Below are 57,671 nucleotides of genomic sequence, written 5' to 3' on the forward strand. Positions count from 1 at the left end.
ACAAACAAAAAAATGCCCCAACATGTGGGGCATTCTTCATTATCAATAACCGCTGACTATGTAAGTCGTCAGCTAATCTTAATCATTACCAAACAAGTCACGGGTATAGACTTTATCCGCCACATCGTCCAGTTCAGGCACCATACGGTTTGCCAGAATAATGTCACATTCTGCTTTGAACGCGTCTAAATCACGGATAACTTTCGAGCGGAAGAATTCGTCTTCTTTGAGTACTGGCTCGTAAACCACCACTTCAATCCCTTTCGCTTTAATGCGTTTCATCACGCCTTGAACGGCCGAAGCACGGAAGTTATCAGAGCCCGCTTTCATCACTAATCGATATACGCCTACTTTACGTGGCGCTTTGGCGATAATCGCATCGGAGATAAAATCTTTACGGGTGCGGTTAGATTCCACAATCGCATTAATCAGGTTATTTGGCACATCGTCGTAGTTTGCCAGTAACTGCTTCGTATCTTTCGGTAAGCAGTACCCACCGTAACCAAAGGATGGGTTATTGTAATGGCTGCCGATACGCGGGTCTAAAGAGACCCCTTCAATGATTTGACGCGCATTTAAGCCACGGCTTTCTGCGTAGGTGTCTAACTCATTGAAGTACGCGACACGCATCGCTAAGAAGGTGTTCGCAAACAGTTTGATGGCTTCCGCTTCAGTGCCATCAGTGAACAGCACTGGGACGTCTTTCTTAATCGCGCCTTCTAACAATAAGTCGGCAAAGATTTGCGCACGTTCAGAACGCTCACCCACCACAATACGGGATGGGTACAGGTTATCCCACAGGGCGCGACCTTCACGTAAGAACTCCGGGGAGAAAATCACGTTGGTGTAGCCAAACTCTTCACGCAGACGCGCAGTAAAGCCCACTGGAATGGTGGATTTGACGATAATCGTGGCGTCTGGGTTCAGTTTATTCACATCATGAATGACGGACTCGACTGAATTGGTGTTGAAGTAGTTGGTTTTTGGGTCGTAATCCGTAGGGGTGGCAACAATCACGTATTGCGCGCCAGTATAGGCTTCGACTTTATCTTCGGTCGCACGGAAGTTCAGCTGTTTTTCCGTTAAAAACTGTTCGATTTCAGTGTCGATAATCGGGGATTGCTTATTGTTCAGCATCGCCACTTTTTCAGGGATGATATCGACCGCCACCACTTCGTGGTGTTGTGACAGTAACATGGCGTTAGACAGACCGACGTAGCCGGTCCCTGCGATTGCTATTTTCAAACTTGCCTCTCAAATCCTTCTGCGGATATTACAGGTGGTAGATGATATTGATGATCGGTATTAGCGGTGGTAATACGATTTATACCAGTCAACAAACGCCTGAACACCCTGCTCAATAGAAACGTGTGGGCGATAACCAGTGACATTAAATAAGTCTTCGGTGTCTGCCCATGTCGTGTAAACATCACCCGCTTGCATTGGTAAGAAGTTCTTAATGGCTTCTTTCCCTAATGCCTTTTCCAATGCCGAAATAAAATCGATCAGCTTCACAGGCTGTCCGTTACCAATATTATAAATGCGGTAAGGAGCGCTGCTTTGCGCTGGAGAATCTGAATGATTTTGCGGATCTGCTTGCGGGATTATATCTGAAATACGAATAACACCTTCAACAATATCATCAATGAACGTGAAATCACGGCTCAGATTACCATTATTATAAACATCGATGGGCTCCCCCGCTAAGATAGCCTTGGTGAATTTAAACAGCGCCATATCTGGGCGCCCCCATGGACCATACACAGTGAAGAAGCGTAAACCCGTTGTCGGAAGTTGATACAAGTGTGAATAGGAATGCGCCATCAGCTCATTGGCTTTTTTGGTTGCCGCATACAATGAAACAGGGTGATCGGTTGGCATGTCAGTCGTAAATGGCATTTTATCTGTCACGCCATACACGGAACTTGAAGAGGCATACACTAAATGCTTCACTTTCGCTTGGCGGCAACCTTCTAAAATCGCCAAGTGCCCATTCAGATTACTGTCTGCATAGGCAAAGGGGTTTTGTAATGAGTAACGCACCCCTGCCTGTGCTGCAAGATGGATAACGCGGTCAAAATTCTCTTGAGTACACAGCACCAACACTTTTTCACGGTCTGTGATATCAAGAGGAATAAAGCGGAACTGCGGATATTGTTCAAGAATATGCAGGCGAGACTGTTTCAAACCCTGATCGTAATAAGCGTTCATGTTGTCGATACCGACAACTTCATGCCCATTTTCTAACAGTCTTTGGCACAATCTAAAACCAATAAATCCAGCACTTCCCGTGACCAAATATTTCATATTTGTTATCTTCTTTCGTTATTAAATGATGGGTTTATCAATATTCTAGCATTAATTAGAGATAAACTACTTAGCCTCATCTTTATTAGCGACACCCAGCACATGATAAACATAGTGGCGGTAACCATCGAGTAACTGCTTATCTTCACAGTCATTTAGTTTACCGTCACACAAATGGCGCATCTTAATATTGGCTTCATAAAACGGTGATACTTTGAGATTTGCACGTTCCAATAACATTCCACCTAAGAATGAAATATCTGTTAATTCGCCCGACTTTATTGAAGTGCCTGATTTCAGATTATCTCGTAAGGTGAACTGCGTTGTATACGCAGGTGAAGAGAATGGAGACTGGTATTTATTTAAACTGATACCCGGTTGATGATCCCCAAAATAGAGGAACATAAGTGGACGTTGACGTTTTTCCATAAACGCAACAAAATCACGAATAGCATCATCTGAGTGGACAATTTTTTCCATATAGTGACTAAACTCACCGGCTGAATCTTTATTATCAAGTTTATCTTTAATCCCATAATCATCACTGTGTCCCTCTTTATAAGGCCCGTGTTCATACATGGTTAAAGAGAAAATAAAGACCGGTTTATCGGTTTCTTGTGCCAAAATTTCTTTCACATACTTCAGCATATCTTCCGTGCTGATCGTCCATAAATTATCTTGCAACTTACCTGGGTAACCCAACTCCTGCGGTTGAATAATTCGGTCAACCCCCAAGGTTTCATATGCATGCCCAGAGTGATAAGCCCCTTTATTAAACGGCGTCAGTACGACCGTATAATAGCCATTCGCTTTCATCTCTTTAAATAAGCTGTTATTTAAATGGTCAACGACAAAATAGAACACGCCACTTTTTTGTGCACCAAAATCATCGCTATTTAATCCAGTTAATGCCGAAAATTCGGATAACCACGTACCACCGCCAAAGGTTTGTACGCGCATCGGACTGTGTGCAACCAAATTAGCATCTTGCTGGAACATAAATAACTCTGGCAATTTAGTTCCCGCAGGAAAATCGTAAACTGTTGGATTAACTGTAGATTCTTGTAATAGCAATACAATGTCAGGCTTTTCGGTTTGCGCGTTATTCGCAAGAGAAATATTCGCGGCTTTTTGTTCGAAATAGCTGGAATCGCCTACAAAATGCGGTGATTTATATTTTGCATTCTGTGCAGACATAACCAAGTTAGTGACTGTACCACGCCCTTTAGGTAAGGTTTGTGACCATTTATCGAAGTAATGCGTACTTGCCCAATCAGCACCGAAATACCCTACAACAATCATAAGCACACTCACCACTCGGGATATCCATCGTTTGCAGGGTGTGGACAAACGCCAACTGATCACACCATTGATGATAAGCAGAATAAATAATCCGAGAACCGCCACTCCCGCTAACCAATAGTGGCCTAATGTCCCTAAGTTAGAGGTATCCGTCATCAAATTAATGTCCGTGAAGAAAAGTTGCTCTTTGTAATAGTGCACTTTCAACTGGTTAAACATTTTGATGATAATAAACAGGGTGCTTGTGATAATTGCAGAGAAAAGCCAGCGTGCTGTCAGCGTAAATAGGGCGCCAAAAATGACAGCATAAACACAAATGGAAATCAGACCTGGGTAGATAACGCCGCTTTTTTCAAAGACTAAAAATAGCGAGCCAATAAAAATCAGCGCCAGATAAATACTCGCAATTAGTTTTTTATTCATTTGATTTCCACAATTCAAAAAATATCAGGGTTAATAAAACAGCCAACATTATAACGACGATAACACGACAATTTATTCAACGAAAATGCCTTTGTCTCGTAAATAATGCCCATCCTCTTTACGTCGAGTGAAACCACTCTTGTCAAAAAATTCTAAAATTTGGATGGCGAGCTTACGCCCAATACCGAGCTCATTACGAAAATCAGCGGCAAAAATCACCTCATGCTCAGTACAATAGCGCAAAATAATCTGCGCAAATTGACGAATTTGTTCACTGCTATAGTATCTGTCTCTCACAATCGCAATGATGAGTCCCATTTGCGCTGCTTTTTTCAAAACGCGGCGAATCGTGTCTTCATCATGACCTGTTTCTGCTGCAATATCGCGAACCCAACGTGCTTCAGGATGAGAAAACAGCCCTTCCACCTGTCGCCAAATCTCTTGTTGTTTCGCATCAAACACTAACCCATGTTGCGGCATATGCAGCCAACCACGAGTCTGTTTTATAGTTCCCTCGGCAATCAAATCGTTAATCAGTTTGAAGACCAAGTTTTCTTCCATCGTGGGTAATGCCATGCGTTTTAAACGCGCTTTACCAACGCCAATCTGATCGCTATGAACTTCATTAAAGTTTTCAAGGGATTGGATAAGCTTATCTTTGGCAACCTGCGCTTTAAACTCAGACAACACCACATCCCCGACACGCACAATTGCCACTTGCTCCAATAGCGAATTTAATGCGAATTGGGTGAGCTGACGCGCCCAACCGTAGTTGTTTAAGTTTAGCTCACCGCTGGGTAGCTGTAAGTTCAGCTGTGTAAGCTCATCATTCGTTGTACACAGGCGGGATAACCAATCAAGAAATTCAGGCTGTCTTTTACCACGACGCGGAGAGACTAAGCGGATAACTCGAGCGCCCGCCAGCGTTTGTCGTGCACTGATATCACGGATAATTAAGCGATCGTTATCCACCAGCCACAGTGGTGTATCTAAAATCAACTCAGCCAACATCGGCGTTTCGCCCACTTCTGTGAGCAAGGAGACTCGCCCTGTAATATGGCTAGCACCATGGTAAAGGTGCACTGGCTGCCAATGCTTGAGTGGGGCATCACACGCGAGCTCCACAATCACACGAGATGCAATAAACGCAGGCTGTTCTGCAAGTAACCAATCACCACGGGTGATCGACTCTTTATCGATATTCCCGGTTAAGTTAAGTGCAACACGGTCTCCTGCTTGCGCAAACTCGGCCATTTGGTTTTGGCGATGGATCCCACGAATACGCACTGGGGTATCTGCCCCCGTGACCCATAAAGACTCACCTACACTCACTTTGCCTGCCAGCGCCGTTCCTGTTACCACAATCCCCGCGCCTTTCACATGGAAAATACGGTCAATCGCTAAACGAAAACGTCGTTGCAAATCGATATCAGCATCTTGTTGTTGATGCAGCTGTTGTAGGTATTGGCGCAGTTCATCAATACCTAATCCTGTACTGGCTGACGTGATAAAGAGGGGAGCATTTAACCAACCTTGACGGCGCAGCTCTGATTGAACTTGTTGAGTGACTTCATCCACGCGATGCGCATCAACACGGTCGGCTTTCGTTAAAACAACCGTAATAGCTTGGCAGCCCGCAAGACGTAAAATAGCGAGGTGCTCAAGGGTTTGAGCCATCACCCCATCATCACAGGCGACCACTAACAGTGCGTGGTTAATACCACCAATACCCGCCAACATGTTAGCGAGGAATTTTTCATGCCCAGGAACGTCAATAAAACCGATTGAACACCCATCTGACTGAGACCAATAAGCATAGCCAAGATCAATGGTCATTCCCCGTTTTTTTCTTCCGGCAAGTGCGCCGTATTAACGCCTGTCAGCGCTTGAATTAAGGATGTTTTACCATGGTCAACATGACCCGCAGTCGCAAAAATCATGACAATAAAGCCTGTACTAATCCGTGTTCATCATCAAGACAGCGTAGGTCTAACCATAATTTGCCATCTTTTAAACGACCAATCACGGGTTGAGGTAATTGACGCCAATCGCTAGCAAGACGTTCTAAGCCGCCGCCTTTCCCATCAAGGGGAGCAAACGTAATGGCGTAGCTCGGTAATCGGTCTACGGGCAGTGAACCACTACCAATCTGCGACAAACACGGTTCCGCTTCCACGAAAAAACGGTCGCCATAATACGCTTGTAGCTTCACTAAAATATTGTCGGCACTCTGTTTGATAGTATCTTGAGAACGCGTTAACCAGCGCAATGTTGGAAGTTCAGCAGTTAATTTTTCCGGCGTCAAATAGAGCTTCAGGGTCGCTTCTAATGCTGCCAGTACCATTTTATCCACGCGAAGTGCACGTTTTAATGGGTGTTTTTGAATGGCATCAATCCATTTTTTCTTACCAAGAATGATCCCCGCCTGAGGACCTCCTAGTAGTTTGTCTCCAGAGATGGAAACCAAATCAATGCCTTGAGATAAATATGCTTGTGGCATTGGCTCCGCGGGTAGCCCATAGGCAGTCATATCAATCATGGAGCCACTGCCTAAATCAATCGCTGTCGGTAATTGGTATTTTTGCCCTAATTCCGCCAGCGCTTCCCCTTCGACTTCCGCAGTAAAACCTTCAATACTGTAGTTACTGGTATGCACTTTCATTAATAACCCAGTTTGGTCATTAATCGCATTTTCATAATCCCGTAAATGCGTTCGGTTAGTCGTACCAACCTCGACTAACTTGCATCCCGCTTGAGCCATCACATCAGGGACGCGGAATGCCCCCCCAATTTCCACCAGCTCACCACGGGAAACAATGACCTCACGCTGCGGGGCAACCGTCGCTAATAACAGTAAAACAGCCGCCGCATTGTTGTTCACAATACAGGCATCTTCAGCACCAGTAAGTTGACACAGTAAGTCAGCAAGAGCACGGTCACGATGCCCGCGCATTGCGCCATCGAGAGAGTATTCTAAGGTAACGGGTGAACTCATGACTTGCGAAACTGCATGAATCGCAGCATTGGACATCACTGCACGCCCTAAATTGGTGTGCAACACTGTCCCCGTCAAATTGTAGACGTTTCTTAATGCGCTTTGTTGCAGCCTATCATGGCGAACAGAAAGTTCTGCTAACCAATCACCGTGCCAATCCGGTAAACATCCGTCTTGTGCAATAGACGTTCGAGCTTGTTCCTGCATTTCTCGTAAACATTCGGTTACCCAATGCAAACCCGATTTTTCCACCAATATTTGCGCTTCATCGAATTGCAAAAGCTTGTCGATGGCTGGCAGTTGACGATATAGCGCGGCATTTGATTCAGCCATAGTCACTCTTCTCTTACTGTGCTGCTAACGGTTATTTTTCGCCGGGGAATAAGAACGGGTTAATGCTGCTACGGGCAAAACCTTCTTCTTCCATACGTGCATCTAAAATGATCGAGGCTAAATCATCTGCCACGGCTTCCACTTTCGCTTCTTTTTCTTGATATAGCACTTTCAAGTAACTGCCGCAGTCACCACAACTTTCTGCCTTCACTGCTGCATTTTCATCATCCAGTGACCAGTAGTTCAGATCGCGAGTTTGTTCGCAGTTACTGCATTTCACACGGACCATGTGCCACTCTGTTTCACACAACGTGCAGTGCAGATAACGTAAGCCTTGAGTTGTACCAATTTGGACAATGCTCGATACTGGCATGCTGTTGCATACAGGGCAAAAATGACGATGGTCGCCATGTTCAGCTCGCGCTTTACCTGGAATATTTGCTGCCATCTGCGCCCAATACACAGACAATGCCGCCCAGATAAACATCGATTTATCCGCAGGGACTTTTTCGAACTGTTCGTTTAATAACGCAGTTGCCATCTCTTCGAGTTCAACTTCAGATGCTTTTTCTAAGTTTTCAAGGGCAGTACGTACAGAATCCGGTACGATCGGCATCAATTCAGCAATGATTGAAGTCAGTAATTTGTGCCAATGTGCCGTGCGAGGGAACGTTTTTGCATCTAATGGTGGCGTATTTGTTGCCGTTGCACGAGCTAAAACCGCTTCCATGTCCATCTCTAATGGATTGTCATGTTGAGCATTATTTTGCGCTGTTGCCACTTCAGCGGCGAAGTTCAGATAATCTGCAAAAGGATGCTCACCAATGCCTAATTCTTTCAATCTTTCGGCACGACGTTGGTAAAGGTTTTTTAAATTCGGGAATAAAACAGGCGGAATAAAACCGATGCCTTTCTCTTTTAATCTTTCTTGACCTAATTCTTCTTTCGGGACGATACGAATACCCATTGCTCTCTCTCTTTTATATTTTTTATAACAACTTACTCCGAGAAATTGCCTATTCGCATTTCCCCGCAAGCCTCTAAGAAAATATTCGATTAACCAGCAAGTCTTGCCGTTGTACCCGTCAGGATAAAACAAAAGTCACTGATAGGCTACTCTAGCCCTCGAATATTCACCGTCATTAACCCTTAATTATATAAGGGAATAACAAATTCATATTAGGGTGTTTTTATTTGATATAAATACCGTTATTTCCATGATGTTGATTAGATTGCCGCATATAATGGTATACACTTTCTCCGCACATAAGGTGACAATATGACGTCATTATTTAACTTCGAAGCGAAGTCTCACACACCTTTCTTTTTATTGCTTGCCTTTATTGGCGGATTTGTCGATGCCTGTTCATTTGTCATATTTGAAGTTTTTACCGGTCATCTGACGGGAAATAGCATTCTCAGTATGATTTACCTCGCCAAAATGAATATTGGTATGCTACTCCTCTCTGCAATCTCCATATTAGGATTTTTTGCAGGAACATTTTTGGGTTCGTGGGTTAGGCTCAAGCATAGCGCAATTGTGTTATACCGCTTTGTCCTAGGTCTGGTATTTATAATTTTTAGCAGTGTTTTTATTGTTTACTTTTTCATCCAGCCGTTATATTCCCCAGACTTAGCCATTTTACTCATTAGCTTATCAATGGGGATTCAGAATGGTTACTTTAATAAGGCGGGAACTGTCGGGATCCATTCAACCTATGTGACTGGTATGACGACATCCTGCATTAATGCCTTTTTGAAAAACGTCTCCGGTGACAGTAGCAAAAAAGTCTTACTGTTTGCGGTACTCTCGTTTATTGCGGGTGGCTTAGCCGGCGGGGTGTTATCCGTTCATTACCAGTACGTCGGATTCTCTGCGGTATTACTTCTCTTGGGATGTGCACTGATTTATAGCTTTACAATCCGTGATTAACCCAACCCTTTTTCACCATAAAAAAGCCCACAACAGAGTTGTGGGCTCAGACCATTGACAAACCCATTCGGTTTGGAAATGGCTCTTTTGGATTGTAAAATTAACAAGGAAAATCAATTTATTGATTTTCGCCTGATAACACAAAGAGGGAAAAACCACGCTTTTATCCCTCTTTGTCAGCAAGCCAAGCCCACAACAGAGTTGTGGGCTTAATAGGGAGAGATAAAACCCTTAGTTTTTCTCTTGCTGCTCTTTCTGCTGTTTCTCTTTAGCAACCAGCTCACGATACCAACGCGGGTGGTGCTTTCTCGCCCAACCACGTGTTACCCAACCTTCAACCATCGCACGTACTGAGCCTTTGACCCAGATTGCTGCATAAGCGTGAACGATAATCATCAGGATCAAGCCAATAGCTGACAGCGAGTGAATAATAATCGCTGCGCGATACACTGGAATTGGGAAGTAATCCGCAAAGAATGGACGCCACATAATCACGCCACTCACAACCAGTGCCAACAAGCAGATAGTGACGACCCAATACACCCCTTTTTGACCAAGGTTGTATTGACCTACATCACCAGCTTCTTCGTTTTTCAGGACCTTACCGATATTTTTCGCCCACTTGATATCATCTTTATTGATGAAGTTATGGTGAAAATAACGGAAGAACATAAACACGAACAGCAGGAACATCGCCGTACCCACGAATGGATGCAAAATTCGAGACAGCTGTGGAGTGCCTAAAATGTTCATAAACCAGTTCAAGGATGGGAAGAAAAAACCCAACCCGCTGATGGCAGTGAACAAGAAGCAAATCACAACCGCCCAGTGATTGATCCTTTCAATCGGTTTGTGGCGAATAATTTTGTCATTATCATCTGGCATCATTTCTGATCCTCCCCTTCTTTTGATTTCGAAGTGTCAGATGACATTGCATCATGCAAATCTTCTAGAGCCTCTTCTTCATCTTTCTTGGAGACGCGGTTTGGACCAATTCCCACATAGTGGAAAATCGCCGCCGCAAATGTTGCAGCAAAACCTACCGCTGCCATCGGTTTCCAGATACCTTTCCAGAAGGTGACTGTTGGACTGATGGTCGGATTTTCAGGTAACCCATGATACAACTGCGGCTTATCCGCGTGATGCAATACGTACATAACGTGCGTACCACCCACACCTTGCGGATCGTATAAACCTGCATTTGCATAACCACGCGTTTTCAGCTCTTCAACACGCTCACCAGCCATGCCAATCATGTCTTCCTTCGAACCAAAGTGAATGGCTCCTGTTGGACATGTTTTCACACACGCTGGCTCTTGACCGACTTCAACACGGTCAACACACAGCGTACATTTGTAAGCACGGTTGTCTTCCTTGTTGATGCGTGGCACGTTGAACGGGCAACCTGCGATACAATAACCACAACCGATACAGTGCTCAGATTGGAAATCCACGATACCGTTTTTGTACTGGACGATAGCGCCTTCTGATGGACATGCCTTCAGACAGCCAGGGTCAGCGCAGTGCATACAGCCATCTTTACGGATCAGCCACTCAAATTTATCGTTCTCTTCAACTTCAGAGAAGCGCATAACCGTCCATGACTTCGCGGTTAAATCCGTTGGGTTGTCATACACCCCAACGTTAGTCCCGATTTTGTCACGGATATCGTTCCATTCGGAACACGCAACCTGACACGCTTTACAGCCGATACAGGTTGTGACGTCAATCAGCTTTGCAACTTCTTCCTTATAGTCCCGCACCTGAGGTGCGGGAGTCAGGGAATTGGTGGCAGAGCGACGAATAATGTCCTGTGATTGCATTGACATAATTTATCTCCTTACACCTTTTCCACATTGACAAGGAATGATTTAAATTCCGGCGTCTGAGTATTCGCATCACCAACATAAGGTGTCAGCGTATTCGCAAGAAAGCCTTTCACCGCTAAACCTTCAAAGCCCCAGTGAATTGGAATACCGATGGTATCGATGTCTTTTCCATCCACTTGTAGGGTTTTAATTCGTTTGGTGACAACCGCTTTCGCTTTGATGTAACCCCGCTTAGAACTCACCTTAACCGTATCACCTTGCTCGATGCCTTTCTCTTTCGCTAAACGTTCACCAATTTCAATGAACTGTTGAGGTTGGATAATGGCATTTAACAACGCATGCTTAGTCCAATAGTGGAAGTGTTCGGTTAAGCGGTAAGTCGTGCCCACATATGGGAACTCTGTCGCTTTACCCATTTGTGCCCAGTCGTCTTTAAACACACGAGCAGCAGGGTTTGAAACCACATTTGGGTGCAGTGGGTTAGTATCTAACGGCGTTTCGATTGGTTCGTAGTGCTCAGGGAACGGACCTTCTGCCATTTTATCCAGCGCAAATAAACGACCCATACCTTCTGGCTGCATGATAAATGGACCTACCCCACTTCCTGGTGCCGCAGTGCTGTAGTCAGGAATATCCATACCTACCCACTTGCTACCATTCCACTCAAGGATTTGACGCTTAGGATCCCACGGTTTACCCATTGGGTCAGCGGATGCACGGTTATAAATAACGCGGCGGTTCAGTGGCCATGCCCATGCCCAACCTAATGTATTACCCAGACCCGTTGGGTCGGAGTTATCACGGTTAGCCATTTGGTTACCTTTCGGCGTCCAGCTACCAGAGAAGATCCAGCAACCACTTGCTGTAGTACCATCATCACGTAATTGAGCAAACGAGCTAAGCAGTTCGCCTTTTTTCACAATCACATTGCCATCAGCATCTTTCAGGTCTTCTAACGCATAGCCGTTACTTTCTTGAGCCACTTCTTCCGGCGTTGGGTTATCGCGGTCAAGGTAGTCCCACGTCATGCTCAGAACCTGCTCAGGTGCCGCGCCGCCTTCAGCTGCGTACATTTGGCGTAGACGATGATAGATACCTGACAGGATTTCACCATCACTGATAGCTTCACCTGGGGCGTCCGCACCTTTCCAGTGCCACTGTAACCAACGCGCGGAGTTTACAATCGAACCGTTCTCTTCAGCGAAGCAGCAAGATGGCAGACGGAACACGGTCGTTTGAATTTCTTCCGGTTTCACATCGTTCATTTCGCCGTGGTTTTGCCAGAAGTTTGCAGTTTCTGTATTCAGCGGATCGATAGTCACTAAGAATTTCAGCTTAGAAAGTGATTTCGAGACTTTGTTTTTGTTCGGGAATGAGGCTAATGGGTTAAAGCCTTGGCAGATATAGCCATTCACTTCACCTTTATCCATCATGTCGAAATAACGTAAAACATCGTAGCCCTGATCCCACTTAGGTAACAGGTCGAAGCCCCAGTCATTCTCTTTCTGCGCTTTATCACCATAGAAAGTCTTCATTAAGCTAACGAAGAATTTAGGGTAGTTACCCCAATAGTTCACTTGCCCAGCAACTGTTGCTTTCGGCGTGTTCGCTGCTAAATAGCTTTCTAAGGTCGTTTGTTTTTCTGATGGTAACGTCAGGTAGCCCGGTAAGCTCTGTGATAACAGACCTAAGTCAGTCAGACCTTGGATGTTTGAGTGTCCACGCAATGCGTTAACACCACCACCTAACATACCCATGTTACCCAGCAGTAACTGGATCATCGCCATGGTACGAATATTTTGCGCACCGATGGTGTGTTGGGTCCAACCCAGCGCGTATAAGAAGGACGCTGTTTTGTCTTTCGCGCTCGTTTCTGCAATGTATTCGCAGACTTGTAAGAAGTCTTTGATTGGCGTACCACAGATGTTGTTAACCACTTCTGGGGTATAACGGCTAACGTGTTCTTTCAGTAAGTTCAGAACACAACGCGGGTTTTTCAGAGTTGGATCGCGCAGCGCTAAGCCGTTCTCATCCATCTCATAGTTCCACGTCGTTTTATCGTATTGACGTTTTTCAGCGTCATAGCCTGTGAACAAACCGTCATCAAAACCGAAATCTTCACGGATAACTAAGCTAGCGTTAGTGTACGCCTCAACATATTCACGTTGAATTTTTTCGTTATCCAGCAAGTATTTAATAACACCTGACAGGAAGGCAATATCAGTACCTGAACGAATAGGCGTGTAAAAATCCGCCACAGCCGCAGTACGGGTAAAGCGAGGATCGATTACGATTAATTTGGCTTTGTTATGGATTTTTGCTTCCATCGCCCAGCGGAAACCAACTGGATGCGCTTCTGCCGCATTACCACCCATAACAACGACTAGGTTTGCGTTTTTAATATCAACCCAGTGGTTGGTCATCGCACCGCGACCAAATGTTGGAGCAAGACTTGCTACCGTTGGTCCGTGTCAGACACGCGCTTGGTTATCCACGGCAAGCATGCCGAGGGCGCGACTAAATTTTTGGGTGACAAAACCTGTTTCGTTACTTGCCGCTGATGCACACAGCATACCGGTGGTTAACCAACGGTTGACCGTCACACCATCTTTATTCTGTTTAACGAAGTTTGCATCACGGTCTTCTTTCATTAACTTGGCGATGCGGTCAAACGCGTCGTCCCAAGTGATGCGTTTCCACTCGTTAGTGCCTGGTTCGCGAACTTCTGGATATTTGAGTCGACTTTCACTGTGGATAAAGTCGATTAATCCTGCACCTTTAGGACAAAGTGCACCACGGTTTACCGGATGATCCGGGTCCCCTTCGATATGAAAAATGCTTTCTTTCGCATTTTTCGCGCCATCACCTAGGCTGTACATTAACAGCCCACAGCCGACAGAACAGTAGGTACAGGTATTTCGAGTCTCTTTAGCACGCAATAATTTATACTGGCGTGTAGAGGCTAATGCAGTTGCTGGAGCAAAACCCAGCGCCGCTGCCGTTGTACCTGCCATACCGCCAGCGCAGATCTTAAAGAACTGCCTTCTGCTGACTTGCATGGGGGATCTCCTCATATACATTGCTCATGTTTACCTAACTTCATCACCAAGTTTGAGGTAAACTGTTCTTATTCAACGTCTTCCTTACGTATTCAGGTTCATTGCCTGATAAATGGTGTAAATTCTTTTTACCCATATCGAATATTATGTATCATTAGTGATAGGAATTCATCTAATGTATGAAACAAATACTACAAATAACTCTAGATTACCTAAAATGATCGGTGTTCACCCTACAACTGTGCAACAAAAAAATAACCTCGGTTCACTGGTTAATGATTTCGTTGCAGAAGAAATCCCTATCGCGCTCGTCTATAACGGCATATCCCATGTGGTAATGATGGCGACACCAAAAGATCTGGAGGATTTTGCTGTCGGATTTTCATTATCAGAAGGGATTATACAATCCCGTGATGAAATTCGCGGAATTGATATTGTTCAAGGCTGTCATCGAGGTATTGAGGTGCATATCGAGCTGTCGAGCCGCCGCTTTATGGCGCTCAAAGAGCGTCGGCGTAATCTTACAGGGCGAACTGGTTGTGGTATTTGTGGCACAGAACAACTCGACGAGATTTTCAAACCTCTCACTCCGCTGCCATTCACTCAAACATTTTCCTTATCTTACCTCGATAATGCCCTGCAAGAATTGAAGACAGTTCAAGAAATTGGCGCATTAACAGGTTGTACTCATGCTGCTGCATGGATTTCTCCTGAAGGTCATCTCGTTGGAGGATGCGAAGATGTGGGTCGCCATGTGGCGTTGGATAAGCTACTGGGAATGAAAAGTCGCTCTGACTGGCAACAAGGCGCTATTTTGGTGTCTAGCCGCGCAAGTTATGAGATGGTACAAAAAGCCGCAAGTTGTGGTGCGGAAATTCTGTTTGCGGTTTCAGCCGCAACGTCATTGGCGATTGAAGTCGCCGAGAAGGCCAATTTAACGCTAGTGGGTTTTTGCCGCCAAGGTAAAGCCACCGTGTTTACCCATCCGAGTCGGGTGAGGGATTGAATCCAAACGTGAAACTATAAAGAAATTAAAAAGATAGTTTCACTTTTTCGCACTCATAAATGCACTGTTCGATGGTGTTTCTCTTATGCAGAAACCAACGACACTTTCACTAAAATATTTTTACTTGCCTCTCCATCCCATGAGCGTGCCTGTAATGGAATAATTCCTTCATAAACCTCCTGTTTTAATTCTAGATATGGATTATCTTCAGGGAGGTACTCTAATATAAGCTTGGCGTATTTATTCGACGATGCGCTCGTTTTTGCCGTATTCATTGAAGCTGAGGAGCCGCCCGTTTCACGCCATCCTCGAAGATTCACGAATATCTCGTCACCCGATTCGGTCTTTAATAATGCCCTGACTTTAGAATATGCAGTTTCATACAAAACCAAGAATGTGGGGCCTTCATGACGATATAACGCAACAAATCCATGGTCATCACGCTCTTTTATCTGATAATCAACACAATTTTTTTGAGCGTGATTAACACTTAAGTTTAAAACGTCCGCGCTCTCTATTTCAAAAGGTGCATCGTAAGGATCATAGTTATCAAAAATAACGCGAATAACGTGATTTTTGATATTCTTCGTACCATTTAATATTTTAAATACAATCCAAGATTTTATTACGCCATTTTCTTTAAGATCAATATCAAATATTTTCAAAGTAACGTCACAAGTCACTTTTTTATCCTCAAGATGAGTTTGATATTCCCCACTGACTAAGCTGGCTTTAAAGGTAATTGGAAATATTTTCTGTGTGATTAAATTAATAGCTCCAACAGTTAATAAAGAGTGATTTTCTTCATTCTTTATTTTAACGGTATCAAAAAACTCAATATAACTATCAGAACCTAATGATATTGGAATTGTTGTTTCAGAGGCATTAATTGGCGTTAATTCTAAATTAGTTGATAATACATTACCTAATCCAATTACCGGTATATTACTATTTTCAATTAAACTGCCTATTTCTGCATTCAAGTTTTGAGCTGAAACTCCCACATTGACATTACTTCCCCCCCAATGCAGTCCGACAACTTCATGTGTTTCTCGTGAAATAACCGGAGAACCAGATGAGCCACCTTGAGAGTCTGCATTGTAGGTTATTTTTTTCCCATCATTAATGACGGTTAATATTTCAGCATATTCGCCATCTTTGATATCGCCAATATGCATTGGTCGTAATCCACCGTCACCATATTGAGGTATATAAATTTTATCCCCTTCTACAGGGTTATTTTGACTTAATGCTAACCCACCAAACAGTGCTTTTACATTGGAATAAACATAGTCAAAACTATCCAGTGTAAACAGTGCATAATCATAATCACCAATGCTAACACCATGTTTTAATACTTTTCCCGGCTTTAAGCGCACAGGTTCAGTCGCTGGGGATGTCGAATCACAAGATTCATTAAACCAGTTAAACCAAATTTCACCATTCTCTAAATCTGGGTCGCTTTCGACAACATGGTTGTTCGTCAGTAGATGGTTTTTATTCCCGATAAGTGAACAAGATGCTCGACCGCCAACTTTCGCTGCCGCACACGACAGCCCATGCGCCGCAATTTGAGTCCCTTCATAACAAATATAGGGTTTTCGCTCATCTTCGCCAATAATGACCTTTGGATTACTATCATGTAAAACATGACTTAACGTCAATGAATAGTCATGATCTAAATAAGATGCTTTAGGTAAAATAACACGAATATTTACCGATTGACCTGGAATAAAAATAGCTGGCTCATCAACATTATGGAAAAATTCTCTCTGTAATATATTTTCACCATATTCAAACTCCACAAATGCGTTGGATGGTAAATTTATATTTGAAAAAATAAGATTTAAAAATGATGAATTCTCTCGTTCAACATAGAGTGCATGAACTCGACTTTTATTATTTTCTTTAATAATACTAATATTAACTCTTTCATTAGAAATATAATCTTGATATGTACCCACTTTAAATCCTTTCTATTTTAGAATCGAATAAAAACTGTTTTATCTGTAAAGATCGTTTTTATTATATTTAAAATCGATTACGTTAAAGAGCATAAAAATTGGTATTAGTTTTTATAATTTAATTGCGATGAGAAATATTAAAAAGAATAAATTTTCAATAGTAGGCAGGATTTTCTGTATTCTATGAAGAGATAACCACCATTTTCCCAACTCTGGGAAAATGGTTTTTGTTTTTATTTCACTTAATCACTTACCAATACAGAAACTCGAGAAAATACGCCCTAACAAATCATCAGAGGTAAATTCACCCGTAATTTCGCTCAGTTCTTGCTGAGCTAAGCGTAGCTCTTCAGCCAGTAACTCACCAGAGCGAGCATTCACTAACTGGTCATAGCCTTGAGCTAAATGGGTTGCCGCATTATTCAACGCTTGTAAGTGGCGACGACGAGCAAGGAAGCCGCCTTCCGTATTGCTATTAAAGCCCATGGTTTCTTTCAGGTGATCGCGCAGCAAATCGATACCTTTTTCTTCACGGGCAGATAAACGAATTAGCGGATAACGAGCATCGGCGACAAACTCCACTGACTCACCTGTTTTATCGGCTTTATTACGAATAACTGTAACAGGCAACGTTTCTGGCAGGCGAGCCATAAATTCTGGCCAAATTTCTTGTGGCTCAGTCGCGTCCGTGGTGGTGCTGTCCACCATAAATAATACACGGTCAGCTTGCTCAATCTCTTTCCAAGCGCGTTCAATACCGATACGCTCCACTTCGTCGCTAGCCTCACGTAAGCCCGCGGTATCAATAATATGCAGTGGCATACCGTCAATATGAATATGTTCGCGCAATACATCACGCGTGGTGCCTGCAATATCAGTAACGATGGCCGCTTCTCGACCCGCTAATGCATTCAATAAGCTAGATTTCCCGGCATTTGGTCGCCCTGCAATCACCACTTTCATGCCTTCACGTAACAGGCTACCTTGACGGGCTTGAGAACGAACTTGGTCTAAATCCGCCACAACTTCATTCAATTTGGCTTCAATTTTACCGTCAGATAGGAAATCAATTTCTTCATCTGGAAAGTCAATCGCAGCTTCCACATAGATGCGCAAGTGAGTGAGTGCTTCCACTAACTGATGAATATGAGATGAAAAAGCACCTTGCAACGAGTTCATTGCCGAACGAGCTGCTTGCTCAGAGCTCGCATCAATCAAGTCAGCAATCGCTTCAGCTTGTGCCAAATCAAGTTTGTCATTCAAAAATGCACGTTCAGAAAACTCTCCCGGATTGGCAATACGGATATTGGCAATCGTCAGAATTCGTCTGAGTAATAAATCAAGAATAACGGGACCGCCATGCCCTTGCAGCTCAAGCACATCTTCCCCAGTAAAGGAGTTAGGACCAGGGAAATAAATCGCAATCCCTTGGTCAAGAACAGAGCCATCAGCATCACGAAATGGCAGATAATCGGCATAGCGCGGCTTTGGCAATTTTCCGAGCACTGTTTCAGCAACCAAAGCTGCCTGTGGACCGGATACACGTAAAATTCCAACCCCACCACGACCGGGTGCGGTTGCCTGTGCGACGATAGTATCGTTGATTTGCATGATGTTTCTCTGTCTATGACTAAAAAAATTGAGGCGACCCTAAGTGGATCGCCTCAATGTTACTATAGAATCTGGCTTTGTGAAGCCCTCTAAACTCGATAAGAATTTAGATTATTTCTTCTCTTTCTTATCACGGCTATGTAAGCCACGTTTTTCCAGACCACGATAAATAACTTGCTGCTGGATAATAGTGACTAAGTTGCTCACGATATAGTACAGAACCAGACCTGATGGGAACCATAAGAAGAACACGGTAAACACGACTGGCATGTACATCATGATCTTCTGCTGCATTGGGTCAGTCACAGTTGTTGGTGACATCTTCTGAATCACGAACATGGTCACACCCATCAGAACTGGCAGGATGTAGTACGGGTCTTGTGCAGACAAGTCTTGAATCCAACCAAAGAACGGTGCATGACGCAGTTCAACAGAACCCATCAACATGTAATACAACGCAAGGAAGATTGGCATTTGAATCAGCAACGGTAAACAACCACCCAGTGGGTTTACTTTTTCTGATTTGTACAGCGCCATCATTTCTTGGCTCATACGTTGTTTATCGTCACCAATACGCTCACGCATTGCAGCCAGTTTTGGTTGCAGTAAACGCATTTTCGCCATTGAGGTGTACTGCGCTTTGGTCAGCGGGTACATGATACCACGGACGATAAAAGTGATAACGATGATGGCAATACCCCAGTTACCGACAAAACCGTGAATGAATTTCAACAGTTTGAACAGCGGTTGAGAGATAAACCATAACCAACCGTAATCTACGGTTAAATCTAAGTGAGGAGCCACTTCCGCCATTTCTGACTGAATTTCAGGACCAACCCACAGAGTTGAAGAATAGGTCGCTGCACCATTTGATGCGATAGTCAGAGGTTCACTCTTATAACCAACAATTGCTGATTTCTTATCGAGGTCAATGGTGTAGAAAGTGCTTTGCTCAGAAGAAGCAGGAATCCACGCCGTTGCAAAATATTGTTGCAACATAGCGACCCAGCCACCTTTGGTTGTCAGGCTTAAGTTTTTATCTTCGATGTCACTGAAACTATATTTTTTATAGTTATTTTCATCAGAAGAGTAAGCCGCACCACGGTATGTGTGCAGAGCAAAGTTGCTGCTTCCAGTATCACGCTGCTCTGGTAAAGCGATGGTTTGCTTTAATTGACCAAAGAACGCGAGTGTTAAAGGTTGCGCAGTTGGGTTTTGAATGTTGTATTCAACATCAACAGTATATTTGCCACGCTTCAGAATGTACGTCTTCTGATAAACCACACCGTTATTGTCGGTGAAGGTCATCGGAATGCGTAATTCGTCTTGACCATCTTTTAACTCAAAGCTCGTTGCATCTGAAGTATAAAGAGGACGTTGACCATTGTTATTCGCTGGGTTGTCTGGACCATGAGGACCAATCAGACCACTTTGAGCCTGATAAACAAAACCTGGTGTGGTTTCCAATAAGCGGAATGGGTCTGGTGAATTCAGGGTTGCAGGATAGGCTAACAGGTCAGCCTCATCAATATCACCACCGCGAGTATTGATACGAATATCAAGTACGTCGGTTTTAACGGCAATAAGCTTACCTTGTTCACTACCTGTGACCGCTTGACCATCATTGCTTGCGCTGCTCGGCATGTCCGTCTTTTGCTGTGAAACTTGAACAGCCTTGGTTTCCTGAGCAACTTTATCGCTCTCCCAAGCCTGCCAAACTAAGAACGACACGAACAACAAAGCGATGAGTAGAAGATTGCGTTGGGAATCCATCGTTATAATTCTCTATTATCATCAGTTTTTCTAGGTGGGACAGGATCATCTCCACCAGCGTGTAAAGGGTGGCATTTTAATACGCGTTTGGCAGTTAACCAACTACCTTTTAGCATACCAAACCTGCGCAATGCCTCAATTCCGTAATTAGAGCATGTGGGATTGAAACGACAACGAGGTCCTAACAACGGACTAATAGCCAGTTGGTAACCTCTGATCAGCATGATCAGGACTTTTGAGCCAAGCGACGGTGACGACGCCATAACTTATCCAATGATTCCGTAATCTGTTGATTGTCGAGATCGGCTACCCCTCTGCGAACCAGTACCACAAAGTCCATTGAAGGCAACTCATGTTGATGCAAACGAAAATATTCACGGGCTAATCGTTTGATACGATTACGCTCATGAGCACGTTTAACATTTTTTTTGGCGATGGTAAGACCGATGCGGGGATGCCCCAGCTCGTTTAGGCGACCAAGGATTGTTATCTCTGGGGAACTCGCCCTCTGCGGCTGCTTGAAGACATTGTCGAAATGCCTGGGAGTTAACAAACGTAACTCCCGGGTAAAAGCGAGCGTAACCACTATAGAGGGCTAGCTTTATTACTTAGATGAAACGGTCAGACGAGCGCGGCCTTTAGCACGACGGCGAGCCAGAACCTGACGACCATTTTTAGTGGCCATACGAGCACGGAAACCGTGTGAACGGTTGCGCTTCAGTACGGACGGTTGAAAAGTGCGTTTCATAACGATTTCTACCTAACTTTAAAATTTATTACTGATTCAGTAAACGCGTTGGCAACCAGTGGAAACTGATTTACACCTGTGCCTCTATCGCAACAATATAGAAAGAGGCAGGATTGTAATAAAACATAGGGGGTCACGTCAATAAAATGACGTAATCAAACCACTTTTTATTTAAACCTGGCTGACCGGTTTGCCGATATGTGCCGTGACAAGCTGCGTATGGAACTCAATTTATGCTGTCTTTTAAGCAAGTCTCACAATGTAACCACCAATTAACTCAAGCGTTTATTGACGTTACCCATAAAACCCATCTGCTTAAATTCGTCATAAAAAGTGACATTCGCAGTGTACACAGGGAGGAAGATTATACGGACTCCTCCCTAAAGCGCAAGGATCTTAGAGGGATCCAAAAATATTTTTTGATCTTGAGGGATAATTTCTATATATAGGCTAAAGTTATCCCCAGACATGTGGAAAATTTGTCGTTGCCCGCGATCATCCAGCAAAATTCTCCCCTATCAAAGCCGCCTTATCACATTTGCCTGTGGATAAAAAGCATAAAAACTGTGTAAAAGAATGGAGATCTTAGGTGAATTTTGCGGTATGATCGCAGGTCTATTTCTGATCAGAGGATCAGGAATATGTTGTGGATAGATATGGTGAGTAAAAGTTAGTCAAACACCTTCTCTGGCCCCCTATTCTCTTAGTGACCACGAAAAGTGACTAATGGAATAGTTACCAGTAAAAAATTCTTAACGAAATCCGTAATTCTTGTTTCATTGACCTTGTTAGGGGAGTCCAACGTGTCACTTTCGCTTTGGCAGCAATGTCTTGCCCGATTGCAGGATGAACTACCTGCCACAGAATTCAGTATGTGGATACGCCCTCTTCAAGCTGAATTAAACGATAATACACTGGCACTTTATGCCCCGAATCGTTTCGTCCTTGATTGGGTGAGAGATAAATACATCAATAATATCAATGAATTATTGAATGACTTTTGCGGTTCTGATGCCCCTGCTCTACACTTTGAAGTAGGCAACAAACCGATGATGGCTGCGCCGGTGAGTCCTCAAGTACGCACGCATAATGAAATGCCTGCATTCGCCGCGCCATCTGCACCTGTAAAGCCTAGCTGGGACAATTCAGCCAAAGTTCAACCCGACGTGTCATACCGTTCAAATGTGAACCCGAAACACACGTTTGATAACTTCGTAGAAGGTAAATCAAACCAACTAGCTCGCGCTGCGGCGAGGCAAGTGGCAGAAAATCCTGGCGGAGCTTATAACCCATTATTCCTTTATGGTGGAACAGGTTTAGGTAAAACGCACTTATTACACGCTGTCGGTAACAGCATTATGCAGCATAAGGCCAATGCCCGCGTAGTCTATATGCATTCTGAACGATTTGTTCAAGATATGGTCAAAGCATTGCAGAATAACGCCATTGAAGAATTCAAACGTTATTACCGTTCTGTTGATGCATTACTTATTGATGATATTCAGTTTTTTGCTAACAAAGAGCGTTCACAAGAAGAGTTTTTCCATACATTCAACGCCCTGCTTGAAGGCAATCAACAAATTATTTTGACTTCCGACCGTTATCCAAAAGAAATCAACGGAGTGGAAGATCGTTTGAAGTCTCGTTTCGGCTGGGGTCTGACGGTTGCAATTGAACCCCCAGAATTAGAAACTCGTGTTGCCATTTTGATGAAAAAAGCCGATGAAAACGAAATCCAACTGCCCGGTGAAGTGGCATTTTTCATCGCAAAACGCTTACGTTCGAATGTACGTGAGTTAGAAGGTGCGTTAAACCGTGTTATTGCTAATGCGAATTTTACAGGTCGAGCAATCACTATCGACTTCGTTCGAGAAGCATTACGTGACTTATTAGCACTGCAGGAAAAGCTGGTAACTATTGATAATATTCAAAAAACTGTTGCTGAGTATTATAAGATAAAAGTCGCTGATTTACTTTCTAAACGTCGTTCTCGTTCTGTCGCTCGACCGCGTCAGATGGCAATGGCACTGGCGAAAGAGCTGACAAATCATAGTTTACCTGAAATCGGGGATGCTTTTGGCGGTCGTGACCACACCACGGTGTTGCACGCTTGTCGTAAAATTGAACAATTACGAGAAGAAAGCCATGACATCAAAGAAGATTTTTCAAATCTAATCAGAACATTATCATCTTAATTGCTATGAAATTTATTATCGAACGCGAGCAGTTATTAAAACCGTTACAACAGGTGAGTGGTCCATTAGGTGGGCGTCCAACGCTGCCTATTTTAGGAAACCTTTTACTTCACGTAAAAGAAGGTGCCCTGCAACTTACGGGTACCGACCTAGAAATGGAGATGATGGCCAATGTTCCGCTTACCCGTGAGCATGAAATTGGTGCAACCACGGTACCAGCGCGCAAATTTTTTGATATTTGGCGTGGCTTACCGGAAGGTTCTGAAATCCAAGTCGAACTTAATGATGACCGACTGCTTGTACGTTCTGGGCGCAGCCGCTTCTCATTATCCACCTTACCTGCGGCTGACTTCCCGAATTTAGATGATTGGCAAAGTGAAGTTGAGTTTTCTCTGCCTCAATCCATACTGAAACGTTTAATTGAAGCAACGCAGTTTTCAATGGCACACCAAGATGTCCGTTATTACCTCAACGGCATGCTGTTTGAAACTGAAGGAAATATGCTCAGAACCGTTTCCACCGATGGGCACCGCCTTGCGGTTTGCTCTATGGATATTGGTCAAGAACTACCATCACATTCTGTCATCGTGCCACGTAAAGGCGTCATGGAATTGATGCGTCTGTTAGATGGTGGCGATGCCTTATTGCAGCTACAAATTGGTAGCAACAATATTCGCGCTCATGTTGGCGACTTTATCTTTACCTCTAAATTAGTCGATGGTCGTTTCCCTGACTACCGCCGAGTTCTACCTAAGAATCCAGATAAAACCTTAGAAGCACGCTGTGATTTACTCAAACAAGCTTTCTCACGAGCGGCGATTTTATCTAACGAAAAGTTCCGCGGCGTACGTTTATTCTTCAGTGAAAACCAGCTACGTATCACTGCGAATAACCCTGAACAGGAAGAAGCGGAAGAAATTGTTGATGTTAATTACCAAGGCGGAGAAATGGAAATTGGCTTTAACGTCAGTTACATCCTCGACGTCTTGAATGCCCTGAAAAGCGAAAATGTCACACTGTTTTTAACGGATGCCGTTTCTAGTGTACAAATTGAAGACTCTGCAAGTCGCTCCGCCGTGTATGTTGTTATGCCTATGCGCTTGTAAGCAGTCAGTATGATCCTTTCGCGTTTATTGATCCGCGATTTTCGTAATATAGAAGACGCCGATCTCTCCCTTGCAACTGGGTTCAATTTTTTAATTGGTCCTAATGGGAGTGGCAAAACCAGTATACTGGAAGCAATTTATACACTTGGACATGGACGAGCCTTTCGCAGCATTCAGGCGAATCGCGTTATTCGTCATGACCAAGAACAATTTATTCTACATGGTAAACTGGGACACCCAGATACCGAACGCAAAGTACTATCACTCGGTTTAAGTAAGAATCGCGAAGGTGATAGTAAAGTAAGAATTGATGGCACCGACGGGCATAAAATTGCAGAACTGGCAAAACTCTTGCCAATGCAGCTTATTACCCCTGAAGGGTTTACCCTACTAAATGGTGGTCCAAAATACCGACGCGCGTTTATAGATTGGGGATGTTTTCATAATGAAGCCCTATTCTTTTCTACATGGTCGGACTTAAAACGTTTGTTAAAGCAGCGAAATGCGGCTTTACGGCAAGTAACTCGTTATGAGCAAATTCGCCATTGGGATCAGCAACTCGCCCCAATTTCCGAACAAATTAGCCAATGGCGCGGCGAGTATATTGCAGGTATTGCAGAAAATATTGAGCAAACCTGTAAACAGTTTTTACCCGAATTCTCACTTTCGGTCTCTTTCCAACGTGGTTGGGACAAAGAAATTGATTATTCAGAACAGTTAGAGCGGCAGTTTGAGCGCGATAGAGCGTTGACCTACACCTCATCAGGTCCACATAAAGCTGATCTGCGAATTCGAGCTAACGGCATTCCCGTTGAAGATATGCTCTCTCGTGGTCAACTGAAATTATTAATGTGTGCACTCAGGTTAGCGCAGGGTGAATATTTCACCCAACAGAGCGGGCAACAATGCCTGTATCTACTGGATGATTTTGCTTCAGAACTGGATTCTGGTCGCCGGCAATTATTAGCGGCTCGACTCAAAGCTACGCAAGCACAAGTGTTTGTAAGTGCTATTACACCGGCGCAAGTCAATGATATGATTGATGCCAACAGTAAAATGTTTAGTGTAGAGCAAGGCAAAATAGAAGTTCAACCTCAGGAATAGAAAGAGCAGGAAACGTTGATGTCGAATACATATGACTCCTCAAGTATCAAGGTATTAAAAGGACTGGATGCGGTGCGTAAGCGCCCGGGCATGTATATCGGTGATACCGACGATGGAACAGGTCTTCATCACATGGTCTTCGAGGTTGTGGATAACGCTATCGATGAAGCCTTAGCTGGTTTCTGTGACGATATCGTCATCACTATCCATGCCGACAACTCCGTCTCTGTACAAGATGATGGGCGTGGTATCCCAACGGGCATCCACGAAGAAGAAGGTGTTTCTGCCGCAGAAGTCATCATGACCGTTCTGCACGCCGGCGGTAAATTTGACGACAACTCCTACAAAGTCTCCGGTGGTCTGCACGGTGTGGGTGTTTCAGTGGTTAACGCCTTATCCGAAAAACTTGAATTAGTAATCCGCCGTGACGGTAAAGTTCACGAACAAATATACAAACACGGCGAGCCACAAGGTCCTCTAACAGTTGTTGGAGAAACAGACCAAACAGGGACTCGTGTACGTTTCTGGCCAAGCATGGACACCTTCAAAGGTGTGACTGAATTCGAATACGATATTCTGGCAAAACGCTTACGTGAACTTTCATTCCTGAACTCAGGCGTTTCAATCCGTTTAATTGATAAACGAGATGGCAAAGAAGACCATTTCCACTATGAAGGTGGGATCAAAGCCTTTGTTGAGTATCTGAGCCGTAATAAAACCCCAATTCACCCATCCGTATTTTATTTCTCTACTGAGAAAGACGGGATTGGCGTGGAAGTTTCCATGCAGTGGAACGACGGTTTCCAAGAGAATGTTTACTGCTTCACCAACAACATTCCTCAGCGTGATGGAGGTACCCACTTAGCGGGCTTCCGTGCCGCGATGACCCGAACCCTGAATAACTACATGGAAAAAGAAGGCTATCAGAAAAAACGAAAGTCAGTGCAACGGGTGATGATGCTCGTGAAGGCTTGATTGCCGTTATTTCTGTAAAAGTGCCAGATCCTAAATTCTCTTCTCAAACTAAAGAAAAACTGGTTTCTTCCGAAGTGAAAACAGCTGTCGAAACCTTAATGAATGAAAAATTGGTTGAGTATTTATTAGAGAATCCAAACGACGCCAAAATCGTTGTTGGCAAAATCATTGATGCTGCACGTGCCCGTGAAGCTGCACGTAAAGCCCGTGAAATGACTCGCCGTAAAGGCGCGTTAGATTTAGCAGGTTTGCCAGGTAAACTCGCTGACTGCCAAGAACGTGACCCTGCATTATCTGAACTGTACTTAGTGGAAGGGGACTCTGCGGGCGGCTCTGCAAAACAAGGCCGTAACCGTAAGAACCAAGCTATTTTGCCACTGAAAGGTAAAATCCTGAACGTGGAAAAAGCGCGTTTCGACAAAATGCTCTCTTCCCAAGAAGTTGCGACACTGATCACCGCATTAGGCTGTGGTATTGGTCGTGATGAATACAACCCAGATAAACTGCGTTATCACAGCATCATCATCATGACGGATGCTGACGTCGATGGTTCGCACATTCGTACATTGCTGTTAACTTTCTTCTACCGTCAAATGCCAGAAATCGTTGAACGTGGTCATATCTTTATTGCTCAGCCGCCACTGTATAAAGTGAAACGCGGTAAGCAAGAGCAATACATTAAAGATGATGAAGCGATGGATGACTATCTGATCTCTATCGCACTGGACGGTGCTGAGTTACATTTAAGTGCGGAAGCCCCAGCCATGAAAGGCGAACAACTGGAAAAACTGGTTGTTGAATACAATGCAGCGCACCGTATTATTCGCCGTCTTGAGCGTTTATATCCACAAGCGCTGCTGAACAGCTTAGTGTATCAATCCACACTGACTGAAGACGCACTGAAAGATAGCGCCCAAGTTGAAGAATGGGCGAAAACTTTAGTGGCGCGTTTAGAAGAAAACGAGCAAGCGGGTAGCTCTTACAGCTATATTATTCATGAAAACCGTGAACGCCAGCTATTCGAGCCTACTATTCGTATCCGTACCCACGGTGTTGATAGCGACTACAACCTCGATTTCGACTTCGTACATGGTAGTGAGTATCGTCGTATCACCGAGTTAGGTGACATAATCAGTGGTTTAATCGAGGAAGGTGCTTATATTCAACGCGGTGAACGTCGCCAGAATATCGACAACTTCGAGCAAGCATTAGAGTGGTTAAGCCGTGAATCTCGTCGTGGTTTATCCGTACAGCGTTATAAAGGTCTTGGTGAAATGAACCCAGAACAACTTTGGGAAACCACCATGAATCCAGAAACTCGCCGTATGATGCGTGTCACTATCAAAGATGCAATTGCAACAGATCAGCTGTTCACCACATTGATGGGAGATGCCGTAGAACCGCGTCGTGCCTTTATCGAAGAGAACGCCTTAAAAGCCGCGAACATCGATATTTAATCGACTTACCGGCTCATTCATTTGATAACCCTATATTTCGGTATAGGGTTATTTTTTTATCTAATTTTAATCTTAAATATTTATTATTAATTTTATTTTAAAGTTAACTAATTTCACACTTTATTTAATTAACTAAATAGAATAATGAAATAAAATAAAGTTTGTCTTATTTACTTTCATTTTATGGAAAATAAAAATCACCCTATTAAGATGAAATAGATTTTTCCTTCTTCAAAAATCTATAGGTCTATAATGAACAAAATAATACCCTCGGTATCTTTAAGTCTGTTTTTGCTATTTAACATTCATCCAATTTTTGCTCAATCTGATTATTTAGAGGCACAAAAAACCATTCTTGATCAACGAAATCAACTCTTTAATGAACTCAAAACCCATGTTATTCCTCCCTATCCCGAGCCACATTCACAAGCCGCACTATGGGATAAAGAAGCCAGTCAACACGTTACACTATTAACTAAAAAACGTAAAAAGAGCGCTGAAAAAGATCAACAAAGCACACCAGAATATATCTTTAATATTTACAGGGAATATTTATTTAATCAAAAAGGTTTTAATTATAATGATTTTAAAAAAATCGAGGCTTATAACCGTCTAGATAATTTATTTCAATTAGCCAGCTTTGCCTATGACCCTATTAAAAATAAAAATCGCTCAATGGATTTTATTCTAAAAGATCATTACTTACGAGGTCGCCCCAATCAAGTTCTCAATGAGAAAGGGGAATACATTCCAAACTATACCAATATCACAGGCTCCTCTTACCCCAGTGGACATACTTGGAGCGGATTTAAGCAAGCAGCAATATTTGCCACTCTTTACCCAGAAAAAGGCGCACAATTTTTTGATAGAGCCATGGGATATGGAGAGAGCCGTGTGATTGTTGGCGCACACTTCCCAACCGATACTATTGCCTCACGCGCCGCCAATTACTATCTTCTCGCTCATTTACTAAAAAATGACAAAACTGCCAATACATTTATTGGGTTAGCAAAAGACGTACGCCAAGAAATAAACTCTCAATGTGCTGCGAATACCGCCAAATGCAAACCACCTATCGGCCTGCTTCCCTCATTTGATGAAAATACCGGCTATTACAATAAGCAAAGTGAGCATCCTTCTCCCACCGTTACAGCGGACCAAATACCCGCGAGTGCAGCTTATTTACTGCGTTCCCGTTTTGCTTATCTCAATAAAGAACAATGGCGGGAAATTATTGCCGGAACCGCCTACCCACGCCATTCTTTAGCTGGCTGGAGTGTTAAACAGAATCAGCCTGATAGCTACTGGGGGCTGATTAACTTATCCAAAGCTTACAAAGGGCCTACGCATTTCGCTGAAGATTGGGTCGTCAATCAACGGGTAACTCAAGACGACGTTGCGAACGTCGGCATTACCGATATTTGGAGTAATGGCATCGATGGCAAAGGGCGATTAATCAAACAAGGGGAAGGCTCATTAACCTTAGCTGGAATTAACCGTTTTGCAGGGCTTGAAATACAGCAAGGTCGTGTAGTTTTAACGCAAGAAAACCACTTAACAGGCCCCGTCAATATCAATGGTGGAAAGCTTGAGGTCAAACACATCCTACATGCGCCAGTCAACGTCACCAATGGCGCATTAGCGCTCAGTCACAGCATCAAAAATACGGTGACATTAAACCAAGGAGCCCGATTTATTGCTTCTGGTTCAGTTGATGACTTAGTGATTAACAGTGGTGCTATCTTAACCCCTGGAGATAATACTAGAGACCCGACAAGGCATCTCAAGGTGAATAACACCGCCATCTTCCAGCCCGGCAGTGAATTCTATGTGAGTATTCAAAAAGATGTAATACAGGAATTTGACGCCCTACATGCTGGCGGTACAGTGACCATCAACGGGGGCAAGGTCAACGAGTTCTTCGCTGAAGAATCAGAACCATTCAATGAACGGATACCTAACCAAGATGAAATTCAGGGTCGATTCCGCACTCAATATGAAATTATTCGCGCCCCCAATATTCAAGGGAAATTTGACGGCATCGAACCTAACTATCTATTTATTGGTACTACATTAAATTATGGCGCAGATCCTCGTTCACCCACGATGCAACGTGTCACACTCAACGTCGGTCGTAGTGGCCTGACTTTTGATGCCTTTGCAAAGACGCCAAACCAAACCGCCATTGCTCACGCCCTTGAAGATCTCCCATTGAATAACACCCTGTATAAACGTTTAATCCTCAGCCAAACCACCGCAGGGGTTAACGATCTTCTTCGAACCTTATCCCCACAAATTCATATCGATACCCTTGCTAGCCAGTTAAATAACCATCGCCAATATCACGGTACGCTGCTGCAACAAACACGCGCATCAGAAAATATCGTCAAAGAGCGTGGCGATAACCGCGGTAACGTCTGGGTAAACGTACCTTATCATTGGGATAGAACCCAAAGCGACGGCAACGCATCCGGCTTTACCAATAGCAATTATGGGGTGTTCTTAGGGGCAGATAAGCATTTCTTTAATGATGATTTTATTTTTGGCATGAGCTCCGGTTTTACAAAAAATTCCGTCTCTGGAGGAGTCGGTCATAGCCATAGCAACAACTATTATTTAGCGGCTTATGGCTCTCTGCAATTGGCGCCAATCACCTTACGTGCAGGGCTTGGGCACACATGGCACACCATCAAAACTGATAGAACAGTCGCCTCGTCCATTTATTCCGATCACAATACCGCCGACTATAAAGGCAAGACCAACCACCTGTTTATGGAAGCCGCTTACCCGTGGAAATCGGCATTTATCAACGCCGAGCCGTTTGTGAACTTCGCCTTTACCAATGCGGAAAGTCATGGATTTAGAGAAAAAGGGAAAAAAGCCTCGCTCGTTACAGGTCGCCAATCCCTTGATGCCACCACTACAACGCTGGGATTACGTTTAGATAACCAGTGGAAAGTGGGTAAATCATCCTCAATCGATGTACACGGGGAACTCGGCTGGCAACATCAATATGACAAGCAGGAACGCGAAATGGCATTTCGATTTACCCAGCGCGACCTACTTGCACCACCGCTTAACTATCATGGTGTGAATGCACCGCAAGATGGAGTGACAATCAAGCTAGGATCGAATATTCAGATTACCGACAATACCAAGCTATCCGTGGATTACAGCCAATTTACGACCAAGGGATATTTAGAAAATAATCTTGATGCTAAGTTCCTTGTCTCATTTTAATGTTTAAAGTATAAAATTTAGCCATAAAAAATGGCACCGGTGTGTTTCGTCACGCAGGTGCCATGCCTATTTTTCTCGTTTAAGAATTGCGAACTACAGCAAAATTCTCAACATGCGGCGCAGAGGCTCCGCAGCTCCCCATAGCAACTGGTCACCCACAGTAAATGCGGACAGATACTCAGGTCCCATATTCAATTTACGCAGGCGACCAACCGGTGTACTCAATGTACCTGTTACCGCGGCTGGAGTCAGTTCACGCATGGTAATTTCACGGTCATTTGGCACCACTTTCACCCACTCATTATGGGAAGCCAGCAGCTGCTCCACTTCGTTCAGTGGTACATCTTTTTTCAGTTTCAATGTGAATGCTTGGCTGTGGCAACGCAGTGCGCCCACACGAACACACAGACCATCAACAGGAATAATATTGCTACCCGTTGCCAAAATTTTGTTGGTTTCCGCCTGACCTTTCCACTCTTCGCGGCTTTGACCATTGTCTAAGGCTTTATCAATCCACGGGATTAAGCTGCCTGCAAGCGGTACACCAAAAGCATCCGTTGGCATTGAACCGCTACGTGTAAAGTCAGTGACTTTTTTCTCAATCTCTAAGATAGCTGATGCAGGATTTTGCAGCTCTTTCGCCACTTGCGCGTGTAAAGAACCCATTTGCGACAGAAGTTCACGCATATTACGCGCACCCGCACCAGAAGCGGCTTGGTAAGTTGCGACAGAGGCCCACTCAACCAAATCATTAGCAAATAAGCCCCCCAGCGACATTAGCATTAAGCTCACCGTACAGTTACCGCCGACGAAGGTCTTAATGCCTTTATTTAAGCCGTCTTGGATATGTTTGTGGTTCACTGGATCTAAAATAATAATCGCATCGTCTTTCATACGCAGTGCGGATGCAGCATCAATCCAGTAGCCTTTCCAGCCCGCTTCACGTAATTTTGGATACACTTCATTGGTATAATCGCCGCCTTGGCAGCTAATAATAATATCCAGTGCACTCAACGCATCGATATCAAATGCATCTTGCAGCGTACTGCGATGACCACCAAAAACGGGTGCTTCAGCCCCATGTTGGGAGGTGGTAAAAAATACCGGGTGAATGACGTTAAAGTCCCCTTCCTCTACCATTCTTTGCATCAATACAGAGCCGACCATTCCGCGCCAGCCAATAAATCCTACATTTTTCATTCTCTTCACCCTGTCTGTTTACATACTTCACCCAAAAAATTTCAACCATCGACTTACCGACAAATCGAAACTGGAAATGACTTGGGAGATTAAATGGAGAATCATCAATCGATTGTATTAAACGTGACAAAATATGCATCAGTGTGCAAGTGAATTTCATCACTAATAGCAAGAAGATTAGTAATAATGCTAATAATTAGTAAGAAGTTATTGATTAAAAATTTCCATTTTGGAAAATACTATTTTCCAATTAATCCATACATTCCATCATCCAACCCAATTAAAATTAGCGGGTTAACCCTCACAACGTAGCGTATCTCATGACCAAATATGTCCTTTTTAGTTTCTGGATCGTCCTTATTTATCCTTTGGGTGTCGACCTCCATTTAACCGGCATTCCCTATATTGCCGCAGATTTACATGCCAATGAAAGCCAACTCCATGTGGCATTCTCCATCTATTTAGCGGGTATGGCATCCACCATGCTAATTGCGGGATGGTGTGCCGACCATATCGGTCGCAAACCCGTCGTGCTAGCTGGAACGACTATTTTCGCGATTGCATCTATTATTGCGGGAAATGCGACTTCCATTGATACCTTTCTCATCACTCGGTTCTTCCAAGGTATTGGTGCAGGTTTCTGTTATGTCGTGACATTCGCTATTTTACGCGATGTATTACCACCCCAACGCCGTACCAAAGTACTCGCCGCAATGAATGGCGTAACCTGCATTGCACCTGTGCTGGCTCCCGTCATTGGATTTGCGATTTTGCTCATTTACCACTGGTCAGTGATGTTCTATTTTATGGCAGGCTATGCGGTTATCAGCATGCTATTTTGCCTAATCTCGATTAAAGAAACGAAGCCCTCTTCTGCATCATCAACGAAACAATCAAATGCCCAACCGGCGATAGAAGAAAAGCTATTTAACACTTTCTTTGTTACCCGTTTGATTATCTCTTGCTTTGGTATGGGCGTAATCCTGACTTACGTTAACGTTGCGCCGATTATCTTGATGGAAAATCTGGGTTTCACGACGGGTCAATACTCCACCGCCATGACGTTGCTGGCGATGGTCAGTATGGGAACATCGTTCTTAATGCCGAAACTCATTTCAAAATTTAATAGCCGCTCGCTGCTCAATACGGCGTTAAGTTTATTTTTGATTAATGGCGTACTACTTTCAGTCTATCTGCTCGCACTTCCCCATTTAGCTCTGTTGTACATCGTATTTGCCTTCTGTGGCATAGGTTTCTCCATGCAGTTTGGCATTATTATGAGTCAAGCCTTATCTCCATTTGCGAAAAAAGCCGGTATTGCCAGCTCCGTTTTAGCTATCTCACAATTAAGCTGCGCCTCAGCCTATATTTGGATGATGGGTGTGATGGGTGTCCCTTCAGTGAGTATGCTGTTAATTATCTTGATTGCAGCAGGAATGATTGGCATGGTGTTACTCAGAATACCGACTACGCAGGTCAACCAACAGGTCGCTACATGTGAATAAGCAATTGCATCGATTAGACTTAAATTTACTGGTTATTTTGCAATATTTAGTGGAAGAGCGCAGTGTAAGCCTTGCCGCCAAACGGCTTGCTATTACCCCCTCCTCCGTCAGTAAGTCATTGTCTAAACTACGCCAATGGTTCGATGACCCGTTATTTATCCGCAGCCCGCAAGGGCTGGTTCCAACCCCATTGATGCATCGTATTGAAAAATCACTGCCTGAGTTTTTAAATTTATCTCACTATATTGCAGAGATCAGAGACACTGAAAAGCCACGAGGAATGACGTTTCGATTAATGATGGAAGCGCCCTTAAACCTCATCATGCTCCATGATTTATCCCTGAACATCCTCAATCAATACCCAGAATCCGAGGTCATTGTGCGAGATTGGGACTATAACTCGTTAGCAGCGCTGATCGCGGGAGATGCGGATATCGGATTAGTGGGTCGTGAAAGCTTCCATTCATCCAAAGAGTCTATTAATCATCTACCTGACATTCTGAACTTCGAAGTGTTATTCACCGATAAACCTCTGGCGTTTATCCGCAGTGACCACCCTATTTTGCAAGAAGAATGGACATTAACGAATTACTTAAAATATCCTCATATCAGCACTGAATTTGGCAATCGCATTCCATGGGCCCTCGATGATTTACTGGAAACCATGGGGTTTCATCGACCAATTCATCTATCCTTCTCTACCTTTGAACAATCACTCTTAATGGCCTCTCGACCTGAGCACAACCTCATCACGAGCTCGCCGGGTTATTGCCAACACTATGTTAATGATTTTAATCTTGATTTAGTTTGTCGCCCTCTGCCTGTCGATGACATTTTATATCAGCAACTCGAAATCCCTTTCTTGATGCTGTGGCACAAACGTAACGCGTATAACTCAAAAACCTTATGGCTGAGAGAACAAATCAAAAACAGCATTCTTAACTTTGTAAATCCATAAAAAACGCCATGGCAAGGAGTATGAATTGCCACGGCGAAAACAAGGAACGAAGAAACAGAGAATAACGGAATACTAGCCTTGGACTGCTTTAAAACGAGGATTAGTTTTACAAATCACATAGATACGACCACGACGACGCACAACTTGGCAATCAGGGTGGCGCTGCTTAGCGGTTTTTAATGAGCTGAGGACTTTCACGATAACTCCTAATAAAACAAATGTAATGTTATAATGTAACAATAATGGAATTGAAATCATCCCGCAATCATTTTTTGGGAAACTTTTGTATAATTAAGCCATTACTGACTCTCTATCATTATTTATCAAATAGATACATTTCTATTTAATGAAATAGACCAATTTGAGGAAGATGAAATGTATTACGGCTTTGACATGGGCGGCACCAAAATTGAGTTGGCAGTATTTGACCAAGCACTCAATCAAGTATGGCAAAAACGCGTTCCTACTCCAAAAGATGATTACCACGCATTACTCAATGCGTTTCGCGATCTCACCGCTGAAGCAGATGCACAATTTAGCTGCCAAGGTAAAATTGGTATTGGTGTTCCAGGTATCGTTAATCACTCGGAAGGCGTTGTATTTACAACCAATGTGCCAAGTGCACAATATAAACCCTTCATTCACGACCTCACTAACCTCTTAAATCGCCCAGTAAAAGTTGAAAATGATGCTAACTGTTTTGCACTTTCTGAAGCCTGGGATCCTGAATTCAAACGCTACCCTAGTGTACTCGGATTAATTTTAGGTACCGGAGTCGGTGGTGGATTTGTGATAAACGGAAAAGTGCTATCCGGAAAAAACGGGATTGCAGGGGAAATTGGGCACATGAATATGAGTGTTCGTGCTGCTAAGTATCTCGGTGATACTGTTCCGGAAATCGTCTGTGGTTGCGGTCAAACCGCGTGCTTTGAAACCTACCTCTCGGGTCCTGGTTTTGAACGTATTTATGCGGCATTTACCAATGAAAAACGTTCAGCTGTCGACATTATTCAGTTATATCAACAAGGCGATCTAGCTGCTAAACAACATGTTGAGCGCTATATGATGGTGCTAGCCATGTTTATGGGCCAAGTGATTACTGTCTTTGACCCTGATTTGGTCGTGATCGGTGGTGGCTTATCGCAGTTTGATGAAATTTATCGCTTATTGCCTGAAATAGTCCCACAATATTTATATGGCATCGCCAAAATGCCTGCCATTGAAAAAGCGCGTTACGGTGCCTCCGGTGGTGCTCGCGGCGCCGCATTCCTGAATCTCGTCGACTAACTCTCCGCTATGACATCTCTACTCCAACAATTATAAGGAGTAGAGGTGACGAACACCTCAAATTTACAAAACGCAATTGAGAATCGTTATCATTTATGTTATTTTCAATGAAACTCAATAATAATCAATGAGTTAAACGTCTTACGCGATTCAAGGTCACTGCACAGAATTAATCATAGAAATCAGCGAGATATTGCAAAAATTTAGACTTAGACTAGTCCTATGTTGTTCGTTTGAAAAGTGCTTATGATTAACTAAATTCCGCTCATTTTTTGATAAATGTGCCATAAAAAACACAGGTAAAGGTCACTCACACCGCCTAACAAATGTCGACAAAGGTCATCATCCACGACCTCACTAAAGAGAAAAACTAATGAGTTTGTTTTTAGAGAATTGCCTGACTTTTCCTACCATTATCTTTAGCGGTTTACTCATTATTGTCCTTTTTTACTGGTTGTGTGCTGCTTTTGGTTTGTTAGATATTGATTTATTTAATATTGATACGGAACTAGATGCAGAGGGTATCGACCTCACGGGCTTCGCAGGTTGGCTCACTAAATTAGGTTTAGCGGGAATTCCCGTTACTATTATCTTGACGCTATTTACCCTATTTGGCTGGCTCATTAGCTACTTTGCTGCGCATTTATTTCTCCGATTCATCGATATGACCCTACTTCGCTACGCCGTCGGCGTAACGCTACTGGTGATTACCGCATTTATCTCCCTGCAATTGACGGCAATCTGCCTACGACCTATTCGTAACCGATTGGTTAACCTCAACAAACCAAAAACTGTCCATCAGTTAATGGGGAAGCTGGCAACCGTACGTTCCGGCACGGTAACCGAACAAAATGGGGAAGCCGTATTAGAAGATGGTGGTGCAGGACTCATTTTGCAGGTTAGAGCACCTAGCGCCGACAATATCAAACGCGGCGATCGCGTCGTGATTATCAGCTATGACCCACAATCCCACAGTTACCAAGTCGTAACTGAAAATGAATTCCGACAGTAAAAACAAAATATAAACCACTTTGCTAATTAATAAAGAATGACGACATCGTCAGAACCCATGGAGAAGAAATATGGATTTGGCTGAATACATGCCTTTTTTAACGGTTGTTGGGGGAGTGATAATCATCATTCTTGGGTTTTTTGGCTTATTTAAAGCGTTCTATATCAAAGTCCCTCAAGGCACCGCCCTGATTGTCAACGACATGTCGTCACAACCTAAAGTCCACTTTACAGGGGCATTAGTGTATCCCGTTATCTACAAAAAAGAGTTTATGCGCATTTCGTTGCTCACTCTGGAAGTCGACCGCCGCGGTAAAGACGGTTTAATTTGCCAAGATAACTTGCGTGCCGATATTACCGTTGCCTTCTATTTACGCGTGAATGAAACCACGGAAGACGTATTAAAAGTCGCTAAGGCTATCGGTGTTGACCGTGCATCTGACCATCAAGCTGTTAGCTCCTTGTTTAGTGCTAAATTCTCAGAAGCCCTGAAAACAGTGGGCAAGCAATTTGAATTAGCTAAGTTGTTTGAAGACCGTCAAAATTTCCGCGACCGAATCGTCGATGTAATAGGCAAGGATCTGAACGGCTATGCTCTCGAAGACGTAGCAATCGACTATTTAGAGCAAACACCGAAATCTGCCCTTGACCCCAATAATATTTTCGACTCCGAAGGTATTCGTAAAATCACCGAAATTACCGCTATCCACAACATCGAAACGAACCAAAAAGAGCGAGATCAAGAGTTAGCCATTCAGAAAAAAAATGTGGAAACCCGCGAAGCTAGCTTGGCATTAGAGCGCCAACAAGCCGATGCTGAAGCTCGCCAAAAACGTGAAATCGATAATATCCGCGCTCGCGAACAAGCAGAAACCTTGCGCGTTCAAGAAGAAGAACGTCTCAAGTCCGAGCAAGCTCGTATTCAAACGCAGCAAGAAATTGAAATTCGCGAAGAAAACCGTATGCGTGAAGTCGAAGTGGCTCAGCAGAACCGCACTCGTGCTGTCGCTATTGAAGAAGAACGCGTTAACCGCGCTCGTGAACTAGAAATTGTTGCACGTGAACGCGAAGTTGAGTTGCAACGTATTGATAAAGAAAAAGCATTAGAAGAAGAGCGCAAAAATATCTCTAACGTGATTCGTGAGCGTGTAGCGGTTGAAAAAACTGTGGCTCAAGAAGAAGAGCGCATCAAAGAGGTTCGTGAGATTTCTGAAGCGGAACGTATGAAGCAAGTCACTGTGATTAACGCCCAAGCAGAAGCTGAGGAAGCCTTAGTCCGTCAAGTGAAAAGAGCTGAAGCCGATGAAGCGAGTGCCAAACACCGCGCAGAAGAAATCAGCACCATGGCACAAGCTGAATTGGAAGCATCCGCGAAACAAGCGGAAGCGAAAAAACGCTTAGCCGAAGGAATTGAAGCCGAGCACGCGGCATTAGGTTTAGCCGAAGCTCGTGTTCGCCAAGCCACAGCCGAAGCTGAAGAGAAAGAGGGGCTGGTTCAAGCGAATATTACCGCAGAAAAACTGTTAGCCGAAGCCCGTGGTCTGAAAGAAAAAGGCTTAACCGAAGCCCAAGTGATGGAAGCCAAAGCCCAAGCTGAACGCGAGCAAGGTCTTGCTGAAGCGAAAATTCTGGAAGAAAAATTGACCGCTCAAGCCCGCGGTGAAGAGCAACAAGCGAATGCAAAAGAGAAGCTGGGCTTGGCTGATGCCAAAGTTCTGGAAGAAAAACTGGCCGCTCAAGCGCGTGGTGAAGGTCAATTAGGTGCAGCGCAAGCCGAAGTGATTCGCCAACGCCTGAAAGCCGAAGCTGACGGTCTGACAGATAAATTCCAGTCAATGGATCACCTCAGTGACACCGCTCGCTCACATGAAGAATTCCGTATGCGTCTTGAGAAAGAGTTTGAGCAATCTATGGCATCCATTGAAGCGAATAAAGAAATTGCTCGCGAACAAGCGGATGTGCTGGCTGCGGCACTGAGCAAAACCAACATCGAAATTGTCGGTGGTGATGGTAACTTCTTCAACACGTTCTCCAAAGCACTGAGTTTAGGAAAAGCCGTTGATGGCTTTATGGATAAAAGCAGCTTTGCCAAGGAAAATCTTGAAAAGCTGGTAAACCGCGCCACAGAAGAGAAGAAAATTGATATTGCATCCTTACTGCAAAACCCTGAAGTGAAAGACTTAATCAATGGGTTTATGGCAGCAAAAGGCGCAACGCAAACAGCAAAAAATATCGTCAGTAAGCCCGTTTCTTACGATGATAATCAACGCTAATCCATCAATATTTTCGCTTTTCAGGTAAGTTTTATACCTCAATATCGTCAAGTTACAGTTTATCTGTGACTTGACGTTTTATGAGCGTATCTCTTTTTAAGACCAAGGAAATTCGTTAAACATGTCAGAAACCCAAGATGTGAATCGCGAACAGGAAATTCTCGACAATGCCGTAGCAGAAGGTGGCGCGTATGAAATACTGCGCAAGCGCCTGACAGAACAAGGGCAGCAACTTCATCAAAAAGCGGCGCAACTTAATGACAGCCGACTGACTGAATTTGGTCAAAGCCAGATGGACATCATCGGGCGTATCCGTATTCGTACTGAAAATAATTGCCAAGCCAGAGACATTGTTCGAGTCGGCGATTGGCTGCTATTTGGCTATAACGTTTTTCTTGGTTTAAAAAAAGAAACGCACATTGAAGATGTTTTTTCACTCTACCAGCTCACTGAAAATGAAGGCGATTTTGATGTAGATGCTGTTCCTTATGAAGGCACCTTCCTCAGTGACACCCGCTTTGTTCAGGATTTTACTGAACTCTACACCTATTACAAAAACACGCAGTTACTTCAATTAGTCGAACGTGATGGCAAGCTGTTAGCGAGCTTTCAAATTGGTGATCGGTTAACGGATGTGCGGGTTTTCCGCTGGTCAATTTCCAGCGATAAATCGCGTATTGAATACATCGATAATCGCGGTGAACGAGACATTGCCTTACCGCCAACCAACGATTTCGAATGGGTGCGTACCACACGAGAAAACACCGTAAATGGGCGCTATCCTCATATCAATATTCTCGATACCGTCTTTGTAGAAACGATTGGCGGTGACCTGACCATCAAATGTGAAAACAACACGGAAGATGGGCTAGGCATATATCGCGAAGCGGTACTTGATAAAAACCAATCCCTTGATGACGCCCAAATTGAATACGCACAGACTGGCAGCCTGATTTTACTCAAAATCCTGCCATATCGTGAAGAAAGCTGGCGTTATTTGGTTTACAACATCCTGAACCAAACCGTTCAGCGTATCGACGCGATTGGACAAGCCTGTGTACAGCTTCCTGAAGATCATGGCATTATTTTCCCAGGAGGCTACTACCTGCAAAATGGGGAGTATAAAACCTTTGAGCAGCCAATGGATGGGATGCGCTTTCGTCGCTTACGTCGTTCGCCCAATGGGGAAGATGTACTATATGTATTTTACTCCCCCAACCAAGGTCGTATCGCCCTTTTCAACTACAATCTGATTGAACGTAAACTTGCAGTCCCATTAATCGGGCATGGTTATGCCATGCTAGAAGATGGCAAGATGGTCTTGTTCGAAGGGGAAAGTGATGAAGCCACCCGCGTTCACCCCATGCAAGTATGGCAAACGCCTTTTTATTCTGACGAGTTTGCAGACAAACAACCCGCTCGCGGTGGTTTTCTTGGGCGTATTGGCAACGCAGATTTAGTCCGTGGAATTTCCGAAATTCTCCATATCGCCAAAGAAATTGACGGTAACCACGTGTCAGTTTCCCGCTACGAACAACTTAGCCAACAACCCAAAAACTTGCTGGATATTTTCTACTGGTTTAATGACGAGCAGTGCTTAGGCATTGGCAAGTTATTAAAAGAAATAACCCAAACCAGTGAGCTGGTTCTCGACGAGTATGAAAAAGTCGAAAGTATCCGCCAGCAATCCGCAAAATCCATGAATGAGGCAATCACTCGCCAAAAATCCTTACTTTCCCTAACCTTACCGGAAGGATGGACGAATATTCAACAATTTGTGGATGGATTAAATGCCTTAAATACCCAACAAGGACACCTGATTTCCCTACGGGAATTCCGCTATATGGATCTCACGACCCTCAGTGAGATGGAAACAGAAATTACTGACGCTCAGCAGCGTGTTTCTCAAGCTACCGCACAGTTTCTTGCCAGTGATAAAGCTCTACAACCGTTAAAAACTCAGCTGGCTACCTTTGAAGAGCAAATAGACAAGGCACAGACGAGTGCTCAGTTAGACACGCCAATGAATGACATGGAAAAAATGTCAGCGGATTTGGATATGCTCTCTAACTTAATGGCATCGCTGAGTTTCGATGATGTGACGCTACAAACACACATCATTGACGCTATTTCACAGATTTATGCGCAATTAAACCAATCTCGCGCTCGTCTACAACAAAAACGCAAATCCCAAACTAGCGTTGAAAGTGTGGCTCAATTTGGGGCTCAATTTCGTTTGTTTAGCCAAGGGATCACTAACGCACTCTCCCTTGCGACCGACCCTGAACGTTGTGATGATCAGCTATCTCGATTACTGGTTCAATTAGAAGAGCTAGAAAGTCAGTTTAGCCATCATGATGAATTTCTTGATGATATTTTAGCGAAACGCGAAGAGCTGCTGGAAACATTTGAGTCTCATAAACAAACGCTCATTGATGACCGTCAACGTCGTTCACAGAATTTACTCACTGCCGCAGACCGATTATTAGAAAGCCTTCAACGCCGCACTGTACGCTTGCAAAACCAAGATGAACTGAATGCGTTTTTTGCCACCGACCCACTGGCACAGAAAACCCGTGAAATCATCGAAAAACTTCGGGAAATCAACGATAACGTTAAAGCCGATGATATCGATGCAAGGCTCAAAGCTTCCCGAGATCAAGCTATTCGTATTCTGCGAGATAAAACCGACATCTTTGAAGATGGCGGTAACATCATTAAGCTGGGTCGCCACCGTTTCAGTGTTAATACACAAGAGCTTGACCTCACTATTTTACCGAAAGATAACCAATTGTGGGTCTATCTTACGGGCACCGATTTCCAAGAGCCGATTGATAACGCTGAACTCGCGACCTTACAACCTTACTGGACAGCAAACCTTGAGTCTGAATCCGACACCGTTTATCGCGCAGAATACCTCGCTTATTCCATCATCTATGCGGCCGCAAAACGCCAAGATGGTTTAGATTATGACACCCTAAAGAGTGCCCTTTCTGTCCCCGAGAAAATGGATAAATTGGTTCGTGATTTTGCCGCCCCGCGCTATAAAGAAGGCTACGAAAAAGGGATCCATGACCACGATGCCATTGCTATCTTGAAAAAACTGATCCCTATCGGTGAAAGTGCTGATTTACTGCGTTTCAATCCAACCGCTCGCGCTATTGCCGCCATTTTTTGGCAGCATATCCAAAATCAGGAATACCCTGCTCAGTGGCCTGAGCGAGCAAGAACCGCGATGAACATTCGTCAGTTATTCAATAACGATGACGCACTTCTCGACCTTCAAGCAGAGATCGAAGCAGATATCAGCTTATTCTTGCAAGATAACCCCATTGATTGCCAACTTCACCAGCAAGCTCAAGCCGCAGAATATCTGAGCTTTGCCTTAGCCAGAACGCCAATTGAGCTGATATACAGCAAGTATGCGCGAGACTTAGTGAGTGCACTGCAAACACGTTTAGAAGACGCACATATGTGGTTGGATTTTAACCGTTCACAACAAAACCTTGGTACACGTTATGCCCAACGCTGGGCATTACTGCAAAATTGGCTGCAAGGGTTATGTTCTATCGAGGAGTTTGCCCACCTACGCCCTTATATTCCAGGTGCGATTGCGATTATTATCTTAGATAAAATGGCATCCGCACGTTATAGCGAAGCCGATTTATACTTTAAAGTCAGTGGGCTACTAGGCGATCACCCCACTATCCATAACCAAACTCTCTCGCTAAGTTTGGATGACTATTTCAGCCGAATGCGCGAACAGCGTAAGCAATTCATTCCTGCATTTCGTCAATACCAAGCTTTGCGCCAACGTATTGTCAGTGAAGAACGCAGCCGCCTAAAACTCCATGAGTTCAAAGCGAAACCACTCAGCTCATTTGTGCGTAATAAACTTATCAATGATGTGTATCTGCCGATCATTGGCGACAACATGGCTAAGCAGATTGGCGCCCTTGGCGAAAATAAACGTACCGATTTAATGGGGCTATTGCTGATGATCTCCCCGCCGGGCTACGGTAAAACGACCTTAATGGAGTACGCGGCTGACCGCCTTGGCCTGATCTTTATGAAAATTAATGGTCCAGCCCTTGGACACGATGTTCTGTCTCTCGACCCAGAGCAAGCCCCCAATGCCACCGCTCGACAAGAGTTAGAAAAGCTCAATCTTGCCCTCGAAATGGGTAATAACGTGATGCTGTATGTGGATGACATCCAGCACACTCACCCTGAATTCTTACAGAAATTTATCTCCCTGTGTGATGGAACCCGCCGCATTGAAGGGGTATGGAAAGATAAAACCAAAACCTACGATATGCGTGGGAAAAAATTCTGCGTCGTGATGGCTGGTAACCCATATACCGAATCTGGCGAAGTATTCAGAATCCCAGATATGCTGGCTAACCGTGCAGATATTTATAACCTCGGCGAGGTATTAGGCGGCATGGATGATGCTTTTGCACTGAGCTATATTGAAAACAGCCTGACATCCAATCCTGTATTAGCACCACTGGCGCTGCGTGATTTAAACGACCTATACTTATTGGTGGATAAAGCCATGGGTAAATCCGTTTCTACCAATGCGCTCAGCTACCCCTACTCCGATGCCGAAATTAATGAAATAACCGCCGTTATTTCCCGCTTGCTAAGCTTGCGTGATGTCGTGCTGAAAGTGAATCAACAATACATTGCTAGCGCTGCACAGTCTGATAAATATCGAACTGAACCCGCATTCCGCCTACAAGGTAGTTACCGGAATATGAATAAACTCAGTGAAAAAGTTTCGTCGGTCATGAATGATGATGAACTGGAAAGATTGTTGGATGACCATTATCTCGGTGAAGCACAGTTACTGACGACGGGTGCGGAAGAAAACTTACTCAAACTGGCAGAGTTACGCGGTAGACTCAGCAAAGAAGACTCCGCTCGCTGGCAAAAAATCAAGAAAGATTTCTTGCGAAACAAAGCATTAGGCGGTGATAATGCCAATGTGGGCGATCGCGTAGTAACCCAACTCGCTCAATTGGTTGAAAGTGTACAATCTCTTGGACATCGATAATGAAAACTTGGCTAAGCCCGCGCATTAAACTGCTTATTACTCTTGCGGGTTTACTGATAGCGATTCAAATCGTCAATAGCTTAAGTGGCTATTCACTTGTCAGTTTCGGCATCCAGCCGAGGACAACCCATGGGCTGATGGGGATTATTTTTGCCCCACTGATCCATGGCGATTGGGCTCATCTTCTCAGTAATTTGCCCCCATTACTGATTTTAAGTGCTTTACTCCTACACGATTCCATCCGGAAATACGCTTATGCCAGCGCCTTCATCATTGTGATTGGCGGTGCCATCGTTTGGCTTATCGGCAGAAATGCACTGCACATTGGCGCTAGTGGCTGGATTTTTGGGCTATGGGGTTTGTTAATTGCCCAAGGCTTTTTTCGCCGAAAATGGCTAGACATCGTCATCGCCCTGTTGGTGCTGTTCTATTTCGGTGCAATGGCAAGCGGACTATTGCCCGTTCATCAAAAAATTTCCACGGAATCCCATATTGCAGGTGCGATTGCAGGGATTGCCTATGCGTGGATAGCCAATAAAAAATCGAAAATAGCGCAATCTGCTAATTCTCCGAAGGGCGCGCCAAAGTAACTCGATATACACAACGCCCCGCGCCATCTAGTAGATATTGTTCCCGCTCAACATGGACGCTTTCCCCTAATACTTCACGGAATAATGCAAGCTCGGAGCGGCAAAAATTTTGACACGCGGTCGCCGCTGCGCAGATAGGGCAATGGTTTTCAATAAACAGCCAGCCATCCTCATCATGCTCAACTTTTGCCATATAACCTTCTTCGCTACGCACCTCAGCTAATGCCGTTAAGCATTTCTCTAATGGTAACCCTTGGCAACGTGCTAAATATTTACTGCGACTCTCCGCTTCTCGCTGCTCAATCAGTTTTTCTAGCCCTGACTCACCAAAAATAGTTTTTACTGAATCTATTAACTGCAAGGCGAGCTGAGCATGAGTATCAGGAAAACGCTGATGCCCCAATTCTGTTAATACCCAATTTTGTCGAGGACGACCCGCACCTGACTGAGCCGTACATTGAACCCCCTCTACTAGCCCTAATGACGTCAACTTTTGAACATGCTGGCGAGCCGCTTCCCCCGTTAAATTCAGATCATCTGCAATGACGGAGGTGGAAATAGGTCCTTTCGTTTTAATGCAAAACAGCACCTTATCCACCGCCTGAGTCAGATTTAGATTATCAAAGTAATTACTTGCTTTATTCATAATGTGATTTTATTATCCAAGTCAATACTTGGATAATACCTCTTTCTTCACTCTTTCGTCCAGCAGGTCTGTGTATGAGCAACAAAACTGTCACTGAACTCAATGAAACAGGCACCGAACAACAAGGAAAATGGGCCGATTTACTCAGCGGTACCAATGCATTATTAACCATTGCTCTCACGGGTGGCGTTGCATTACATGCCATTAATATTTATATCGTCACCACTATCCTACCAAGCGTCGTCAACGATATTGGTGGTCTTGAATACTATGCATGGAACACCACGTTATTTGTGGCGACTTCCATTATTGGCTCAGCCTTATCCAGTAAAGTTCTGGACAGTTTGGGACCTAAATGGGCTTATCTCTTTGCCCTAGCGCTATTTTCCTTCGGTTCTATTTGGTGTGCATTATCACCTTCAATGCTGACGTTATTAGGGGGGCGCGCCTTGCAAGGACTGGGCGGAGGAATGTTGTTCGCACTTAGCTATGCGCTGATCCGGATTGTCTTTACGCCAAACTTGTGGTCTCGTGCCATGGGGGTCATTTCCGGTATGTGGGGGATCGCGACACTTTGTGGTCCCGCCATTGGCGGAATTTTCGCGCAGGGCGGTCATTGGCGCTGGGCTTTTTGGGCTTTACTGCCCGTCGCTGTTTTACTGGCAATCATTGTTATCAATCAACTACCTAGAAAAAAAAATCAACAACCACAGTCAAATAAAATTCCAGTTTTAGCTATTTCACTCTTGGTTATTTCCGTGCTTGCCATCTCAATCGGTAGCTTATCAGAAAGCTTACTCAGCAATCTTGTTGGCTTACTCATCGGTATTGCCTTGCTTATCACCATTGCGTTCATTGATGGAAAAAATGGAAAGCGTTTACTCCCTACAGGAGCTTACTCCCTGAAAACTCAACTTGGGATGATCTTCCTGACGATGTGCCTGCTAGTGGGAGGAATGACCACAGAAATTTATGTGCCTTATTTCTTGCAAACCATTCATCAGTTTTCGCCTTTGATGGCGGGGTATTTAACCGCAGTCATGGCGGCGGGTTGGACGGTGGGCGCATTACTGAGCGCCAATAAAACGGGCGCTATTGTCCTGCGTATTCTCAAGATGGGTCCGGTCATCATATTTCTATCATTGGTTATTTTAGCGATACTGACACCCAATTTAGCATTAGTGGACTCTATGCTGCTGTTTGCTCTCTATTTACTCGCCATGATGGGGGTTGGTTTAGGCATTGGCGTATGTTGGCCACATTTGGTACTGCGGGTATTTAAGGCTGCGCCAAAAGGAGAAGAAAACCTCGCCTCTTCCTCTGTTATCACTATTCAATTATATGCGACCGCATTATCCGCAGCATTAGTGGGTGTGGTGGTCAATAATAGCGGGTTGATTAGCCCTGGAGGGTTAGTCGGAGCTCAACAAGCATCTGTATGGCTATTTGCTCTGTTTGCTATTAGCCCATTCTTGGCAGCAATTTTAATTCGCAAAGTTAAATAATTAAGTCGCTGAAGGATACTCAAACGTGAGTATCCTTTTCTTATATTAACTATTTTTTAAATAAAAATAATGGGTTAGATATCATTCTATTAAGATGCTTATTGGTTTTGATTTCGATAAGCGACAAACATTCAGGACCATGCAGTACTTTTTGTTGATTCAAGCATGTTTGTTTAAATGCTGGTTCAAACAGATTTAACCGCACATACTTCTCGTGTAATTCAGGGTGCTCTTCCTGATATTCATGAATATTATCCGCAACCAATCGCCAGAAATCATCCTCATCTAAGCATTGGTTTTTATCTAAAATAACAGCCATATAGCGGAAGAAATAGTCGAATGATTCAGTCCAAAAGTGTTCAATTTTCTCACTGTCTAACATAGTGTAAGCGCGTTCAACTAGTGCCTCAGGTAACTCACCTTCATGGTTTAAAATACCGACCTCTTCCGCAATGTCCTTCATGAAAATGCCGGCAGGTTTGTCCTCTTCAATAATCAAAATAACGTTTTCACCATGAGGCATAAATACAACATCGTAAGCGTAGAAGAGATGCAATAGCGGCGATAAATAGCGTTTTAAATACTCACGTATCCATTCTCGCCCAGACAGACCGGATGCTTTGATTAATTCAATAAGGAAAGATGTACCGTGGTTATCAATATGGAGTAATGACGCCATGGTCATTAATCGCTGATTTTTATCGATTTTATCATATGGATTTTCTCGCCACAGTGCGGACAACATATGTTTTTGAGGTGATTCCTCAGTGATGACCCTTTCAAACAAAGTGTCACGGTATCCTATTGCGGCAACTTCTTTCAGTAGTTTGAAATTTTTATCAATCAAATAAGCATCTTGTGAAAATATGTTATCGAGACTTTCATTAACTGCCGGTGCCGTTTTCATTGCATAGGGGGAAAGCCCGCGCATAAATCCGGAATTAAAAATCGAGATGGCTAGCTTGATATAACGCTTATTTGGCTGACTGATATTGAACAGTGTTCGAATCGATTGCTGGGCCTTATAAGAATCAGAACTTATTCCTAAGTAAATAATTTTTTTACGAGCAATATCAGCTGCAAATCGAATTAAGACCTTTTCACGCCACTGCCACTGATGCACTGGCATCCAGTAGTAATCTTCGTTCAACACCTCATTCTGTTGAAGTACTTCATTGAAATGACTAATTTCCTCTTTAGAGAGCTCTGAATGGATTAAATCTTGGTAATTTAATGAGGAAATTGCACTGAACGTAGCTTTCTCTTTATAAACCGCAATCCACACAACATGTTGTTGAGCGCCACATTCTGGGGAATATTTAAGAGAATCAATGAAATCAAACCCATTGCACCCTTTATTGGCAACTAAAACGGGATGCCCTTCATCCATTGTAGATTCTATTAATTGATAATCGGCATGTATTAGTGCTTCGGCGTTAAGGCGATCCGCAGTTCGCTTATAGGCCCAACTGTTTAATGTCGAGATCATTTCATCAACATGTATGGGTAGTAGCGATTTATCTACCTCTAAAAACTCAAATAATTCAATGAACAGTTCTAAGGCATCAATAGGAACTTCTTGTTCTTGTTTATATTTTTTAATGGAATCGAGACAAATATCTAAATGCTCTAAGAGATACTTCTTCGCTTTGAAATGATAGCGAACCTGTTGGCTATCAATCTTAAAAACATAATTATCTTCATCGATTAATATCGGTGTGATAATTCTTTCATGGGTAAGCTCCGTTAGGAGCTTCTTTGTCATCATTTTGTTCGCCGCGAGCCAACTTTTTTGAGTCAAGTAATTATCACGGAAAATTAAACTATCACATTGTTCTAATTGCATAAATACCCTCATTTCTCATTCTTACCAGATTGAAAATGCAGAGTAAGTAAAATGCGATAGATAGACCATTTTAAAGGGTGTTAGATATACATACTTATTAGATAATTTTGAAATTAATGAAAAGTGCGCTTTTATTTAGCGCACTTTGTTCTCAATTTTTAGACCATATTATTTAGGCAATATAATTTAGACAACATTGCTTAGGCTGTACGCTTTTGGCGAAAGAAAAACGGCAACACAACAATACTCACCACCAGCACGATTATCGTGGCAATCATGACAGACATAAATGCGCTATCAAATGCCATACTCGCCTGATTTACTAAGAGATTTGCACTATCTTGCGGTAACCCTTCTGCCACAATTAACGCTTCATCGAGGCTATCGTAAGCTTTATCCGCGACAGATAGACTTTCGGGTAATGTTAACTTCGACGTATAAATTGCGGTCATCAACCCCCCCATAAACGTGACGCCCAGTACACTACCTAACTCATAAGCGACTTCCTCAATGGAAGCGGCCATCCCTGCTTTTTCATCTGGCGCATTCAGCATAATAGTGGTGGAAGCCGTGGTAAAAATGGCACCTAGCCCAAAGCCAACGCAAAATAAAAATGACAGTAACACAATGCCTGTAGAGGATTTGAACACCCACGTTAACCCTGCAACACCAATTAGCGTACAAGTGAATCCCAAAATCATCATCAATTTGGCACCGACTTTATGCAAATACATACCCGCTAAAGGCGCAGCGAGTACCGATGCGATAGGGATCGGAATAATGTACAACGCAGCCTCAAATGGGGTATACCCAAGAACCAACTGCAAGCGCTGGCTCAACAGCAATTCAACCCCCACAATAATAACCACAGACAAAATTGCCATCATAATCCCTGCAAAAAATTGCGGGTCACTGAGCAACTTGAAATCCAGCATGGGTTTTTCGGCGGTTAACTGTCGACGGCTAAAAATAACCAAAAATACAATGCCTACCGCAGCCGCTATCAGCAACGTAAACCAATCAATATTCGGTTTACCCAGCTCTTTTAAGGCATAAATTGAGCCAATCAAGCCCACCAAAATAAATAAAGAGCCTAAATAATCAATAGGTTGATTAGAATTTTTACTACTTTTCGGAATTAAATAGAGTGCAAAAGGGATCACCAACAGAACCACCGGTACGTTGATCAAAAATACAGAGCCCCACCAAAAATGATTAAGCAATATACCACCAACTAGGGGTCCTATAGCCGCACCACCGGATGCCACAGCAGACCAAATACCAATAGCCAGCGCTCGCTCTTTAGGATCTAAAAATACTTGACGAACAATTGCTAACGTCGCTGGCATACTAATCGCAGCACCGACCGCTAAAAAACCACGAGATAAAATTAAGCTGAATGCTGTTGGTGAAAATGCTGCACACAAAGAGGCAAGTGCAAATAGAGGCAATCCAAGTAGAAACATAAATTTATGCCCTACTTTATCACTTAACATTCCCGCAGCAGGTAAGAGACCTGCCACGACTAACGGATAAGCATTCATAATCCATAATTTTTCAGATGCTGTTGCACCTAAATCATGGGTTAACTTAGGTAACGCGGTATATAGTACGGTGACATCAATGACGATGAGAAATAACACACTCGATACTAATAGGAGGATAATCCAACGTTTATAATCTGTTATCATAAAATCTTCTCAACTTGTTTAATTGATCACCTTGATGGATGATCGTGTTACAATATAATTCCATACGTACGTATTGAAAAGAGGTTTTTTTTAAATGGGACGTCAACGAACGATTGATCGTGAGAAAGTGCTGGAAGCAGCAGAAGAGATTGTTATCAAACAAGGTGCTACTGCACTCACGATTGATGCAGTCGCCAAATCAATGGGGATTTCCAAAGGTGGAGTCCAATACTGCTTTGGTAATAAAGAAGCGTTAATTGATGCGATGTTTGAACGTTGGGGGCACTCTTATGATGAAATTTTTAACCAAAAAATCGCAGAGGATAATTCCCCTGAGGGTCGCGTAATTGCCCACATGAAAGCCACTGCCGATCACGATAAAACCAGTATAGCCAAAGGTGCTGCGTTAATGGCATCACTGCTTCAGACGCCTGAATATTTAGAAAGTACTCGTAAGTGGTATCGAGAACGTATTGCAAACTTAGATTTATCGACTGAAAGGGGTAAACGTGCCCGACTGTTATTTTTAGCCACTGAAGGCGCCTTCACGTTACGCTATTTTGGTTTAATGGATATCGATGACGAAGAATGGCAGGGGATTTTTACCGATATGATCAGCGAATTTAATAAGCCTTAATCGCAAGGCATATATTGCTATATGCCTCTACTTGATTGTTATTTCTTATTTTTTATCGTAAACACTCGGTACAAATACATTTCGTTCGATCATTTTTTCAATTTGCTTGTTCAAAATGGTTTCGCGATAGTGTTTATGATTACCCTGTGGCTCATTCAGATACGTATTTTTTGGGTAGATTGGATTTTCATAAATGAGCTGGGCGCATTCAGTTCGAATATCTTTCAGCCAGTTACTGACCGAAGCATTCGCGCGATGATAGCGCATCGCTTCAATGTCAATCACCCCGTAAACATAGGTTGATCCGTTAGTATCTTCTTGTTTACCAACAATTTTACCTTTGTAGTCGACTATCAGTGAACGGCCGCCACCACAGTCAATAGGCGCTTGCGTGGTTGGAAACATATACATTGAGCCAATATTAGGCGCGACAACATAGAAGTTATTTTCCAATGCTCGGGCACGGTTGGATATCTCAAACAAGTCATTTTCAGTAAATGGTGTCGGCAATGATGCTCGATACACCACTTCAGCTCCATTTAATGCCAGACCTCGACCATTTTCAGGAAAATTTCCTTCCATCGCCATCATGATCCCTAAACGACCAATTTCGGTATCAACAACAGGCCAAAAAGACTGTAATGAGCGTCCATATTTTTTAATCCACTCATCATACAGATCATGAGGAGATGCCGACCGCTCACAGGGCAGTAAAGAGGACATTTTATGGTGTTTCAGAATAATGTTACCTTTCGGGTCAATAATAAACCCGACGTTAAACATAATTCCCGGCCAATCAGGATCACGTGTTTTCGCCTGCGCCATGATGTAAACATTTTGAGATTTCGCTAACTCACCTAACCTATCGGTTTCTGGACCTGGGATATCAATAGCCCCGTCTTTTAAGAATTCCGCAATAGGCAAATCCAGCGCTTCATCATTGAAGCCTTGTAATGCCCCCTCCGGGAGGACGAGTAACCTCACGGGAAGATCTAATGAAGATAGCCACAGCGCACCATGGGATAGCTCTTCAAGATGGTCGATATTTTTCATAATATCGCTACGCGTTTTTATTCCCCACGTTGTTGGCACTAAACCCACTACACCATATGGCTTTATCATAATAATTCTCCGATTTTATTTTCGAGTTACCTGCATTTTGCATTGTTCAAAAATCAAACTCATCGAATATTATTCATATGTTAATTTTATGTCAAATATATATTAATTTTCATTTTATGGATATTTACGCTTAGTTTTATCACTATTCATAACTAATATTTCAATTAAAAATTTAAGCTATAAACATATGAATAACCTGCTATAAACCCTATTTACTACAAATATAACCTAACGTTACTTTTGTTTTATACAGTTGAAAATCAATTTGTTACGTAATTTTAAATCTTTTTAATTTCTGCATGAAAGTAATATAGGAATACATTTTCATTTATAAAATAAAAGGAGAAATAAATATAAATCTTAAGATTTATTAATATTTAATACAAAAACAAAAAATGCATGAAATATCCGCTTACTGCATTTATTGTACATTTCATTAACATTTCTATTGTGATTTAACTTAAAAAAGTAAAGTGTATTGTCGGCTTTTCAGATTTAAAAAATATACGTACTTGCCATTAAAAAAATATCGATCGAATAACGATTAGAGAGTGATTTATGACAATACAAACATCTGAAATTACATCTGTATCCTCAAAACGCACGACCTTTAAAGTCATGCTGGTTTGCTGGCTAAGCATTTTATTTGAAGGTTATGACGTTGGGGTTATGGGTGCGGTTTTACCCACACTCTCTGAATATAAAGAGTGGAATTTAACCCCAATTGAATTAGGCGCCTTGAGCAGTTATACCCTCGTGGGAATGTTCTTTGGTGCTTTTATTATCGGAACGTTAAGCGAGTTATATGGTCGACGACGCATGCTATTAATTTGCGTTACGCTGTTTTCGTCCACCATGTTAGCCACCGCTTTAGCGCCAACACCTTGGTTTTTTTGGATTAATGCGATTTATCGGTGGTATCGGTCTTGGGGGGGTTATTCCTGTCGCTGCCGCCCTCACAATAGAATATTCCCCAACCGAAAAAAGATCGTTCAACTATGCCATCATGTACTCGGGCTATTCACTCGGTATTTTATGTGCTGCACTCGTTGCTATCGCTATTCTTAGCCAATTTGGTTGGCGTGGCGTGATGATAGTCGGTGCTTTACCCTTGCTGTTAATCTGGCCGATGTCTCGCTTGTTACCTGAATCTATTGAATACCTCAACAATCGAGGGTTACACGATAAAGCGAAAAAATTGGCTGAAAAGCTTGAAGTTACCTATCACGAACCTGTGAAACACGAAAAACAAGCTTCCCGCAGTTTAAAAGAAGTGGTTGCGATTATCTTTTCCAAAGACTACCTACGAGCAACTTGCTGTTTCTGGGTTGCGCTGTTTTGTGGTGGTTTCATTGTTTACGGGCTCAATACTTGGCTACCCTCCATTATGCGTAAAGAAGGTTACGATCTGGGCTCCAGCTTAACCTTCTTAGTGGTGTTCAGTTTGTCTTCAGCACTAGGTGGGTTATTCCTCGGGAAAGTCGCTGATAAATGCGGCGCTAGAGGAACTGTTGCGTTCTTCTTTATGCTTGGCGCTATGGGTATTGGTTTGATGGTATTTAAACAAAATATCTATATGAACTATTTACTTGTCGGTCTTGCTGGGATTGGCTGCATTTCTGCGCCGCTCATCCTAACGGGCTATGTGGCGCATTTCTATCCATCAAGCGTACGGGCTTCTGCAACCGGTTGGACAATGAGTATTTCCCGTGTAGGTGCCATGTCTGGACCGATGTTTGGAGCGTATATTGCCAGCTTGGGTGTCGCAAGTAGTTGGAACTTTGCAGCATTCTCAGCCGTAACCGTCATTGGCGGTATTGCTGTCATGCTACTTCCTAGTAAGCGTCTATAGATAATAGATAAAAAATCCCCTCTACCATTGAGAGGGGATTTTTTCTTCAGTGTTATCTATTCAGGATTATCACCAAAAACGGTTAATTTGCTCACGCAATGCCTCAGCCGTCGCTTTTCCTTTTTCCCCGACCAACGCTCGACCAGCAATAAAGGCTTTCGCTTTGATACCTTCAAAAAGGTGAATATCTTCTGGCACAATACCGCCTGTTATCGACAATTCGAGACCTAAATCAGAAAGTTGGCGCATTTTGGTAAGATCTTCAGGCCCCCAACCGACCCCGGCTAATTCAGCATCACGGGAACGGTGGTAAATCGCCTGTTTGATCCCTAAATCCACCCAACGCTGCGCATCGTCTAATGTCCAATTACCATACAGCTCAATTTGAATTTCACGCTTAAATTCATCCGCCACTTTTTTACACGCAGTGATGGTGGCAATATGCGCGGCTGCAGAAACCGTGATCCAATCCGCTCCGGCTTCGAATGCCATTTTGGATAAAATAGCGCCACCATCTGTCGTTTTCATGTCACACACAATGATGTGGGATGGATGATTACGACGCAGCGTCGATACCGCGTTCATTCCTTCGGCAAAAGCTAAAATAGTACCAATTTCAATCACATCAACAAAAGACTCAACGTTATTAGCGACTACCAGCGCATCTTTCAGATTCGTTTGGTCTAATGCAATTTGAATTAAAGGTTTAGTCATTTGATTATCCTAGTGTTTTAGATTAATTCGGAGATTTCATACATAGCGGCTTAAGCTAATGCAGCATCAATCACCTGATAAACATCTTCAGCGCTGGTACAGCGGCGAATTTTATCGAGGTCAATCCCCGTTTCGCTCTCCTCATCATCCAACACTTGAGTCACTTCCATTAAACCTTCCATATGCTCATCAGAAGAGCTACCCGCTAAAGTGATCAAGATATCTACAGGTTCACTTTCCCCCTCAAATACAATGGGTTCTTTAAGAGTGACTAAAGCAAAAGCTGTTTTTAAGACACCATTTTCAGGGCGAGCATGAGGCAAGGCTAAATTAGGAGCAATACAGATATAAGGACCTAACTCTTTGACGCTGCTAATAATCGCTTCATGGTAGTCCGGTAAAATCGCACCTGATGCAATGAGCATATCGGTGCCAATCTTAATCGCATCCTGCCAATTATCCGCCGATGCGTGTAACTGAATGGAATTGTTCTCCATTAGAGATTGTTTAAAACCCATGGCATTGCTCTCCTATGGTCATGGACACTCATCACTGAATACCCATGACAAATTTAGTTATTGGATTTATTTCGATTCACTAAAGTTATTATGAATAATTGACAGTAATTCATCGCCGAATGAGTTCGGGTTTAACATGTTCTGAACGCCCAGAATGAATTTGCCTTCCCCTGCATCCATTTCGGATGAGAGATGCTTGGATGAAACAATGATATCGGTGTTCGCCAATTTTGATTTGTAATCCGAGACCGCGCAGGAATCCATAACATGAGGAATGCCCTTACTTTCAAGATATTTGGCAATTTTCATTTTCATCATCATTGATGAACCCTGCCCATTACCACACACGGCGAGGATACTGACAGGTCTAGCACTGCTTGAAATAGGTTGCTGGGTTTGCTCGTTCTCAATATTCTGCGCTACCTGTGGCTCTACCGCCGCAGCCGCTTGAGCATCTTCTTCTGCACGCAATCTTTTCGATGCAAAGTACATATAAACAAATGACAGTCCAATCAACACAAAGAAAAAATATTTTGAGAAAGAGAGACCTTGCATCACAGGAGGGAAAACTAATGCCCAGTCAGCCATTCCCATCCAGCCGCTAAAATCTGTTCCTTGTTGGCTAAATAACGATATCGCCCATGCCGATCCAAAGACCTCAATAATCCCCATCACAAAACAGATTTTCATAACGGCTTTCCAGCCACCAAAATGGTTAGCAAACACCCCTATCGTGGCATTAGAGAAGAACATCGGAATAAAGCCTGGAATAATCATGATCGGAGAGCTTAATCCCAACATGATTAACACCGCAGTAAACTGACCTAATGCCCCCCACATGAAACCAAACACCATTGCATTTGGCGAGAATGCGTAAATTGCGGCGCAGTCAATGGCAAGGACAGCATTAGGAATAACACGCTCAGAAATTCCTTTAAATGCTTCAGACAGCTCGGCGACAAACATCCGCACCCCAGTCACGATGATCTGAATGGCGACTGCGAATTTCAAACCGGTTTCTAAAATATAGATACTCCAATGGGTTTTCCCTGCCATTTCTTGCAGGTTAGTTAATCCAAAGGAAAGGAGGATGATACCGAAGAAAACCGTCATAACAATGGCAGTGGCAGCAATGCTATCATGGAAAATATGCAGCCATTTCGGCAACTTAAGATTATCGACGCTATCATTTTTATCACCGAGCTTATGCGCTATTTTGGTAGCAATCCATGATGCGACTTGTTGCTGGTGACCAATTGAAAACCCAGCTCCACCAGTGACAGATTCCGTTGGCTTAAACATAATATTGGATGAAATGCCCCAATATAGCGCCATCAGAATTGCAGAATAGATAATGGTTTCCCACATACTGGTTCCCAGCACAAAATAGAATACTGCAATCAATCCTGCTTGCTGGAACATGATATGCCCCGTCAGCATAATGGTGCGTATTCCCGTAATACGACGGAACAGAACCAACAGTATGTTAATACCCAATGCAATCAGCACCGTATAACCCACCCATGAATAGTTATCTCCCATGGTTTCCATGGTCGCCATCATTGAGGTATAAGGGTCAATAACTGAGCCGGTAAGGTGATGATACTCTGACATTTTGGCAATGACAGGTTTGAAACTGGAGACTAATGTGTCGGCACCCACTTGCACTAACATAAAGCCGACGATGGTTTTAATGGTTCCTTTTAGGATGGTCGTACCATCTCTCTTTAGAAGCCAGTAGCCAATCAACGTGACTAATCCCAGTAATAACGGGGCTTTTGTCATCACTTGGCTGTAAAAAATATAGAATGAGTCGTACAGAAAATCCATATTTTTACCCCTAAATCAAATTTAGTGTGAATTATTATCTTATTTAAAAGTACATTACCCTGATCAC

General features: G+C 43.4%; 39 protein-coding genes and 3 pseudogenes. 18 read left to right on the forward strand and 24 right to left on the reverse strand.

Annotated features, from left to right (window positions below):
• Positions 1-78: 78 nt before the first annotated feature.
• From PROVALCAL_RS17105 to fdhE, 6 genes and pseudogenes are all read right to left on the reverse strand, one after another.
• Positions 79-1,245: a nucleotide sugar dehydrogenase gene (locus PROVALCAL_RS17105; RefSeq protein WP_006660595.1), complete on the reverse strand. Its 1,167-nt coding sequence runs from the start codon at positions 1,243-1,245 to the stop codon at positions 79-81.
• 60 nt (positions 1,246-1,305) lie between these two features.
• Positions 1,306-2,307: an NAD-dependent epimerase gene (locus tag PROVALCAL_RS17110; RefSeq protein ID WP_006660596.1), complete on the reverse strand. Its 1,002-nt coding sequence runs from the start codon at positions 2,305-2,307 to the stop codon at positions 1,306-1,308.
• 66 nt (positions 2,308-2,373) lie between these two features.
• A complete protein-coding gene (locus PROVALCAL_RS17115) occupies positions 2,374-4,032 on the reverse strand; it encodes an LTA synthase family protein (protein WP_006660597.1) in 1,659 nt (552 codons plus the stop codon).
• A gap of 72 nt (positions 4,033-4,104) precedes the next feature.
• Positions 4,105-5,972 (reverse strand): annotated as a pseudogene (selB, locus tag PROVALCAL_RS17120) (selenocysteine-specific translation elongation factor).
• Positions 5,969-7,360 (reverse strand): L-seryl-tRNA(Sec) selenium transferase, encoded by a 1,392-nt coding sequence (gene selA, locus PROVALCAL_RS17125; RefSeq protein ID WP_006660599.1) that lies wholly within the window; start codon positions 7,358-7,360, stop codon positions 5,969-5,971. Before selA ends, selB begins: the two are co-directional and overlap by 4 nt.
• A gap of 31 nt (positions 7,361-7,391) precedes the next feature.
• Complete coding sequence (gene fdhE, locus PROVALCAL_RS17130) at positions 7,392-8,327, reverse strand: formate dehydrogenase accessory protein FdhE (RefSeq protein WP_039862320.1); 936 nt, start codon at positions 8,325-8,327, stop codon at positions 7,392-7,394.
• 312 nt (positions 8,328-8,639) lie between these two features.
• Between fdhE and PROVALCAL_RS17135 the strand changes: the two genes are divergently transcribed.
• A complete protein-coding gene (locus PROVALCAL_RS17135) occupies positions 8,640-9,293 on the forward strand; it encodes a YoaK family protein (protein ID WP_006660601.1) in 654 nt (217 codons plus the stop codon).
• A gap of 231 nt (positions 9,294-9,524) precedes the next feature.
• Here PROVALCAL_RS17135 and fdoI read toward each other — a convergent pair whose 3' ends face one another.
• The 3 genes from fdoI to fdnG are packed head-to-tail and all read right to left on the reverse strand — an operon-like array spanning position 9,525 to position 14,181.
• A complete protein-coding gene (fdoI, locus tag PROVALCAL_RS17140; protein WP_006660603.1) occupies positions 9,525-10,181 on the reverse strand; it encodes a formate dehydrogenase cytochrome b556 subunit in 657 nt (218 codons plus the stop codon).
• Positions 10,178-11,122: a formate dehydrogenase subunit beta gene (fdxH, locus tag PROVALCAL_RS17145; protein ID WP_006663242.1), complete on the reverse strand. Its 945-nt coding sequence runs from the start codon at positions 11,120-11,122 to the stop codon at positions 10,178-10,180. Before fdxH ends, fdoI begins: the two co-directional genes overlap by 4 nt.
• An 11-nt stretch (positions 11,123-11,133) precedes the next feature.
• Positions 11,134-14,181 (reverse strand): formate dehydrogenase-N subunit alpha, encoded by a 3,048-nt coding sequence (gene fdnG, locus PROVALCAL_RS17150; RefSeq protein ID WP_080547048.1) that lies wholly within the window; start codon positions 14,179-14,181, stop codon positions 11,134-11,136.
• Between the two features lie 175 nt (positions 14,182-14,356).
• Between fdnG and fdhD the strand changes: the two genes are divergently transcribed.
• Positions 14,357-15,187 carry a formate dehydrogenase accessory sulfurtransferase FdhD gene (fdhD, locus tag PROVALCAL_RS17160; RefSeq protein WP_039862322.1) on the forward strand — a complete coding sequence of 277 codons (831 nt, stop codon included), beginning with the start codon at positions 14,357-14,359 and terminating at the stop codon, positions 15,185-15,187.
• 83 nt (positions 15,188-15,270) lie between these two features.
• Here fdhD and PROVALCAL_RS17165 read toward each other — a convergent pair whose 3' ends face one another.
• From PROVALCAL_RS17165 to rpmH, 6 genes are all read right to left on the reverse strand, one after another.
• The gene (locus tag PROVALCAL_RS17165) at positions 15,271-17,151 is read right to left on the reverse strand and encodes a trypsin-like serine peptidase (protein WP_006660608.1); all 1,881 of its coding nucleotides are present in this window, start codon (positions 17,149-17,151) and stop codon (positions 15,271-15,273) included.
• 246 nt (positions 17,152-17,397) lie between these two features.
• On the reverse strand, positions 17,398-18,762 hold the full coding sequence (mnmE, locus tag PROVALCAL_RS17170; protein ID WP_006660609.1) for a tRNA uridine-5-carboxymethylaminomethyl(34) synthesis GTPase MnmE: 1,365 nt from the start codon (positions 18,760-18,762) through the stop codon (positions 17,398-17,400).
• Positions 18,763-18,873: 111 nt separating this feature from the next.
• Positions 18,874-20,535, reverse strand: coding sequence for a membrane protein insertase YidC (gene yidC / locus PROVALCAL_RS17175; protein WP_006660610.1), 1,662 nt, complete (start codon positions 20,533-20,535; stop codon positions 18,874-18,876).
• A gap of 2 nt (positions 20,536-20,537) precedes the next feature.
• On the reverse strand, positions 20,538-20,798 hold the full coding sequence (gene yidD, locus PROVALCAL_RS17180) for a membrane protein insertion efficiency factor YidD (RefSeq protein WP_006660611.1): 261 nt from the start codon (positions 20,796-20,798) through the stop codon (positions 20,538-20,540).
• The gene (gene rnpA, locus PROVALCAL_RS19410) at positions 20,762-21,121 is read right to left on the reverse strand and encodes a ribonuclease P protein component (protein ID WP_006660612.1); all 360 of its coding nucleotides are present in this window, start codon (positions 21,119-21,121) and stop codon (positions 20,762-20,764) included. Before rnpA ends, yidD begins: the two co-directional genes overlap by 37 nt.
• Before the next feature lie 18 nt (positions 21,122-21,139).
• Positions 21,140-21,283: a 50S ribosomal protein L34 gene (rpmH, locus tag PROVALCAL_RS17185; protein ID WP_004906236.1), complete on the reverse strand. Its 144-nt coding sequence runs from the start codon at positions 21,281-21,283 to the stop codon at positions 21,140-21,142.
• Positions 21,284-22,086: 803 nt separating this feature from the next.
• Here rpmH and dnaA point away from each other — a divergent pair.
• The 5 genes and pseudogenes from dnaA (at position 22,087) to PROVALCAL_RS17215 (ending at position 31,360) form a co-directional block, all read left to right on the forward strand.
• Positions 22,087-23,478 carry a chromosomal replication initiator protein DnaA gene (gene dnaA, locus PROVALCAL_RS17195; protein ID WP_006663248.1) on the forward strand — a complete coding sequence of 464 codons (1,392 nt, stop codon included), beginning with the start codon at positions 22,087-22,089 and terminating at the stop codon, positions 23,476-23,478.
• A 5-nt stretch (positions 23,479-23,483) separates the two neighbouring features.
• Positions 23,484-24,584, forward strand: coding sequence for a DNA polymerase III subunit beta (gene dnaN, locus PROVALCAL_RS17200; RefSeq protein ID WP_006660615.1), 1,101 nt, complete (start codon positions 23,484-23,486; stop codon positions 24,582-24,584).
• Between the two features lie 9 nt (positions 24,585-24,593).
• Positions 24,594-25,688: a DNA replication/repair protein RecF gene (recF, locus tag PROVALCAL_RS17205; RefSeq protein WP_006660616.1), complete on the forward strand. Its 1,095-nt coding sequence runs from the start codon at positions 24,594-24,596 to the stop codon at positions 25,686-25,688.
• A gap of 18 nt (positions 25,689-25,706) precedes the next feature.
• Positions 25,707-28,120: pseudogene (gene gyrB, locus PROVALCAL_RS20190) on the forward strand (DNA topoisomerase (ATP-hydrolyzing) subunit B).
• A 252-nt stretch (positions 28,121-28,372) separates the two neighbouring features.
• Positions 28,373-31,360 carry an autotransporter domain-containing protein gene (locus PROVALCAL_RS17215; protein WP_006660619.1) on the forward strand — a complete coding sequence of 996 codons (2,988 nt, stop codon included), beginning with the start codon at positions 28,373-28,375 and terminating at the stop codon, positions 31,358-31,360.
• A gap of 93 nt (positions 31,361-31,453) precedes the next feature.
• Here the strand turns inward: PROVALCAL_RS17215 and asd are convergent, their stop codons facing one another.
• Entirely contained in the window at positions 31,454-32,560 is a 1,107-nt protein-coding gene (gene asd, locus PROVALCAL_RS17220; protein WP_006660620.1) for an aspartate-semialdehyde dehydrogenase, read from the reverse strand.
• Positions 32,561-32,880: 320 nt separating this feature from the next.
• Between asd and PROVALCAL_RS17225 the strand changes: the two genes are divergently transcribed.
• Together PROVALCAL_RS17225 and yidZ are read left to right on the forward strand one after the other, a co-directional pair.
• Positions 32,881-34,065, forward strand: coding sequence for an MdtL family multidrug efflux MFS transporter (locus tag PROVALCAL_RS17225; protein WP_006660622.1), 1,185 nt, complete (start codon positions 32,881-32,883; stop codon positions 34,063-34,065).
• Positions 34,058-35,023 (forward strand): HTH-type transcriptional regulator YidZ, encoded by a 966-nt coding sequence (yidZ, locus tag PROVALCAL_RS17230; RefSeq protein WP_006660623.1) that lies wholly within the window; start codon positions 34,058-34,060, stop codon positions 35,021-35,023. Before PROVALCAL_RS17225 ends, yidZ begins: the two co-directional genes overlap by 8 nt.
• Before the next feature lie 72 nt (positions 35,024-35,095).
• Here the strand turns inward: yidZ and ykgO are convergent, their stop codons facing one another.
• Positions 35,096-35,221, reverse strand: coding sequence for a type B 50S ribosomal protein L36 (ykgO, locus tag PROVALCAL_RS17235; RefSeq protein WP_006660624.1), 126 nt, complete (start codon positions 35,219-35,221; stop codon positions 35,096-35,098).
• A 177-nt stretch (positions 35,222-35,398) separates the two neighbouring features.
• Here ykgO and nagK point away from each other — a divergent pair, with 177 nt between their 5' ends.
• The 5 genes from nagK to PROVALCAL_RS17260 all read left to right on the forward strand — a co-directional run bounded on the left by nagK (position 35,399) and on the right by PROVALCAL_RS17260 (position 45,243).
• Entirely contained in the window at positions 35,399-36,310 is a 912-nt protein-coding gene (gene nagK / locus PROVALCAL_RS17240) for an N-acetylglucosamine kinase (RefSeq protein WP_006660625.1), read from the forward strand.
• 373 nt (positions 36,311-36,683) lie between these two features.
• Positions 36,684-37,322, forward strand: a complete 639-nt coding sequence (locus PROVALCAL_RS17245; protein ID WP_006660626.1) for an OB-fold-containig protein — start codon at positions 36,684-36,686, stop codon at positions 37,320-37,322.
• A gap of 70 nt (positions 37,323-37,392) precedes the next feature.
• Positions 37,393-39,594, forward strand: a complete 2,202-nt coding sequence (locus tag PROVALCAL_RS17250; protein ID WP_006660627.1) for a flotillin family protein — start codon at positions 37,393-37,395, stop codon at positions 39,592-39,594.
• A gap of 121 nt (positions 39,595-39,715) precedes the next feature.
• Positions 39,716-44,653, forward strand: coding sequence for a DNA repair ATPase (locus PROVALCAL_RS17255; protein WP_006660628.1), 4,938 nt, complete (start codon positions 39,716-39,718; stop codon positions 44,651-44,653).
• On the forward strand, positions 44,653-45,243 hold the full coding sequence (locus tag PROVALCAL_RS17260) for a rhomboid family intramembrane serine protease (RefSeq protein WP_006660629.1): 591 nt from the start codon (positions 44,653-44,655) through the stop codon (positions 45,241-45,243). The genes PROVALCAL_RS17255 and PROVALCAL_RS17260 overlap by 1 nt, the downstream gene beginning before the upstream one ends.
• Here the strand turns inward: PROVALCAL_RS17260 and PROVALCAL_RS17265 are convergent.
• Positions 45,215-45,889: a helix-turn-helix transcriptional regulator gene (locus PROVALCAL_RS17265; protein ID WP_006660630.1), complete on the reverse strand. Its 675-nt coding sequence runs from the start codon at positions 45,887-45,889 to the stop codon at positions 45,215-45,217. The two genes, PROVALCAL_RS17260 and PROVALCAL_RS17265, sit on opposite strands and share 29 nt — an antisense overlap.
• A gap of 74 nt (positions 45,890-45,963) precedes the next feature.
• Between PROVALCAL_RS17265 and PROVALCAL_RS17270 the strand changes: the two genes are divergently transcribed.
• Entirely contained in the window at positions 45,964-47,394 is a 1,431-nt protein-coding gene (locus PROVALCAL_RS17270; protein WP_006660631.1) for an MFS transporter, read from the forward strand.
• A 49-nt stretch (positions 47,395-47,443) separates the two neighbouring features.
• On the opposite strand, the gene PROVALCAL_RS17275 is transcribed toward PROVALCAL_RS17270, so the two are convergent.
• Positions 47,444-49,240 carry an IucA/IucC family protein gene (locus PROVALCAL_RS17275; RefSeq protein WP_050788090.1) on the reverse strand — a complete coding sequence of 599 codons (1,797 nt, stop codon included), beginning with the start codon at positions 49,238-49,240 and terminating at the stop codon, positions 47,444-47,446.
• A 200-nt stretch (positions 49,241-49,440) separates the two neighbouring features.
• The gene (locus PROVALCAL_RS17280; RefSeq protein WP_006660633.1) at positions 49,441-50,931 is read right to left on the reverse strand and encodes an MFS transporter; all 1,491 of its coding nucleotides are present in this window, start codon (positions 50,929-50,931) and stop codon (positions 49,441-49,443) included.
• A gap of 94 nt (positions 50,932-51,025) precedes the next feature.
• On the opposite strand from PROVALCAL_RS17280, the gene PROVALCAL_RS17285 reads away from it, so the two are divergent.
• A complete protein-coding gene (locus tag PROVALCAL_RS17285; protein WP_006660634.1) occupies positions 51,026-51,568 on the forward strand; it encodes a TetR/AcrR family transcriptional regulator in 543 nt (180 codons plus the stop codon).
• Between the two features lie 45 nt (positions 51,569-51,613).
• On the opposite strand, the gene PROVALCAL_RS17290 is transcribed toward PROVALCAL_RS17285, so the two are convergent.
• The gene (locus PROVALCAL_RS17290) at positions 51,614-52,690 is read right to left on the reverse strand and encodes a nitrilase-related carbon-nitrogen hydrolase (protein ID WP_006660635.1); all 1,077 of its coding nucleotides are present in this window, start codon (positions 52,688-52,690) and stop codon (positions 51,614-51,616) included.
• Positions 52,691-53,359: 669 nt separating this feature from the next.
• On the opposite strand from PROVALCAL_RS17290, the pseudogene PROVALCAL_RS20120 reads away from it, so the two are divergent.
• Positions 53,360-54,140, forward strand: a pseudogene (locus tag PROVALCAL_RS20120) (MFS transporter); the annotation flags it as partial.
• On the forward strand, positions 54,126-54,542 hold the full coding sequence (locus tag PROVALCAL_RS20125) for an MFS transporter (protein WP_409371736.1): 417 nt from the start codon (positions 54,126-54,128) through the stop codon (positions 54,540-54,542). The pseudogene PROVALCAL_RS20120 and the gene PROVALCAL_RS20125, both read left to right, overlap by 15 nt.
• Positions 54,543-54,611: 69 nt before the next feature.
• Here PROVALCAL_RS20125 and PROVALCAL_RS17300 read toward each other — a convergent pair whose 3' ends face one another.
• From PROVALCAL_RS17300 to PROVALCAL_RS17310, 3 genes are all read right to left on the reverse strand, one after another.
• Positions 54,612-55,256 (reverse strand): 3-keto-L-gulonate-6-phosphate decarboxylase UlaD, encoded by a 645-nt coding sequence (locus PROVALCAL_RS17300; RefSeq protein WP_006660637.1) that lies wholly within the window; start codon positions 55,254-55,256, stop codon positions 54,612-54,614.
• A gap of 50 nt (positions 55,257-55,306) precedes the next feature.
• Positions 55,307-55,774 (reverse strand): PTS sugar transporter subunit IIA, encoded by a 468-nt coding sequence (locus tag PROVALCAL_RS17305; protein WP_006660638.1) that lies wholly within the window; start codon positions 55,772-55,774, stop codon positions 55,307-55,309.
• Positions 55,775-55,840: 66 nt separating this feature from the next.
• Entirely contained in the window at positions 55,841-57,604 is a 1,764-nt protein-coding gene (locus PROVALCAL_RS17310; protein WP_006660639.1) for a PTS ascorbate-specific subunit IIBC, read from the reverse strand.
• Between the last annotated feature and the right edge of the window lie 67 nt (positions 57,605-57,671).

This window comes from Providencia alcalifaciens DSM 30120 (assembly GCF_000173415.1).
Lineage (GTDB): Bacteria > Pseudomonadota > Gammaproteobacteria > Enterobacterales > Enterobacteriaceae > Providencia > Providencia alcalifaciens.

What these genes read in the sequence shown, in the direction of transcription:
- PROVALCAL_RS17110 (WP_006660596.1), bottom strand. Translation starts at nt 2,307, where the DNA reads ATGAAATATTTGGTCACGGGAAGTGCTGGATTTATTGGTTTTAGATTG.
- PROVALCAL_RS17115 (WP_006660597.1), bottom strand. Translation starts at nt 4,032, where the DNA reads ATGAATAAAAAACTAATTGCGAGTATTTATCTGGCGCTGATTTTTATT.
- selA (WP_006660599.1), bottom strand. Translation starts at nt 7,360, where the DNA reads ATGGCTGAATCAAATGCCGCGCTATATCGTCAACTGCCAGCCATCGAC.
- fdhE (WP_039862320.1), bottom strand. Translation starts at nt 8,327, where the DNA reads ATGGGTATTCGTATCGTCCCGAAAGAAGAATTAGGTCAAGAAAGATTA.
- PROVALCAL_RS17135 (WP_006660601.1), top strand. Translation starts at nt 8,640, where the DNA reads ATGACGTCATTATTTAACTTCGAAGCGAAGTCTCACACACCTTTCTTT.
- fdoI (WP_006660603.1), bottom strand. Translation starts at nt 10,181, where the DNA reads ATGATGCCAGATGATAATGACAAAATTATTCGCCACAAACCGATTGAA.
- fdxH (WP_006663242.1), bottom strand. Translation starts at nt 11,122, where the DNA reads ATGTCAATGCAATCACAGGACATTATTCGTCGCTCTGCCACCAATTCC.
- fdhD (WP_039862322.1), top strand. Translation starts at nt 14,357, where the DNA reads ATGTATGAAACAAATACTACAAATAACTCTAGATTACCTAAAATGATC.
- mnmE (WP_006660609.1), bottom strand. Translation starts at nt 18,762, where the DNA reads ATGCAAATCAACGATACTATCGTCGCACAGGCAACCGCACCCGGTCGT.
- yidC (WP_006660610.1), bottom strand. Translation starts at nt 20,535, where the DNA reads ATGGATTCCCAACGCAATCTTCTACTCATCGCTTTGTTGTTCGTGTCG.
- yidD (WP_006660611.1), bottom strand. Translation starts at nt 20,798, where the DNA reads ATGGCGTCGTCACCGTCGCTTGGCTCAAAAGTCCTGATCATGCTGATC.
- rpmH (WP_004906236.1), bottom strand. Translation starts at nt 21,283, where the DNA reads ATGAAACGCACTTTTCAACCGTCCGTACTGAAGCGCAACCGTTCACAC.
- dnaN (WP_006660615.1), top strand. Translation starts at nt 23,484, where the DNA reads ATGAAATTTATTATCGAACGCGAGCAGTTATTAAAACCGTTACAACAG.
- recF (WP_006660616.1), top strand. Translation starts at nt 24,594, where the DNA reads ATGATCCTTTCGCGTTTATTGATCCGCGATTTTCGTAATATAGAAGAC.
- PROVALCAL_RS17215 (WP_006660619.1), top strand. Translation starts at nt 28,373, where the DNA reads ATGAACAAAATAATACCCTCGGTATCTTTAAGTCTGTTTTTGCTATTT.
- asd (WP_006660620.1), bottom strand. Translation starts at nt 32,560, where the DNA reads ATGAAAAATGTAGGATTTATTGGCTGGCGCGGAATGGTCGGCTCTGTA.
- PROVALCAL_RS17225 (WP_006660622.1), top strand. Translation starts at nt 32,881, where the DNA reads ATGACCAAATATGTCCTTTTTAGTTTCTGGATCGTCCTTATTTATCCT.
- nagK (WP_006660625.1), top strand. Translation starts at nt 35,399, where the DNA reads ATGTATTACGGCTTTGACATGGGCGGCACCAAAATTGAGTTGGCAGTA.
- PROVALCAL_RS17245 (WP_006660626.1), top strand. Translation starts at nt 36,684, where the DNA reads ATGAGTTTGTTTTTAGAGAATTGCCTGACTTTTCCTACCATTATCTTT.
- PROVALCAL_RS17250 (WP_006660627.1), top strand. Translation starts at nt 37,393, where the DNA reads ATGGATTTGGCTGAATACATGCCTTTTTTAACGGTTGTTGGGGGAGTG.
- PROVALCAL_RS17255 (WP_006660628.1), top strand. Translation starts at nt 39,716, where the DNA reads ATGTCAGAAACCCAAGATGTGAATCGCGAACAGGAAATTCTCGACAAT.
- PROVALCAL_RS17260 (WP_006660629.1), top strand. Translation starts at nt 44,653, where the DNA reads ATGAAAACTTGGCTAAGCCCGCGCATTAAACTGCTTATTACTCTTGCG.
- PROVALCAL_RS17265 (WP_006660630.1), bottom strand. Translation starts at nt 45,889, where the DNA reads ATGAATAAAGCAAGTAATTACTTTGATAATCTAAATCTGACTCAGGCG.
- PROVALCAL_RS17270 (WP_006660631.1), top strand. Translation starts at nt 45,964, where the DNA reads ATGAGCAACAAAACTGTCACTGAACTCAATGAAACAGGCACCGAACAA.
- PROVALCAL_RS17275 (WP_050788090.1), bottom strand. Translation starts at nt 49,240, where the DNA reads ATGCAATTAGAACAATGTGATAGTTTAATTTTCCGTGATAATTACTTG.
- PROVALCAL_RS17280 (WP_006660633.1), bottom strand. Translation starts at nt 50,931, where the DNA reads ATGATAACAGATTATAAACGTTGGATTATCCTCCTATTAGTATCGAGT.
- PROVALCAL_RS17285 (WP_006660634.1), top strand. Translation starts at nt 51,026, where the DNA reads ATGGGACGTCAACGAACGATTGATCGTGAGAAAGTGCTGGAAGCAGCA.
- PROVALCAL_RS17290 (WP_006660635.1), bottom strand. Translation starts at nt 52,690, where the DNA reads ATGATAAAGCCATATGGTGTAGTGGGTTTAGTGCCAACAACGTGGGGA.
- PROVALCAL_RS17300 (WP_006660637.1), bottom strand. Translation starts at nt 55,256, where the DNA reads ATGACTAAACCTTTAATTCAAATTGCATTAGACCAAACGAATCTGAAA.
- PROVALCAL_RS17305 (WP_006660638.1), bottom strand. Translation starts at nt 55,774, where the DNA reads ATGGGTTTTAAACAATCTCTAATGGAGAACAATTCCATTCAGTTACAC.
- PROVALCAL_RS17310 (WP_006660639.1), bottom strand. Translation starts at nt 57,604, where the DNA reads ATGGATTTTCTGTACGACTCATTCTATATTTTTTACAGCCAAGTGATG.